Consider the following 56,406-nt stretch of genomic DNA (forward strand, 5'->3'; position numbering starts at 1 on the left):
GTCTACGTTTCGCGATCCGTGAAGGTGGTCGTACAGTTGGTGCTGGTGTTGTAGCATCAATCGTAGAGTAATAGTTACTCTCGAGAAAAAGGCCGCTTTTAGCGGCCTTTTTTTATGCGTAAAAAAACCTTATAGACCACCTTCACGGCCGTAAATTGTAGGTCAGGCTTCAGCCTGACAATCCCTGTATCTTCTTATATCGCCGTTCAATCTTCTCAATGGCGACTTTCTCACCTTTCTCGTTAAAACTCCCCACAGCTCTCTGTAGTGAGATCTTGTCGCGTTGGCGACTCCAACCAAAGGGCGGTTTACGCCAACCGCCCCTTGGAACCCCAAGGCGCCCGTAATTCGCCTATGCTTCCGAACTCGGATTTTTGCTAAACGCTCCGCTTAGGCTGCGACACGATTTAACGGCACTTCCCTGTGCCGGTAAATCTAGCTTGGCGTCGTGCCTCGCTGTCTTAGCCACGCTATACAGCAAAAGCTGATTTCTCCAGCGCGAATTTAAACGGGAAACTCGATACCTGTAGGTCAGGTTTCAACCCGACAATTTTTCTAGGGCCATCGACTATGGTGGTAATTGATAGTTCTTGTCGGGTCGCCGACTGCGACCAAAAGAAAAGGCTTGTCCATTTCCCCTTGGAACCCCAAGGCGCCCCAACATTGCATAATTTCCTCAACGAGCCACGAGAAATGAACGTAACCAACAGGCACAGCGCATCCCCCCTCCTCACAGAGTTCGTCGCCTTCAAGCGGCGAGAGTGAAATTGTTCACTCTCTTGTTTCCGCTTTCAGCCATGCTGGCGATTACTCTTCTCGTATCGCGTTTCGGGTGCAATGTAAGGGGAATTGGGCTGATACATAGGTGTTCTTGAGATCGTGATAGTGTATGGATGTAACCTAGGCTTTAACTTTGAGTGAATCTTAGTCGGCGACCCAACGAGATCTCCAACCTCAGCCTTTTTGGGTGCGCCATGACGAGCATTATCACATTGATTTTGAAGTGCCTTGTCAGTAGATGTCGTCGAAATAGAGTAAATTTGAATGTCTAAGTAAAATTAAGTATGTCATCTGAATTGTGTGATTTTATAATTTTTTATGGACATTGTAATTTTCTCATCTACCTTTTTTGTTAATCGTGGGGCAGGGCTGAAAGCGAAAAAGAGAGTGAAATTGTTCACTCTTGTGGTATGAAGCTTATGGCCAGTACAGTTTTGCTACCGAACCACTGCGGTAGACACCTGCATCTCCAAAACCTGAGCCGCAGGGGGTTTCAAATCATAAATCAGTTTGGTCGTAGGCTCGGTAATGATCTGGCTAACAAAAGCCTTCTTAGGTAATTCGAGGAGGGCGTCCTTATCTCTAAATAAGTGTAGATGGTTCTCTGACTCGCTAAGGTAATAAACTTTCCCGTCGGCAACTTTCACACTGTTAGGCGCTACTCTGAGTGGGAGGGAAGAAAAGTCGTAATACAGGCTATCATCACCGTTTGCGTCAATTCGTTTCAGCTGCTTGTTGCGCAGATCGCCGTAGTAGAAAGTCTCACCTTGCTGGCTTTCTTGTGCTATTAATCCAGCGCCGAGTTTGATCGTTTTTATTTCCCCTGATTGAAACTCATATTTAGTCAAATCATAGATATTTTCACTGCCTACGCTTAGATACAGTGCATCGGCGTTGAATGACCATCCGAGTAAGAAGCTGCCGGGAGAGACCTTTCCTAGCTCATGAAGGGTGGCGGATTGAGCATCATAGATAGTCAGATAAGAGAAGTTTTCTTTACGGGTAATAAAAGCCAGTTTGTCTTGTGCATGAGATAAAACCGGCTGCGCTATGTTGTCCGCATTTAGGTCCGTTAGTTTTTCATTACTTCCCTGACGGTATAGCCAAAGTTCGTAGCTACCAGTTCTATTCGAGACAAAATAGAGGCTTTCGGTACTCGCTGACCAAACTGCTTTCATATCGTGAGCATCGCTATTGAGGCCTTTAAACTCTTTGTTAAAGCCAACAAACTGGATATCCAAATCGGATTTACTTTTCATATACATTAGCTTGTTGCCATCATTGTTCAGGTGTAGATCTCGAATTGTGGCAGTGGGTTCTAAATTGGCATAACGTGATAGTTTATCTGTGCTTAAATTTAGTTGCCAAAGGGCATATTCGCCTTTGAGCTTAGCGGCGGCTATCAGGTTGTTATTGGAGTGCGAGGTCAGCGCCGTGATTCTGTCGAGTTTTTTACTTACTTCTGTACTACTATGGCGCTGAATGTCGTAGCGCATAATTCGACTTGCACTTGGGGTGTGCCAGTTAACGTAGAACAATGCCTCCGACCCTTTTAAAAATGTCGGTAATGTATTTGTTCCTGGTTGACTGATGTAAGCCAGCTCAGGTTTTTTTTCATCTAAGTTCAATACGGCTAGTAACTCTTTCCCACCATCTGAAATGGTGAGCGCGAGGACTTTTTCTTGCTCTGACAGGGCGATTGCTTTTATATCGGTCGACGCAGTAAAAACCGTTACCTTTTTGCCTGTTTTTGTGTTGTGTCTGATTATTTGGCAACTGGAGTTGGCGCAATCGACATAGTACCAACTATTCGACTGCTTTCCCCAAGCAGGTGATTTGTAATCCGAATAGCGAGCGGTTAATTGAGCGGTTTTATGACTTTCCAAGTCTTTGAGAAAAATTTGCTTTTCTTTGTTGCTTCCTCGAATCAAGAGAGAGTATTTCCAGTTCGTATCTGGGGCGGCGAAAGTAACCGATTCTTGGCTACTGGAGAGAGGAATAACTCTGAATTGAGCCATGTCTCTAGATACGAACGGCTTTAAGAGTAAGGCAAAAGCAAGAATGATTATAAGTACGAATAATAGGATTGTGGTAACTAGTACCTTGAAGTTTACCCTTGGCCTCTTAGATGATTTCGACTGGGTGACCTGGTGAATAAATGAATAGCCTTTTTTGGCTATGGTTTCAATATAAATGGGCTTTTTGGGGTCATCGCAGAAGACCTTTCTTAGTTCGAAAATAGCGCGAGTGACTACTTCTGGCTCGGTAACTTGGTCTGGCCAAAGTGTAGTTAAAATCTCCTCTCTACTTAGCACTTCCCCACGATGTTGCACCAGCAGGCAGAGAATGGCCATTACCTTAGGCTCTAGGGTAAAAGTTCGTTTGGGTAAAGTTAACTTATTGTGTTTAGGCGATACAAGATACTCACCAAGCCAAAATTCCGTTTGCAAGATAGCTTCCTAACGCATTGAAAGTATGAAAGATAATGCCATATCGATAACATCACTGTTACATGATTGTAAGTAATGAGGCGTGGGTATACAACAACTTTACATTACAAAATGTGTTGTTATTTAACAGGGGCATAAGATGCAAAAACTTATTTATTTAGCTTTATTTGGCTGCTCAATGGCCACCCAAGCGGGGCAAATTAATCTCACCATAGAAGGTGATGGCGTCGTAAGTTATGGAAGCGGTGATTTTAAGTGTGAACAGTCATGTGAAATAGATACCAGCGAGGCTACACAAATACTAAAAGCAGAAGCCGCGACAAACTGGGCCTTTGATAGTTGGCAGGGGCAACAGTGTGACGGGGGAAATTATATTCACCTTGAGACGAGCGCGACTGAAATTACCTACGCTAGTGGCGGTGCAAAGACGCTGCAAGCCATTGAAGTAAACAATGACGAATACATGGACCTAGTTGGTATCAGTCTCTTTGATGGCTCAATTTATCAAATGCTAAACCAGTCTGGTGATGGTTTCAGCCGCAAGTCAATTGTTGGTGGGCTTGAATATCCGGCGGCGCTTGATGCCTATGACTGGGACGGCGATGGTTTTGAAGATTTACTGGTAAGCGAATATTTGACTCGCAAGATCAAACTGTACTTGAATACTGGTACCGGTGAGTTTGTGTTTAAAAAAGACATAGTGATCGATGGTGTCCGCCCCTATGCTTTCACCGTAAATGACTTCAATCAGGACGGTCAGCCAGATTTATTTATTTCCAGTTTTCAGGCAGACACCTCGGGGGATCTGTTTGTGCTGGTGAACACCATAACTAATGCTAAAACGGCGCTCTATCTAAATAATAATGATGTATTTACAGAAGAGTTGCATATCTCGGAGCATGCTGCAATTACGCTTGATAGCTACAGAGATGCTGATTCCGGCCAAGTACAGTTGGCAGCAGCGGAAATTGCCGCCAAGGCGGTGGCTGTTTATGGCCAGGAAGAAAGCTTTACGCGCCGTGTTATCGACAGAAGCCAAGCTCCTTACGGAGTCGCATTTGCAGATATCGATAAAAATGGCAGCATGGACATGCTTTCTGCGCATTATCTTGCACCTCGCCTGAGTCTTCACTATGAAGGCGGCACCGTGAAAAAAGATGTTGCCGGTGCCATCGATGGCTTAACGGCAACAGCCGTTGCTGATTTAAACAACGATGGTTACCTGGATGTCGCAACCGGTGAGTTTAATAAGCAACAGTTCTACTATTTTGCCTCTATTGGTTATCAAGATTGCTTGGTCAAGCAGGGGACTAATATTGAGCTCAATGCCGTGTTTACTCAAGGTGAGACAACGACTACTCCGCCCCCGCCGGTAACAGACCCGGTTGCTTCTAGTGATGACAGCTCTGGTGGAGGCAGTACGGGAATGGTTTTCTTGCTTATGAGTTGCGCGGTTTTTTTACGCAGATATTTTAACGCGTAAAGGGTTGTGGACCACAAAAGTGATTTTGGGATGACTTGAATTTTCCAGATGTTCTATGGGCATTAAAGGTCGCAATATGTGGCCTTTTTATGTTCTCACTGCTATATCTCATCCTGTGTACAGGCCGTTCAAGTTGGCTTGTGTATAAAGGTTAAGTTAAATACTCTCTCGTAATAGAGCTCCTTTCCTGACGTTATTTCACCCTTGACCTCCTCTTGTCGTGCTGCTGTCGTGGTAATGTCGTCACCGACGGGTAAAATTATTTGCCAAGATTTCCCCGAATGCAGAGGCAAGGAGACGATGATGATCAAAAAGTTAAGAGAGCAAAAACAGTGGTCGCAGGAGCAGTTGGCGACCGTGGCTGGTTTAAGCGCGCGAACAATTCAACGTCTTGAAAGTGGTAATAAAGCAAGTTTGGAATCATTGAAAGCCCTTGCCTCGGTGTTTGAAGTTGATATTGAAATTCTGACAAAGGAAATCACCGTGATAGATAAAGAATCGCAATCTTGGCAGGTACAGCCGCGTTGGTATAAATCGTTGATGTGGGGCGTATCTGAGAGGAAGCCGTTAGCCATAATTGAGTACATTAGTGTGGCTGCAGGAGCAATTACTTGGATTTTACAGCCTAATTTGTTTGCTGCTCCGGCACTTTTTCTATGCGCATATCTGATCAGCAAATTAATTCATCGCACCGAACAACAAAAGTTCTGGTAGAACTAAAAAGCGCAAATTTGAATGTCTAAGTAGAATTAAGTATGTCACCTAAATTGTGTGAATCTCCAATTTTTACTGGACATTCTAATTTGCTCATCCACTCTGTGTTTTTAATTATGGAGCCGGTAAAAAGCTTAATAAAGTTGACTAAACAGCGAGTTAGCGCCAACCTAACGAGATTGTCCCCAACTTTTTAACCTCCATGCCCGAACTGAATATCCCCGCGAATATTCCCCGCACCCACAGTCGTTTCGGCCGTTGGCTGGGTACCAAGGTGCTGAACTGGTTCGGTTGGCAGGTGGTGGGGGAGTTTCCCGAGCAGGGCAAGTTTGTCGCCGCGGTGGCGCCTCATACCTCGAACTGGGACTTTGTCATCGCCATTGCGGTGAAAATGCACCTACAGGTGCGGATCCGTTTTTTAGGCAAGCACAGTATCTTTGTCTGGCCCTTGGCACCCTTATTGCGAAAATGGGGTGGTATCCCGGTCGACAGGCGCTCCTCCCATGGCGTGGTGGCGCAGGTGAAAACCCTGTTTGATAATAGCGACGCGCTGATCCTCGGCTTGGCCCCTGAAGGCACCCGCAAATACACGCCGCAATGGAAAAGTGGTTTCCTGCATATCGCCAAGGCGGCGAAGGTTCCCGTGGTGCCCATGGCCTTGGATTACAGTAAAAAGCAGTTTGTGATCATGGCGCCGTTAGAGGTCGGGGAAGATATAGACGCCACACTGGTTCAGGTTCAGGCCTTGTTTCCTGCCGAGATGGCCAAATATCCAGAACAGCTGTCGGGCGTCAAGTAACACTAAAGTGCTTGGTGTAATTATGCTCATGAGCCGCTATGCTAGAGCGAAAACAATAATAAATTAGCCCGTTATGTTCTCTATTGGTGTGATAAGCGTGATTGCCCTGGCCTACCTCGGGGTCTTGTTCGCCGTGGCCTGGTATGCGGATAAGTTCAGCAACAATCGTTCCAGTGGCTGGATCTATGGCTTGTCTTTGGGGGTCTACTGCACCTCCTGGGCGTTTTACGGCACTACCGCGCAGGCCGCCAATAACGGCTGGTGGCTGGCTCCTACCTATACCGGCACCATCCTATTGTTTGTTTTTGGTTGGCAAATTTATACCCGTATTGCCACCATTTGTCGCCAGCAGCAACTCACCTCCATGGCCGACTTTCTTGCCACCCGTTACGGTCAGTCGTCCCGTTTGTCCGGCCTGGTGTCGCTGATCTCGGTGATCGCCATCGTGCCCTATATCGCCCTGCAGCTCAATGCCACCAGTGCCAGTATCACCATGCTCACCGAGGTGGAGCGCGGCCAAAACGACTATTTCTATCAAGACAGTACCTTTTATATCACCCTGACCCTGGCGCTGTTTGCCATCTTATTCGGGGCGCGACGGGTGCGCCCCAGTGAACACAATCCGGGCTTGATGGCCTCCATCGCCTTTGAGTCCGTGGTCAAGTTGCTGGCCTTCGTCGGCGTGGGTTTATTTATTTGCTTCGGCCTGTTCGACTCGCCCCAGGCCATTTTTGCGGCGGCGCAGCAGCAGGAAATCGTGGCACAGATGCAAACCACCGCCAGTCCGGGCTATGTCTATTGGGTGCATGTGTTGCTCGGCTTATTGGCGACCTTGTGTTTACCACGTCAGTTCCACACCGCCTTTATCGAGCATGATAACGAGCAGCAGATAAGAACCTCACGCTGGTTATTTCCCCTCTATCTGTTGCTGATCAACCTCTTTATTCTGCCCATCGCCTATGCTGGCTTAGTGTATTTTCAGGGGCAGGATGTGGGCTACGACACCTTTGTGCTGGCCCTGCCCATTGCCGCCGAGGCACCCTGGGTGTCGTTGTTGGCCTTCTTGGGGGGCTTTTCTGCGGCGACCAGTATGGTGATCGTCTCCACCATAGTCTTGTCTATCATGATCACCAACGACTTTATCAACCAGTTTTTGCTGCGCCGTTCGCAACTGAGCTCGTCCCACCGCGGCCTTTCCAAGTTTAAGCTGCTGCAGGCGCGGCGCGCGGTGATCGTGGTGCTCTTGCTGTTGAGCTATGCCAGCCACCGGGTGCTGGCCGAAGGCAATACCCTGGCCAATATGGGCCTGATGTCTTTTACCCTGGTGGCCCAGTTTGCCCCGGCGATGATCATCGGCCTGTGGTGGTCCAAGGCCTCGTGTCGCGGCGCCCAGCTGGGAATTTTAAGTGGCTCGGCAATTTGGTTTTACACCCTGTTGCTACCGAGTGTGTATTCCGCCCTGTATGGCGAGGCCGCCTGGCTTAACGAGGGACCGTGGCAACTGGCCTGGCTGGCACCGAACAACCTATTTGCTCTTGGTCTGGAGCCCCTAACCCAAGCCGTGCTGCTGTCGTTGGGGGTGAACACCCTGGTTTATCTCTTGGTGCCCTTTATCAGTGCGGCGCAGCTGGCCGAGCGCCTGCAAAGCAATAAGTTTATTTTGCGTGGCGTAGAAGAGCGTGACGCCAATATCGCCCTTAGCTATCAAGAGCTGGCGCTGCTATTACAACGTTTTAGCGAACCGGATCGTGCCGCCGAGCTGGTAGAAAAATACTTCCCCGCCGCCCGCAACCGTTGGAAGGAGCAGGCTCCCGCCGCGGTGGAAGAGCGGGTTGAGCGGGAAATGTCGGCCCTGGTAGGCGGCGCTTCGGCGCGGCTGATCCTCGATGTGGCCAAGGATGAAAAACGCCAGCCCTTTGAGCAGGTGGCGGAGTTTGTCGATGAGGCCTCTCAGGTACTGCGCTTTAACCGGGATCTGTTGCAGGCCACCATAGAAAACATAGAGCAGGGCATTAGCGTGGTAGACAGCGATCTCAAACTGGTGGCCTGGAATCAGGGCTATCAGGAGATGTTTGCCTATCCAAAAGACATGCTGGCGGTGGGGCGACCCGTGGCCGAGCTGATCCGCTTTAATGCCGAGCGCGGTTTGTTTGAATGCCAGCAAATCGAGGCGGAGGTGAGCAAGCGCATCGCCCACCTACGCCGTGGCAGCGCCTATAAATATCGCCGCGAGCACAACGATGGCCGGGTCTTCGAGATGCAGGGAAACCCCTTGCCCGGCGGTGGTTTCGTAACCACCTACACCGACATCAGCGATTTTGTGCAGCAGCAACGTGAGTTAGAGCTGGCAAACCTGAATCTGGAAGAAAAAATCGCCGCCCGTACCAGCGAGCTGGTGGCCACCAACCACGCCCTGGTGGCGGCCAAGCGGGAGGCGGAATTAGCCACGGAAAGTAAGACCCGGTTTTTCGCCGCCGCCAGCCATGATCTGTTACAGCCCTTTAATGCCGCCAGCCTGTTTTGCTCGCTAATGAGCGACAAGGCCCAAGGCTCGGAATTGGCTGAGCTGGCCGAGAATATTCGCAACTCCCTGGCCAGTGCCGAGGATTTATTGTCGAGCATCTTACAGCTAACCAAGCTGGAGTCCGGCTCCTTTAAAATCAACAGCACCGACTTCTCCTTGGCCAGCTTGTTGCAGCCCCTTGCCAATGAATACGGAGCCCTGGCCAAAGACAAGGGCCTGGGGTTTCGTCTGCAAGGCGCCGAGGTGATGGTGAAAACGGACAAGGCGCTGCTTAAGCGGGTGTTGAGTAACCTGTTGAGTAACGCCATTCGCTATACTGAGCAGGGCGAGATCCGGGTGCTCTGCGAGTGCCATGGGCAGCAGCTGTCCATTATGGTGGAAGACACCGGAGCCGGCATCGCTAAGCAAGATCAGGAGCTGATCTTTGAGGAATTCAAACAGTTGCAGGGCAAAGAGCAGGCGCAGGGCCTGGGTTTGGGGCTGGCCATTAGTAAGCGTATCTGTGCCGTTTTGGATATTAATATGACCCTGGGCTCACAACTCGGCCAGGGCACCCAGTTTACCCTGACACTGCCATGTTATAGTCAGCCGCACAGCGCGGTGCCAACACCGAGCGAACACAAGGGTCAAGATAATCAACTGGCAGGTATGCGCATCTGGCTGCTCGACAATGACGATAACGTGTTACAGGCGCTGTCTCAGGTGCTACTGAACTGGGGATGTAGCGTGGCGTTGGCCAAGGATCAGGTGCAGTTGGCCGAATTAGTGCAAAGCAGTGAGGCGGATATTCTGATTGCCGACTACCAGCTCGATGATGGCGTCACCGGTTTGCAGGTGATCCAGGCTCTGGGTCTGGAGGACATGGCCATCGTGATCAACACCGCCAACCATGACGAGGCCATTCGTGAGCGCGTCAGCGATTGTGGTTATCCCCTGCTGTATAAGCCGTTAAAAACACCGGCATTAAAGCGGATGCTAAAGCGCTTAAAGGCGAATCAGGAGCAGGTTAAATTGTAGGTCGGTGCTTTGCGCCGACAAAGCGAGATTCCTGCCCTTTTGTTGGCCTTATCGGCAATGTGCTCCTGCATTGCTCTACTACCGTCATCTCTAGCGGCAAAGGCCAACTTACAACGACAATATGCCTTTGTGTCGGGATAAAATCCCGACCTACAATTCAGGCTTCTTCACTTTCGGCTACCGTGGCCATTTGCTTGAATAAAATCCCCGCCTGGGTGCGGTTGTAGACATTGAGCTTTTTCAAAATGGCCGAGACATGCTGCTTAATGGTGGTTTCCTGAATCGACATGGCATAGGCGATCTGCTTATTGAGCATGCCATCGGCGATCATGCTCAGTACCCGATACTGCTGTGGCGTCAGCTTTTCCAGGTTACGGGCAAACTGGGCCTGTTCACTGTTAACGTCGGTGCAAATTTCCGTTTGCGGTGGCAGCCAGTTTTCCCCTTCGATAACCTGAGCGATGGCTTCACTGATCACATCCAGGGATGAAGACTTGGGAATATAGGCACTGGCGCCGAGCGCCATGGCCTGTTCAATAATGCTGGGGTGCTCATTGGCGGAGACCATGATCACCAGAATATCCGGGTATTGATTGCGCAGTCGTGCCAAGCCTTCCAAACCCTGGGCGCCGGGAATGGTGAGATCTAAAAACACCAGCTCAATCTCCGGGTGGGCGACAAGGGCGCTAAACAGCTCCGATAGATCGCTGGCTTCTAAAATTGGCTCATCGGCCATGGCCTGGGCGGCGGCTTGCTTTAGGGCGCTGCGAAATAACGGGTGATCATCGGCGATAATGGCTTGCACACTGGGCATCCTAAGTTGACTCCATGTCCCTCGTTATAGGGGATTTTGTTAGTCGCGGCAAGGGCCTGCGGTAAGTTGCATAAGAGAAAGGCGACCGTTTGAAACCGGGGGACGGCCGGTCGCCTTGGTATAGCAGATGGGATTAGAAGTTATAACCCACGGTGAGCGACACGGTGCGCGGGTCGCCAAAGTAGCCGATCAAGGTGTTATCGCCACCCAGACCCGGGGTGTACTTGCTGACATCTGTGGGATCAGACGCATCCGGGGTGACGAACTGGTAGCCACCGATCATATACTCTTCATCCGTTAAGTTCTTGCCATGGAGGCCGACACGCCAGTGGCCGTCGGTGCTATACCAGTTGACGCTGAGGTTGAGCAGGCCATAGCTGTCCTGGCTCAACAGGCTGTCTTCTTCGAATAACACATAATCGCCACGGTAGTAGTAGTTGGTGTTAAACACCCAGTCGCCGTTGTCCGTATACAGGCGATAGGTGGCGCCCAGGTTAAAGGTGAGATCCGGGGTGTTGGAGATACTAAAGCGATCCGACTTATCGAAGATTTCGCCGCTAACAGGGTCCGTATCCAGCACCTCTTCGAAATCCGAGTCGATATAGCCCATAGACGCATCAAACGTCAGGGCGTCGGTGGCGACATAGTTCAGCTCCACTTCCACACCGTCCGCAGAGGATTTACCTATATTACCCAAGCGCTGGTTGAGATCCGCCGAGCTATCGCCGGGCAGTACCGAGATATACTGACGGTCTTCATGATCTAAGGTAAAGAAGGTGATATTGGCACGCAGGTTGTCGTTCCACTCGCTCTTCATACCCAGCTCGTAGGAATCCACGATTTCCGGGTTGGCCGACGGCTCGGCGGTGCTGGCACGGGGGTTAAAGGTGCCCGATTTAAAGCCCTGAGCGTAGCTGGCGAAGAACATGATGTCGTTATTGTATTGGTACTCGACGCCAACGCGAGGAGTAAAGCGTGACCAATCTTCTTCATCGTCCAAGACCAGGTTTTCTTCAAATTCTGGGCGTTCATAGCCGGGTACCCAGCCAGATTCTGGATAGATGGTGGCAACCAGGGCGGTGTTATTGACGTAGGCTTCTTTCTTATCCTTGGTATAACGGGCACCCAGGGTTAATGACCACTGGTCGGTTAAATCCACACTACCCTGAATGTAGGCGGCCTTGCTGGTGGAGTTGCTGCAACCGCTGATTTCGCGGGTGAAGCTAGGCAGTGGCACGCCAACGCCCAATTTATCGAGCTGCGCACCCACCTCTAAGATGGCATCGAATACGCCGCAGGATTCACCGTCGTAATAGTACAAGCCGGATACCAGCTTGTAGTTGTCGCCCTGGTGGTTCATCTGCAGTTCGTGAGTGGTTTGCTCGTCGTCGTAGATGGCGGGCACATCGAAAATACGTAAGGCGGTATTATCAAAGTCGATATTGGTCGGCGAATAGCTGTCGCGCTTGGCACCGATATACTTAAACGAGGTGCTGTCGCTCATGTCCCAGCGTGCGGTCAGGCTATAGCCCTCTAACTCCACCTTGTTCCAGGTTGGCATACTGGTGTAAGAGTCATAGACATCATCCGGCACCGGGGCCTCGGTCAGGACACTGGGTAATAAACGGTAGCCGCCCTTGGAATTCGAGTCATCGTCGGTTTTATCCCAGCCAAGGCGGAAAAACAGGTCTTCCGTGGGGCGAAACTCCAGAGTCAGGCGCGCCGCGGTAAGATCCTTGTTGTAGTTTTCCTTATCCTGACCATCCAGATCCGAGACCAAAAAGTCACCAAAGCCGTCGCGGTTTAAGGTAGCAAAGCCGTAACCCAGGTAGAGCTGCTCATCGATCAGCGGTACTTGCCCGGTGATTTTCAAATCTCTTTGGTTATAGCTGCCCACCGTACCCTGGATATCAAAGGTCATATCGCCGGTCATTTCCTTGGTGACATACTTTACCGCGCCGCCAATGGTGTTTTTACCGTAGAGTGTCCCCTGCGGGCCGCGTAATACTTCAATTTGCTGGACATCCAATAAATCCAGTACCGCACCCTGAGGGCGGGCTACGTAGACATCATCGATGTAGATACCCACACCCGGCTCATAACCCCACAGCGGGTCCTGCTGACCTACGCCGCGAATAAAGGCGGTGATGGTGGAGTTGGTGCCGCGGCTGGCCTGCAAGGTGGTGTTGGGTGAAAACTGCTGTACCTCGGTCATCACCGAAATACCGTTTTCCTGTAGTTGCGCGGCGCCGATTGAGGTCACGGCCACCGGTACCTCTTGCAGGTTCTCTACCGTTTTACGGGCGGTAACCTCGATGCGCTCCAGCTCGGCTTTTTTTACTTCTTCTTCTGCCAAGGCCGTTGGGCTTGCCAGTGCACTTGTGAGTGCCGCCCCAATCGCTAAGGCTAGACTAGAGCGGCGTAGACTGTATGTGTTCATCCTGTATCCCCTGTTATTGTCGTTGTCCGTGCGCCGGTATTGTTATGGGTCGTCACGGTATGGGTTTGTTTTAAAAATATTAATTAACTGTGACTTTAGGGGAAAAATGCGACGAGGGGGTTAGTACCTTAGTACTATCGCCGCTACAGCCCTTTATTTACGGGGTGTGGCGCAATTCTATAACCTTAGTACTATGTATTTTAACGGTTTGTGGGGCCACACTGATTGCCAGTGTTGTTAACAGAAACAGCTGCTATGCTAGCTCTGATAACTAAAACAATAATAATTCGAGGAGCACTTCTATGCTCAGTATGATTGGCCTTATCGGCGGTCTGGTACTACTTATCATTCTTACCCTGCGCGGCGTAAACCTGTTTATTGCCGCGCCCTTATGTGCCCTGTTGGTGGCGCTGAGCGGCAATATGGCGCTCTTTCCCGGTGAGAATGTGCCTTTAGACTTTGTCAGCACCTATATGAACGGCTTTGCCGGTTTCCTCAGTGCCTGGTTCTTTATGTTCTTACTCGGCTCTCTGTTCGGCAAGTTTATGGAAGACAGCGGCGCCGCGGACAGCGTTGCCCGTGCCATAGTCAACAAGCTGGGTATGAAACACGCGGTATTGGCCGTGGTGATCGCCTGTGCGGTGTTGACCTATGGTGGTGTCAGCGTCTTTATCGTTGCCTTTTCCGTGTACCCCATGGCTCTGAGCCTGTTTAAAGACGCCAACCTGCCACGACGCTTTATTCCCGCGACTTTGGCCTTTGGCTCGGTGACCTTTACCATGACCTCGGCGGGCTCGCCGGAGATTCAAAACTGGATCCCCATCAAGTATCTGGGCACTTCGCCCTATGCGGCCTGGGAAGTGAGCCTGGTGGTGGCTGTGTTTATGGCCATTGCCGGTTACTGGTGGCTGAAGAAGATGATCACTAAGGCGGTGGCCAATGGTGAGCGCTTCGAGGCCCGCGACGACGACCCGGAAATTCCCGAGCGCGACTATCCCCATCCGATCACCGGGGTGATCCCGCTGCTGGTGGTGTTGCTGCTGTCCTTTACCCTGCACGATGTATTGCACCAAAGCGCGCTGATTGTCGCCTTGCTCGGCGGTGTGTTGGCGATTTTGGTGATTAACTTCAAGCATTTCCACAACCTCAGCGGTGCCATTAACTTGGGTACCACGGGGGCGCTGGTGGCCATAGGTAACACCAGTGCGGTCGTTGGTTTTGGCGCGGTGGCTAAAAACACAGAGGCCTTTCAGGTGGCGGTGGAAGTCATGACTAATATGCCCGGCAACGAATTGCTCGGTGCGGCGGTGGCCGTCAGTGTGATTGCCGGTTTGACCGGCTCGGCATCCGGCGGTCAGGCCATAGCCCTGCCGTTAGTGGCGCCTCATTACCTGGATGCTGGCGTTAATCCGGAGCAATTGCACCGAGTGGTGGCGATCAGTTCCGGGGCGTTGGATACCTTGCCGCACAACGGTTATGTGGTGACCACCATCCGTGCCATCTGTAAAGAAACGCACCAGCGCGCCTACTGGTCTATGGCGGCATTAACGGCCGTGGTGCCACTGATTGGCGTGGCCCTGGCGCTCGCCCTATTTATCTTATTCTAAGGAGTGAACAACATGAGCATGCTGCGAATAATAGGCCTTGTTTTAATCTGTGTAAGCCAGTGGGCCTGGGCTCAGAGCGAGCCCCTGCTGGTGGAAAAACAGCGTTTCGCCTTTGCCAACTACACCACGGAGTCGGGTGTGACCTTGCCCGAGGTGCAGGTGGGGTGGGAGAGCTACGGCACCCTTAATGAAGCCAAGGACAATGTGATTTTGATCACCCATTTCTTCTCCGGCACCTCCCATGCGGCGGGTAAATACAGCCCGGATGATGCCTTGCCGGGTTACTGGGATGCCATTATTGGTCCGGGTAAGGCCATAGACACCAACAAGTTTTTCGTGATCAGCTCGGATACCCTGGTTAACGCCAACTGGCACGATAAAAACGTGATCACCACGGGCCCGGCGTCCATTAATCCAAAAACCGGCAAGCCCTATGGCCTGGACTTCCCCGTGGTCACCATAGGCGATTTTGTCGAAGTACAAAAACGTTTGCTCGACAGCCTGGGGATTGAAAAACTCCACGCCGTCATTGGCGCCTCCATGGGCTCATTCCAGGCGCTGGAATGGTCGGTGCGTTACCCAGACAAGGTTGAACGTTTAGTGCATGTGATTGGTGCGGCGAAAATGGACGCCTGGACGGTACCCGCGCTGGAAAAATGGGCCTTGCCTATTCGCCTGGACGCAAACTGGAATAATGGCAATTACTATGAGGGTGAGCGCCCGCTGGCCGGTGTGACCGCCACCATGCTTAACATCACTCAGGACGCCATGCACCCGGAAAGTTATAAGGCCAGCTTCCCGAACTTCAAGGTGCAGGACGAGGGTGCAAAGAAAGACATACGCACCTTGCCGGCCATCAACCAGACCCTGCATGAGCGTGCCCTGGTTCGAGCGCAAACTCAGGATGCCAACCATATTCTCTATTTAGTGCGCGCCTCGCAACTGTACAGCGCCGGCATGCAGGAAGACCTAAACGCGGCGGCAAAGAAGATTCAGGCCAAGGTGCTGCTTATGCCCGCCAGCAACGACCTCTTGTTACGCCCAGGCCCGGTGCGCGCGTTTGCCAAGCTGCTTAAAGAGCAAGAGAAAGATGTGAAAATCGAGGAAGTTGAGGGTATCTGGGGTCATCTTGACGGTATTTTCTCCATTCAAACCAAGGCCCCGGTGATCGCCGAATTCTTAGCGGAGTAATTATGACCAAACGAATTTTAATTACCGGTGCAGCCAGTGGCATTGGCCGCTATGTGGCGGAGCACCTGGGGAAACAAGGCCATGAGATCTTACTGACCGATCTGGATGGTGAGCGAGCCAAGGCCGAGGCCGAACAGCTTCAACAGCAGGGCGTTCGTGCCCAGGGCCTGGCGCTGAATGTGGCAGAACTGGCCTCCCTCGGTGATTTTATTGCCAGGCAGCCGACTATAGACGTGCTGATCAATAACGCCGGTGTTCAATACGTAGAGCGTCTAGACGACTACCCCTTGGATAAATGGCAGCTGCTGCAGGATGTGCTGCTCAATGGCCCGGCTATGCTCACCAAGGCGGTGCTTCCAGCGATGCGAGAGCAAAACTTTGGCCGTATTATCAATATCGGCTCCATTCATGCCCAGGTGGCCTCCAAGTATAAGTCGGCCTATGTGTCGGCCAAGCATGGCCTTATTGGTTTGGGCAAGGTGCTGGCGCTGGAGACCGGGGATGTGGATATCACGGTCAATACCATTTGCCCGGCCTATGTAAAAACACCCCTGGTCGAGTCGCAAATAGCCAGCCAGGCCAAACAGCATGGCATCACGGAGCAAGAGGTGATCGACACCATAATGCTGGCTCCCATGCCTAAAAAGGCCTTTATCGGCCTGGATGAAATCGCCCACACCGTTGATTTTTTACTGGCGGATGCGGCGCGCAACATTACCGCTCAGGCCATCGCCCTTGATGGCGGCTGGACGGCGCAATAGGAGAGACGATGGCAGGTTTTAATAAGGTAGTGAACAGCTACGGTGAAGCAATGGCGGGCCTCGAAGACAATATGACGGTGATCGCCGGCGGCTTTGGCCTTTGCGGTATTCCCGAGGGCTTGATCAAAGAAATCAAAAACAAGGCCACCCGAGGTTTGACTGTGGTTTCCAATAACTGTGGTGTCGATGGCTTTGGTTTAGGCATCCTGCTTGAAGATAAGCAGATCCACAAAATGGTCGCCTCTTACGTGGGTGAAAACGCGTTGTTTGAACAGCAACTGCTGAGCGGCGAGCTGGAAGTGGAACTAACCCCTCAGGGCACCCTGGCGGAGAAAATGCGTGCCGGTGGCGCCGGCATCCCCGCCTTTTACACCGCAACCGGAGTAGGCACTGTGGTGGCCGAAGGCAAGGACATCAAGCAGTTTGCTGGCCGTGACTATGTGCTTGAGCCAAGCATTGTCGGCGACTTTGCCATAGTGAAGGCGTGGAAGGCAGATCGTTACGGCAACTGCATCTATCGTCATACGGCGATGAACTTCAACCCCATGGCGGCTACGGCAGGCAAGATCACCGTGGTTGAGGCGGAAGAAATTGTCGAGCCCGGGGAGCTGGAGCCCAGTCAAATTCACACCCCGGGTATTTATGTGCAACGCGTGATTCAAGGCCAGTTTGAAAAGCGCATCGAAAAACGTACGGTGCGAGGAGCATAACCATGGCGTTGACACGAGAGCAAATGGCGCAACGCGTCGCCCAGGAATTACGCGACGGTTACTATGTGAATCTGGGCATAGGCATTCCCACCTTGGTTGCCAACTATGTACCCAAAGGCATAGATGTGATGCTGCAATCGGAAAACGGCTTGTTGGGCATGGGCGAATATCCGCTTGAGGCACAAGTGGATGCGGACATGATCAACGCCGGTAAGGAAACCGTTACCGCCCGCACCGGCGCCGCGATTTTTAACTCCGCCGAAAGCTTTGCCATGATCCGCGGTGGTCATGTGGATTTAACCGTGTTGGGCGCCTTCGAAGTGGACCAAAACGGCAACATCGCCAGTTGGATGATCCCCGGCAAGCTGGTCAAGGGCATGGGCGGGGCCATGGACTTGGTGGCGGGCGCCAAAAATATTATCTGTACCATGACCCATGCCAGCAAGCATGGCGACTCAAAACTGCTGACCCAGTGTTCACTGCCGCTGACGGGCGTCGGCTGTATCAATAAGGTGATCACCGACCTGGCGCTGCTGGAAATCAAGGATGGTGCGTTTCACCTGCTTGAGCGCGCTCCCGGCGTAAGCGTGGAAGAGATTAAAGCAAAAACCCAGGGCAAGCTCATCTGCCCGGATCAGGTTCCTGAGATGCAGTTTTAGGGTTGTCCCGACTCTAAACTGCGCCAGCCAACACCCAGCTAGCCTGCTATGCTGGGTGTTTTTTATGTGTTCATCACAACCCAACCCAAACGCAGGCGTAGGGTGCCCTAAGTAGGAGCTGTGCTAAGGTTTAAGGGCTATTAACCAGAGGCGACAGAGATCTAAATGAATAATGTCATTCTCGAGTCTGTTATCACCTGCCCAGCGTGCGGCGCAAAGAAGCAGGAAACCATGCCAACGGATGCGTGCCAGTATTATTATGAGTGTTCATCTTGCCACACCCTGCTAAAGCCTTTACCCGGTGACTGCTGCGTGTATTGCTCATATGGCTCGGTTAAATGCCCACCGATACAAAAAGATGGCAGGTGCTGCGGTTAATAACACTCAAATCAAATCGGGCAGCGATTGCCACGGCTACAGCCTAGATTCCCCCCTTGTAAAAGCTGCTTACATTTTATTCGATGCACTGAATGTGCATTTAGGTCATGCTAGGTCCATCAAGAAAAAGGAGAAAGCACAATGCGATGTCATGAAGTTGACTATGAAATTATCGGCCATTCAATGCAAATGGTGGAAGTGGAACTCGACCCGAATGAAACTGTGATTGCCGAAGCGGGGGCGATGAACTACCTCGATGACGGCATTCAATTTGAAGCGAAAATGGGTGACGGCTCACAGGTCAATCAAGGGTTTATGAGCAAGCTGTTTAGTGCGGGTAAGCGCATGATCAGCGGCGAGTCCCTGTTTATGACCCACTTTACCAATCAGGGCATGGGTAAAAAACGCGTTGCCTTTGCCGCGCCTTTTCCCGGCACCATCATCCCCTTGAACATGGCGCAGCTGGGTGAGCAGGTGTTCTTACAAAAAGACTCCTTCCTGTGCGCGGCAATGGGCACCGAGGTCAACATCGCCTTTCAGCGTAAATTAGGCGCCGGTTTCTTTGGCGGCGAAGGCTTTATTTTGCAGCGCTTAGAAGGCGACGGTATGGCTTTCGCCCATGCCGGCGGCACGGTCGTTGAGAAACAGCTTAACGGTGAAACACTGCGTTTAGACACTGGCTGTGTGGTTGGCTTTACCGGCGGCATCGAGTTCGATATCGAGCGGGTGAAGGGGCTGCGCTCCATGTTCTTTGGTGGTGAAGGCCTGTTCCTCACCACGCTGCGCGGCCACGGCACCGTGTGGATCCAAAGCCTGCCTTTCTCACGTCTGGCCGATCGCGTGCTTGAACATGCCCCCCGAGCCGGGGGCTCACGCCAAGGCGAGGGTTCGGTCCTTGGCGGTATCGGCGACATGATAGGCGGCGACTAGATAATCTTTATTTGGCAATGCCACACAGGTATTGCCATTCTTCCTCGGTGACCGGCATCACGGACAAGCGCCCGGATTTTTTCAGCGCCAGCTCTTCGATGGCCGGGTCGGCCTTGATCGCCTGCAGAGTCACCGGCTTGTTAAAGGTTTGCCGGTATTGCACATCGACACTAAACCAGCGCGGCGCCTCGGCTGTGGCTTTAGGGTCATAATAATCGCCGCTGGCATCGAATTGGGATGGATCCGCATAGGGGCCATTCACTATCTCGGCCACGCCGACTATGGCCGGCACCTTGCAGCTTGAATGATAGATAAACACCTTGTCGCCCACTTTCATGCCATCGCGAATAAAATTACGGGCCTGATAATTACGTACGCCATCCCACACCGTGGTGCCGTTCGGCGCCGCTTTTAGGTCTGCCAATGAAAACGCATCGGGCTCTGTTTTGAGTAGCCAATAAGCCATGTCGGGTCCTGTGCTGAGCTAGGTAATCGGGTTCATTGTATAGTATTATCATTGTATTAGCTGCAATGTGGAAATGAGGACACAATGAGCCAAGCATTAGATAATTTATTGTCGCTGTTAAAACTGGAAGAAATCGAGTTGGGCCTGTATCGCGGTGCCAGCCAAGACCTTGGTTTTAAGGCCGTTTTTGGCGGTCAGGTTATGGGTCAGGCACTGTCGGCAGCGAAGGAAACCCTGCCCGAAGGGCGCGTGGTGCATTCCCTGCATTCCTATTTTTTACGCCCCGGCGATGCCTCGCGTCCCATTGTGTATGATGTGGAAAATATCCGCGATGGTAAGAGCCTGAGCACCCGCCGTGTCAGCGCCATTCAGTACGGCAAACCGATTTTTTATATGACCGCCTCTTTCTCCGGCGACGCCCAGGGCCTGGAACACCAAACACCTATGCCGGATGTGCCGGCACCGGAAGGCTTACGCTCTGCCCTGGAATTTTACCAAGAGCATGCGCACCAAATTCCAGAGCCTATTCGCAACAAGTTTATCAGCGAAAAGCCCATCGACATGCGCCCGGTGAATTTCCAAAACCCCTTTAAGCCGCAGGTGGCCGAGCCAATTAAGCATATCTGGTTTAAGACCAATGGCGAGATGCCGGATGACCAGCGTATTCACAACTATTTGCTGGCCTATGCGTCGGACTTCGAGTTTTTACCAACGGCACTTCAGCCGCACGGTAAGTCCTTTATGCACCCAAAAATGCAGGTAGCCACCATCGATCACTCCATGTGGTTCCACCGCCCATTCCGTATGGACGAATGGATGCTCTATAGCGTGGACAGCCCCAGCGCCAGCTGTGGCCGCGGTTTGGTGCGCGGCCAGTTCTTTGACCGCAAGGGCAACCTGGTTGCTTCCACCATTCAAGAAGGGGTGATGCGCGAGCGTTAGGGGCTTAAAACTGCTGCGCTCATCATTACGGCGTTGAAAATCGCTTCAAAGTCCTCATTTACGGCCAGTAAACTGCGGCTTTTCAGCGATTTTTGCCTTGTACTGACTTCGCTCGCGACGTTTTTAGTGGATGTAAGAGCGCACCGACAAAAAAGCCCACATTCAAGAATGCGGGCTCAGTTGTTTAAGCTTCTTTTTCGTCAACTCGATTGGATTTACGTTTGTCCAAACCGAATTCAAATTTTAGAAACCAAGCATGAAATGCTGCGGAAATACTAAAATGAATTTTCATAGCCAACACCTATTGAGGGTTAGTGACTATCAGGCTTACAGGTGTATTTTTAGTTGTCTGCTATATTGAAATCTATATTTTCTGCGTGAATTAAAGTGAGCACTTTTTCGTGTAGTTCAATCAATCTGGTGAGCTGCGGTTTATGTAATATTGGCTTAAACGTTTGTATTTAGTTCGCTCGACACTTTAACTTATATTTAGTTTGTTCGTTTAGGTATCTTAGTTAAGTATTTTACTTGCCTTGATTTTGCCTGACACCTCGCGGATAACCGCTTGCAATTTATAATATGCTTTCAGGTGACTAGGTCAAGAAAAATATACTGCAAAAAACTGAATCCTAAAGGCACTATATCCTCGCAAATTTAAACTGAAGGGATCTCTATGAGTTACGCTACGGCAGCAGGAAAAATACGCCAAAAGATTAGACACTTCACTACAGACAGTTTTGTCACATGTATTTTATCCCGCCTTCATCAAAAAAGTGATAGAGGTGAAGCGTATAAACGTTCTTGGATTTTGTGCCTTGCTATTGATTGGGCGCTAGAATTGGAGCCGGTTAAAGGTGCAAAGCTAGCTACGCAAAAAGATGTTCAAGGAATCTTGCAAGCTATGTGGGAGTTGCAAGGTAAAGCTATGGGTATAGAACAAGAGCGAGATATATGGCTCTCACTTAGAGCATTTATGTTATCACAGCTGCGTTTTCAAGTGCCCAGAATTACTCACAGTTTCTTCCTGTTGAGGCTTCACACCATAATGTTTCAGCAAGGGTATAAACAAGCTTTTATCGATGACTTTAATAAAGCAACCGGAGTTAATCTTGAAGAGTTCTTTCTGTTTGCTTTATGGGTCGACCTTAAGCTTACACAAGAAGGTGTGTCGGAGCTGTCCTTGTCGCAAATAATTTCGTCTTTATATCCTGCTTTTTCAATATCTTCCATATCCCGTATTCTCAAGTTAGTGGGTAGTCCTATCTGCAACTTAAAGAAATTAGCTAGGCCATTACCAACCCCTTTGAAACCTGAAACTTACTTTTATGAACCTCTACTGATTAATAAGCCCCTGATACTAACGGACAAAAGTGTGACTTATGCTCACCCCTATATCTTGAGTATTGGGATTAGTGAGTTTGTATTACGAACACTGAAAAGCTTTGACGCGCAACGTTTCAAAAAGAAATTTACAAAGAGTTTTGAGTTCTATTTGGGTACGGCGTTAACTGAATTTCAATTCTCATATACTACAGAAGATACTCTTAATAATGTCTATCGTGAGCATAATCGTCAGGGTAAGGTTGTTGATTTTCTTCATCAAGATCAAGGTTCTTCAATCTTTATTGATGCGAAGGGGGTGGAACCAAAAGAAAAGCTGCTAGTTACAGACTCCGCATCTATTATGAAAGATAAGCTCCGAGACAATTTGCTAAGCGGTGTTATACAGGCAAGTAGGTGTGCTAAGACCTTGAGTGATATCTATTATGACAACTTAGCTCCTTTTGAGCGCAGATATTCTATTGTTGTCACACATCAAGACTTTTATTGCGGAAGCGGGCGTAAATTAATTCAATACCTTGGTGAAGATTTAGCGCACAAAATAACAGATGCTGTGGATGGGCAATTTCCTATTGAAAATATTCACTTCTTCAGTGTTGCCGATTTTGAAGGGATGCTAGCTACTTGTTGTGAAGCTGGTAAAACAATTGCCGATTTTCTGGATTTCTGCACGGAGCAGGAAAGAGAGCCCGAGACACAGACATTCGATATGCGGCAAAGGATAGAAGCATTTGGACATCTTTATAACCTAGAGAATAAATCTCCAATAGGTACTCAATTACTCCAGCAAAATCTTGATACTTTGCTCAACGACTTAGCAGCTAAGCTTACGTATTCAAGCAGGTATTGGAGTGTTGACGAACAAAAAGTTCCACGCTTTTTAGGAACACTAGCTAGGCTTGAACAGGAATTAAAAGCTTAGTTTTGGGTTCTTTTACGTTTTCACTAAGAGCGAATCTTACTGGTATCGTTTCCCCCGTTACGATTCGCGCTGGAGAAATCGGCTTTTGTTGTGGAGTGTGCTTAAAACAACGGAGCATGGATGCGGAGTTAGGTTTATCGAGTCAGGACGACGAGTTAAACCGTGTTGAAAGCTAAGCGGAGCGTTTAACAAAAACCTGAGTTCGGAGGCATTTGCGAATCACGGGTTCGCGGAGTTTCCAAAGAGGGAGTCGAATCACTCCCTCTTTGGTTGCAGTCGCCAACGCGACAAAATATAACCGCCATAGTCGGCGGCCCGACGATCTAGAAAGGCTTACGCCTGACCTGCATGCATCGCCGCTATGGCATCACTTATCGACTGCCACAACCTGGCAGGCAGCAACTGCTGCAGATCTTGGTACAGGGCAACCAGCTCGTCGGTATGGGCGAGGGCGTTGTCGCGCTGATGCACCAAGCCTTGCTCTTTAAGGCTGGCAATAAAGCCGGTCAGTACCTTCTTATCGAAGAATTCCGGGCTCTTAATGCCATGCAAGGTGCCCAGGCGGTTGGCGATCACGGTGCCTTCTTTTTCCAGCTCCCAAGGGCTCATATCGCCGCTTTGGCTTAATAGGCCTATGACTATGGCGTAGCGCAGCAGGGTGTGGTGTACCACCTTGCCGAGCATTTCCAGGGTGGCCTGGTTGTCACCCGCTTTGATCACTTCCAGCTGCTCGCCATGTTGGCGAATAAGGCCCTGTTCGGCAAAGCTGGCGAGAATCTTGTCGATGTAGTCTTCGTTCAGCTCGGGCAGGAACCATTCCTTGGCAAACAAGGGGTAGAGGCGTTGAACCTGTGCCTTGCACTCGCGAACAGTGATGCTGTGGTGGTTAAACAGCTGCTGGGCGATGACGCTGGGCACCGCAAACAGGTGCAGCACATTGTTGCGGTAGTAGTTAAACAGGGTGCGCTCTTTTTCTTTAATGGCAATGATGTCGCCAAACGGGTCGTTGACCACATCAAACTTATTGAGCGTCAGCGCGTGTTCGAGCAGCTCGGCGCTGTTTTGCTGGGGCAGGGTTAACTTGTCGCTGAGCGGCGCATCGCGGTGCAGGCGCAGATAGAAATCCATCTGCTCCAACAGTTGTGACTTACTGAGCGCAAACTGATCATTGGTTAACAAGATGGTGGCCAGCAGGTTCACTGAGTTCAATGCCGCGGCACTGTTGATATTCAGCATGATCTCGTCGGCCAGATTGCTGACCTGCTTACCCAGCCAGGCCGGCTTTTGTACATCGGTGGGGTGAATCGCCTCGCGCCAGTTCGGCTGCTGCTCATTGAGGAACTGGTTGATATTGATGGGCGCACCAAAGTTCACGTTGCCGCGACCATAGTTCTTGAGGTTTTTAATGGCCTTGAAAATACCCAGCACGGACTCGTTCTTTTTATTGTCGCCGGCCAGCTCTTTGAGGTAGGTGTTGATCTCCATCACATGCTCATAGCCGATATACACGGGCACTATGCTGATGGGGCGGTCGATGCCGCGCAGCATGGCCTGAATGGTCATGGCCAGCATACCGGTTTTCGGTGGCAACAGCCGGCCGGTACGGCTACGCCCGCCTTCGGTGTAAAACTTCACCGAGTAGCCGTTAATAAATAGCTGACTTAGGTATTCTTTAAACACCGCCGAGTAGAGCTTGTTACCGCTGAAGGAGCGGCGAATAAAGAAGGCGCCGCTGCGACGGAATATGGGCCCGGCGGGGAAAAAGTCGAGGTTAATGCCCGCAGCGATATGCGGCGGCACCAGGCCCTGGTGATAAATCACGTAGGTGAGTAACAGGTAGTCCATATGGCTGCGGTGGTAGGGCACATAGATGATCTCGTGTCCTTTGTCGGTCAGCTCGCGCACCTGCTCGGCATAGTTCACATCGATGCCGTTATAGAGCTTATTCCACAACCAGGTAAGAATACGGTCGGCAACACGGACCATGGCATCGGAATAGTTGGCGGCGATTTCATCGAGCAGACGCAGGGCATTTTGTCGCGCCTGGTCCTGGCTAATGCCCTTGGCCTTGGCTTCGTCGGCAATGGCTTTTTTAATGGTTGGTGATGCCAGCAAGGAATTAAACAGCGCCTCGCGCGAAGGCAGTTTGGGGCCGGTGGCCGCCAGCTTTTGGCGACGGAAGTGCACCCGGGCCACGCGCAGCAGCTTTTGCGGCAACTCGTCTTTATCGCCCTTATCATGCACCAGCTGGGTTAAGTCCAGGGGCTGGCTAAAACGAATAAGGTTGTCGCGCCCTGAAAACAGCACCACAAAAAACTTCCGGAACCAGCTCGGTGTTAAGGAGTGGGAGATCAGCGTGCTTAAACCCGGCTTTTCTTTCCCCGGGTTGCGGCCCCACAGAATGGTGACCGGAATAATCTGGATTTTTTGTTGCGGTTGCTTGGCCAGAGCATCGAAAATCGCCTTACCCTGTTGCAGTGCACAGCTGGGGCGGCTTTTAGTGCCGAACACCGGTGGTGGATTTTGAATGCCGATGAAGCGCGGCAGCTCGGTGTCGGCCAGGCTCTGCTCCTGGGCGGGGTCGGGCAGGCCCAGCTTGCGACAGACCTTCGCCAGGGCGGCGATATCGAGGCGTGAGTTTAAGCGGCCAATGTAGAAGGTCGGTACCGAGGTATCGAGCTCAAAGTCGGCAATCGGTTGCTGCGGCAGCACCTTGGACCTTACACAAATGGCATTTAAGCAACGGGCTAAAAAGTCGACGCTGCGGTTTAAAATCTTCATTTACTCTCACTCGCTTAACCGCGTTACCACGGGGGTAACAACCGATCAGGTAATCTTGTTTATTAATACTTTGTTTAATCTAGCGGGCCAAAGGTTAGGCTGGCTTGGTATAAAAATTATTTATACAGAACAACTATATACCATAATTTTAGCCTTGCTATCCTGCGTCTCTATCCGACGCTGTGGCCGCTTACTTTATTAATGCAATTGGCATCAAAAAACACAAAAAAGGGCGCAAATGATACCAAGTTATAACTGGACTGACCATTGCCATGAGCTGGCTTGGCGCCTGAGCCAAGGGCGCGGGGAGGTTTTGCCTCCCACTGCAGCGAGGAAAGGGATTGGCCTTGGTACATAAAATGAACAGGCTTTAAGCCTGCTGTCAGTTAAAAGTCTCGATAATACGAACAATGGCTGCGAAAAACGCGCCAGGCTCGGTATTTAGTCGTATCCCTGGGGCTGAATTCTGTGTTGCGGCAGACAAGAAGGACGGGTGAGTGGCGCAGCATCAAGCGCTTCCTCCTTCTTGTCCACCGTACCTATCCCTTCCCTGAAAAAACTGTTGCATTTATCACCAATCTCTCTATAATGTGCGGACTTTCTTTGCCTTAGGTGTTTCACCAAGGACTTGGAAAGCTAGATATAGCTTGGATTTCAAGCATAAACAGGAGCTCCGATTTGGAGCTCAATGGTAGAAAATGAAAGGACAACCGACTTCTTAGTAGTAAGTAAGTTTCGGGTGTTTTTTTATGCTCTTTTTAAATGCTCTTTTTATTGAGGTTTTAGAATGTCAAATCAACGCATTCGCATTCGCCTAAAAGCTTTTGACCACCGTTTGATTGACCAATCAACGGCGGAAATTGTGGAAACTGCGAAACGCACAGGTGCTCAGGTACGTGGTCCAATCCCACTTCCTACACGCAAAGAACGTTTCACTGTATTGATCTCTCCGCACGTTAACAAAGACGCGCGTGATCAGTACGAGATCCGCACCCACAAACGTCTGATCGACATCGTAGAACCAACAGACAAGACTGTAGACGCTCTAATGCGCCTAGACCTTGCTGCTGGTGTTGATGTTCAAATCAGCCTGGGTTAATCGGAAGATTAGAGAGGTTTTAGGAAAATGGCATTAGGTCTAGTCGGTCGTAAAGTGGGCATGACTCGTATCTTCACTGAAGATGGCGTATCTATCCCAGTAACCGTAATCGAAGCGACTCCTAACCGTGTTACGCAGATCAAATCTGACGCAACAGACGGTTATAACGCGCTTCAAGTAACCGCAGGCGAGAAAAAAGCTAGCCGTGTAAACAAACCAGCAGCGGGTCACTTCGCTAAAGCTGGCGTTGAAGCGGGTCGTGGTCTGTGGGAATTCCGTCTTAATGGCGGTGAAGGCGACTTCGAAGTTGGTAACGAAATCACTGTTGAAGTATTCAACGAAGTGAAAAAAGTTGACGTTACCGGTACTTCTAAAGGTAAAGGTTTCCAAGGTGGTGTTAAGCGCTGGAACTTCAGCATGCAAGACGCTACACACGGTAACTCTTTGTCTCACCGTGCTCCTGGTTCAATCGGTCAAAACCAATCACCTGGTAAGGTGTTTAAAGGTAAGAAAATGGCCGGTCACATGGGTGCTGAGCGTGTAACTACTCAGAACCTAGAACTAGTACGTGTTGACGCTGAGCGTAATCTGCTTCTAGTTAAAGGTGCAGTACCTGGCGCTATCGGCGGTGACGTAATCGTTAAACCAGCTGTTAAAGCATAAGTCCTGGAGATTTAGTGATGGAATTAGCAATTAAAGACGCGTCAGGCGCTCTTGAAGTTTCCGAAGCTACTTTTGGACGTGAGTTTAACGAAGCATTAGTACACCAAGTAGTTGTTGCTTACGCAGCAGGTGCTCGTCAAGGTACTAAAGCTCAGAAGACACGTTCTGAAGTAAGCGGTGGCGGTAAGAAGCCATGGCGTCAAAAAGGTACTGGCCGTGCACGTGCTGGTACAATCCGTAGCCCAATCTGGCGCAGCGGTGGTGTGACTTTTGCAGCTAAGCCGCAAGATCACAGCCAAAAAGTAAACCGTAAGATGTATCGCGGTGCGATCAAGAGCATCTTATCTGAGCTTGTTCGTCAAGAGCGTTTAGTTGTAGTTGAGAACTTCGGTATCGAAGCTCCTAAGACTAAAGCCCTTGTAGCTAAGCTGAAAGAGCTTGAGCTTAAAGACGTACTAATCGTGACTGAAGAAGTAGAAGAGAATCTATTCCTTGCAGCACGTAACCTATACAAGGTTGACGTACGTGACGTAGCTGGCATCGACCCAGTAAGCCTAATCGCTTTCGATAAGGTTGTTATGACTAAGGGTGCTGTAAAGCAACTTGAGGAGGCGCTAGCATGATCCGTGAAGAACGTCTTTTAAAAGTAATCCTTGCTCCACATATCTCTGAGAAGAGCACTGTATCTGCTGAAGATAACAACACGATTGTTTTCAAAGTACTAAAAGATGCAACTAAAGCTGACGTTAAAGCAGCTGTAGAAAAGCTTTTCGAAGTAGAAGTAACTGGTGTTCGCACACTTAATGTTAAGGGTAAAACAAAGCGTACTGGTATGCGTTTCGGTCGTCGTAGCGACTGGAAGAAAGCCTACGTTACTCTTAAAGAAGGTAGCGAGCTAGACTTTGTCGGCGGCGCCGAGTAATAAGGGGAGTTAGAATTATGGCACTTCAAAAGTGTAAACCAACTTCTGCGGGTCGTCGTCACGTCGTTAAAGTGGTTAACCCTGATCTACACAAGGGTAAGCCATACGCTCCGCTTCTAGAGAAGAACTCTAAGACCGGTGGTCGTAACAACAAAGGTCGTATCACGGTTCGTCATATCGGTGGTGGTCACAAGCATCATTACCGTGTAATTGACTTTAAACGCACTAAAGATGGCATTCCAGCTAAAGTAGAGCGTCTAGAGTATGATCCAAACCGTAGCGCGAACATCGCCTTGGTTTGTTATGCCGACGGTGAGCGTCGTTACATCATCGCTCCTAAGGGTCTTAAAGCAGGTGATCAAATCCAGTCTGGTGTTGATGCACCAATCAAAGCTGGTAACACCTTACCTATGCGCAACATGCCTGTAGGTTCGACTGTACACAACGTAGAGCTTAAGCCTGGCAAAGGTGCACAGATTGCACGTTCTGCAGGCGCTTACGTACAAATCCTAGCACGTGAAGGTCAATACGTGACTCTACGTCTTCGTTCAGGCGAAGTTCGTAAAGTACTAGCTGACTGTCGCGCAACTCTAGGTGAAGTAGGTAATGCTGAGCACATGCTACGTTCACTTGGTAAAGCCGGTGCAAACCGCTGGCGTGGTATCCGTCCGACCGTTCGTGGTGTTGCCATGAACCCGGTAGATCACCCGCACGGTGGTGGTGAAGGTCGTACTTCTGGTGGTCGTCACCCTGTATCTCCATGGGGCGTACCTACCAAAGGTTACAAGACTCGTAAGAACAAGCGTACTGATAAGTTCATCGTACGTCGTCGTACTAAATAATAGTTGAGGAATAGCCATGCCACGTTCTCTCAAGAAAGGTCCATTTATTGACCTGCACTTGCTGAAGAAGGTAGAGAAAGCGTTGGAAAGCGGTGACAAGAAGCCAATTAAAACTTGGAGCCGTCGTTCAATGATCATACCTAACATGATCGGATTGACCATCGCTGTCCATAATGGTCGTCAGCACGTTCCTGTGTTTGTCACAGACGAAATGATCGGTCACAAACTGGGTGAATTCGCACCTACACGTACTTACCGCGGTCACGCTGCGGATAAGAAAGCTAAGAAACGTTAATCGGAGGTTATGATGGAAGCATTAGCTAAACACAAATTCGCCTCTGGTTCGGCGCAAAAAGCACGTCTAGTTGCAGATCAAATCCGTGGACTACCGGTAGATCGCGCCCTAGAAATCCTGGCGTACAGCCCTAAGAAAGCGGCTGCATTAGTTAAGAAAGTACTTGAGTCTGCTATTGCTAACGCAGAGCACAACGAAGGTGCTGACATTGATGAGCTTGTAGTAGCGAAAGTATTTGTAGACGAAGGTCCTACAATGAAACGCATCATGCCTCGTGCTAAAGGACGCGCTGACCGCATCCTTAAGCGTACAAGCCACATCACTGTTGTGGTTTCGGATAACTAGGAGATATAAGTAATGGGACAAAAAGTTCATCCTACTGGTATTCGCCTAGGTATCTCTAAACCTTGGGTTTCTACCTGGTACGCGAATACAAAAGATTACTCTGAGCAGCTTTTTGGCGATCACAAAGTACGTTCTTACCTTACTAAGGAACTTAAGAACGCTTCTGTGGCTAAAATCGTTATCGAGCGCCCAGCAAAATCTATCCGTGTAACAATTCACACAGCTCGTCCTGGTGTTGTTATCGGTAAAAAAGGCGAAGACGTTGAAAAGCTACGTCAAGCTGTAACAAAAATCGCTGGTGTACCTGCGCAAATCAATATTGCGGAAGTACGTAAGCCAGAGCTTGATGCACAACTAGTAGCTGACGGTATTGCGTCACAGCTAGAGCGTCGTGTTATGTTCCGTCGCGCTATGAAGCGTTCGGTACAAAATGCAATGCGCTTAGGTGCAAAGGGTATCAAAGTTGAAGTAAGCGGTCGTCTAGGCGGCGCAGAAATCGCACGTTCTGAGTGGTACCGTGAAGGTCGTGTACCTCTACACACTCTTCGTGCTGATATCGATTACGCAACTTCTGAAGCTGCAACCACTTACGGCATCATCGGTGTTAAAGTATGGATCTTCAAAGGCGAAGTTATTGGTGGTCTTCCACTAGTTCAAGAGCAAGAGAAGCCTGCTAAACGTGGCCCGAAGAAAGCCAAGAAAAGTGCTAAGTAGGAGTAGCGAATAATGTTACAGCCAAAACGTACAAAATTCCGTAAAGTGCACAAAGGCCGCAACCGTGGTCTTGCGCAAAACGGTAACAAAGTAAGCTTCGGTACTTTCGGTCTTAAGGCTACTGGTCGTGGCCGTATGACTGCTCGTCAAATCGAAGCAGCTCGTCGTGCTATGACACGTCACATCAAGCGTCAAGGTAAAATCTGGATCCGTGTATTCCCAGACAAGCCAATCACTGAAAAGCCGCTTGAAGTTCGTATGGGTAAAGGTAAAGGTTCTGTTGAATACTGGGTTGCTGAAATTCAGCCTGGTAAAGTACTTTACGAAATGGAAGGTGTTTCAGAAGAGCTTGCTCGTGAAGCATTCAACCTAGCGTCTCGTAAATTACCATTCAAAACCACTTTTGTAACTCGGACGGTGATGTAATGAAAGCTAGCGAACTTAAAGACAAAAGCGTAGAAGAGCTTAACGCTGAACTTATTGAACTTCTTCGTGAGCAGTTTAACCTGCGCATGCAAGCAAGCACTGGTCAGCTAGCTCAATCTCATTTGCTACGTAAAGTACGTCGCGATATCGCGCGTGTTAAAACGGTTATTAACCAGAAGGCAGGTGCATAATGAGCGATAAGATCCGTACTCTACAAGGCCGTGTAATCAGCGACAAGATGGACAAGTCTTTCACTGTTGCTGTAGCCCGTTACGTGAAGCACCCGGTATACGGTAAATTCATGAAACGTACTACTAAGTTGCACGTACATGATGAAAACAACACTGCTCTAGAAGGCGATACAGTTACTATTCGTGAGTGTGCGCCTATCTCTAAGACTAAGTCTTGGACATTGGTAGAAGTTGTTGAGCGTCCTAAGAAAGCTTAATTTTTAATTAAGTCTATTTGGACCAAAAAAGCCCTGGCATCTGCCGGGGCTTTTTCATTATTGGGCCGTTGCGGCTGGCAAAATACCCACACTCCCGTCTATTTCTTCTTCCCTTTTCTATTGCGTCTTCAGCCAGTGAAGCATTGGTCGAGCCCGGTTAACTTATCCTGATCTGAGCCCGGTTTATTTTTATGCCTTGTAACCTTTGAAGGCTGCGGTACGTATTAAGCAAATATGGCGTGTTATTGAGGTGCTATTATTAACGCTTCTAGGTCTTACAAATTTATCGGAATTGCGTCCATCTCAGGGGGCTTTAATATTGGAATTGTCATCTTCTCGGCTTATGAACTCAGGGCCTTTTTTACCCAGATGAGCATCAATGACGCGTCGCAATCCGATAACGGCCGTTGGTCAGAGCTGATGGCCAGTGCTCAAATGGGTTGCGAATCCGATTACCGTCAATTACTGACCGAGCTGGCGAACGTGATCCACGGCTACCTTAAAAAGCGATTCGGGGATCAGGAGTTCATAGAAGATTGCGTCCAGGAAACCTTGCTCGCCATTCATAAGGCGCGCCATACCTATGATCCCCAGCGCCCATTCCGGCCCTGGTTTTTCACTATTGTTCGGCACAAGGTGATAGATTATCTGCGCCACAAAAGTAGCCGCATTCAACACACCGAGTCGTATCAACTCGAAGCGCAGGGTCTTGTATCCCAGAGCGCTTCGGTGGAAGACGGCATTGATGAAGAAAACCTGTTGAAGGAGTTGTCGGCTCCCCACAGGGAAGCACTCACCTTGACCAAGCTGGTAGGACTGAGCAGCAGTGAAGCCGCGAAACAATTGGGAATTTCAGAAAGCGCGCTTAAGGTGCGAGTGCACAGGGCCATCAACAAACTCAAACATCTTATCGAGGCGGAAGACTAATGCCGGATCGAATAACCTTTATCGCGGATCTCAGCCATAACCTCAAGCCGGTCGGCAAGATGCCGGATCTGGACAAGCTGGCCATGGCCTGGTTAGTGTTGAGTATGCTGTATGTCGTTGTGCTTACTCATCTTGTTGGTCCAGCCCGCCCGGACGCTTTTTCTCAGCTGTTGTCGACGCCGCGTTTCTTATTCGAAACCCTGTCGGGGGTGGTGGCGATAGTTTATGTCAGCGTGCAGGCTTTTCGAGATGCGGTGCCCGGCAGAACAAGCGGCAAATTGCAGCTCCTTGGTTTAACGCTGATGTTATTCTGGCTGCTGCAATATGTAATCGGCTTAGTGGCTCCCACACTTGAGCCTGCCAGCCTGGAAAACGACAGAGCTGTGATTTTGAAACCCTGCTGTATTCCTTGGTGCCCCTAAGCTTGGCCTGGTTTGTGACGCGTAAGTTCTACCCTCTCTATCCACGACGTATGGCCATTTCTTTGAGCCTGGCGTCCGGTATGATGCCTGCGTTGTATATGCAGCTAGCCTGCATGTATGAACCAGGCCATATTTTGCTGTTTCATATCACCCCGGGTTTGCTAGTGATGGTGATCGGATTGGGATTGGCCTGGCTTTATCGCGTAAGGCGTTGAGCGGGAAGACAGGCAATTACATCCACCTCTACCTCATTCGCTGGGATCTGCCATTTTGCTAAGCATTGGTTCACCAGTTCGCCGTGTAATTTACCTATCTACGCATTTAGAGTGCGGCAAATGCTGCAGGTCTTTGTCTCACCTAGCAAAGTTATTACATATATTAATTCGATACTTGGCGCTTTAATGACTTTTGTTAACAGAAGGCGTAAGCTGGCCCAAAGTGTTCCTCGAAAACAAGAGATTGGCCAACCCACAGGCCAACAATACCCAAGTGCATTTGACGCTCAGGTACGTGCATTTGGGTATGCAATTTTTGAGGAATAACTATGAACGACGAATCAATACCACGCATCGTTATTGTTGGTGGTGGTGCAGGAGGATTAGAACTCGCTACGGGCTTGGGCCATAAATTGGGCAAAAAGCACAAAGCTGAAATTATACTGATAGATCGTAACCGCACACACATTTGGAAGCCTCTACTCCATGAGGTCGCAACTGGCTCACTCGATGCTAGCTTGGATGGTGTTGTCTATTCTGCGCATGCAGCAAAACATCATTTCATTTTTCAACTCGGCACATTTTATAATGTTGACCGACTTACCAAAACAATTTTACTTGCCCCCCTATTAGATGATCGTGGCCAAGTAGTGCTTCCCGAACGCACGCTTAGATACGATAAACTGATTCTCGCCATCGGCAGTGTGAGCAATGACTTCAATACTCCCGGAGCACAAGAGCACTGTTTCTTCTTGGATTCAGTCAGTGGTGCAGAACGTTTTCAACACACCTTGTTGGACAGCTTTACTCGCTTGCAGCAGGCGGATGAGAGCACGTCAAAACTCAACGTAGCAATCATCGGTGCAGGAGCCACGGGTGTTGAATTATCTGCTGAGCTCTATCATGTCACTAGTTTACTTAAGATATACGGACTAGATAAGGTCAATAAAGATCGCCTGAACATTCATCTTATTGAAGCGAGTGACCGGATCCTCCCGGCGCTGCCTGAGCGTATCGCTACTAAGGCGACAATGGAGCTTAAAAAAATTGGCGTAACCTTACATTTGGGTAAACGAGTTTTGCAAATCGATGAGCGCACTATCCACTTTGAAGATCAAACTTTGGATTGCGACATTAAGGTCTGGGCTGCAGGTGTAAAAGCACCGGACTTTTTGAAAGACCTTGGTGTCTTTGAACTCAATCGTAACAACCAAATTGTGGTTAACTCTTACCTGCAAGTAAGCGATGACGAACATATCTATGTAGTGGGGGATTGCTGTGCGTTCACGCAAGAGGACGGCTCCTTGGTGCCGCCGAGAGCACAATCAGCGCATCAGATGGCCAGTACGGTAAAAAACAACATCATTCGCGAGTATCAGGGCAAGCCTCTACAACCTTTTGTTTATAAAGACCATGGTTCCCTAGTGAACTTGGCCCGCTTTAGTGCCGTTGGCAATTTGATGGGTAACCTCAGCAGTGATGTGTTTATTGAAGGCAAAATTGCGCGGTGGATGTATATGAGCCTGTACAGAATGCATCAACAAGCAGTGCACGGCACTTTGAAAATGATGGCGCTGTGGCTAAGCGAAAAACTGATGCGAGTTGTTAGGCCGAAAATGAAATTACATTAAGTGCTCAATGCGGCGCATAAACAACTTATTCGCCGCATTGAAGAAGAGGTTATGGGGTTTCTCTACCTGGGCCCAGAAGCGGACATAAGAAGTAGACATCACCTTCATCCATAAAGCCATTGGGGTTGGCATCCACCCACCAACGCCCGCCATAATAGCCGGTATCCATGGGGCCGAATTCGGTTTGTACTCCGGTGGGGCCATCCATTTCCAGCAACTGGAAATTTTCAGTGCCATTAAACGGCAAATCTTTTAACAGCAAAGTGTCGTAATAAAGGTTCTGAGAGGTCACGTAAATGACCGGAAGGTCTGGGGCCCCTTTACCCGTGGTACGCTCTTTAGCGTCGACAGCGGAAGTGAAGAGGGCGACTGCACTCACCAGGACAATCACCGTTAGGGATTTGTATGTGTTCATAGTGGTACCTTAATCTTTAGTTGGCAATGTGCCGCGGCACATTGATTAGATTTGCGCGCTCGCATCAATGGACGCGGCGCACTTCTAAAACCCTTGCTGGGTTAAAAGCGAATACGCACAGCCTGGTGAAATTGTTACATGGCGAGGCAAGTATTTTTGTCATTGAGGCTTCATAAACTTGCTCTAGGATGCGCCCTCTATGGATGCGATGCGAGTAAGTAATGCCTGACAGCCAAGAGCCAATACTGATAATTGGCAATGCCCCCATCGGCGAGGATATTCGCGCCGAGGTGGAAACCTATACGCGGGTGGTTCGTTTTAACTTTTGTGCCGGTATGCCCTCGCATCTTGGCCGCAAATGCACCGATCTCTGGCTCAGTAGCCGTGGTCGCCAAGCCCATAAGCTGGCACACTCACCGTTGGATATCGACCCACGGCAATTACAAAGTGTCGTGCTCACCGACCCCGAGCCGAACCCGGTTGCACAGCGTTTTTTTCGTTTGCTTGGGCGCCAGGGCAGTCTGGATCATGGTGAAGCGCTGATGGCTAAATTTGCCCAAGCGCATTCAAGCACACGTATCACATCGCTAGCCAGGCAGCAGCTCTTGGCCGAGCTGTTACGTTTAGGGCAACCGCAGTGCAGACCCAAATGGCCAAGCTCAGGCACTCAGGCCATTGCCCATTTCGCCGCGAGCGGCAGGCCGGTGCATATTATCGGTTTTGGTTTTCAAGGCTGGAAGCGCCACCCCTGGCAACTGGAGCAGCGTTATGTGGCCAAGTTGCAAGAGCAGGGTAAGTTGAGCTATTTGCGTTAATGGAATAAAAAAGCCGTGCAGGGCACGGCTTAATCTGACTTAGGAGCGCAGCATTTGCCTCAGCACATACTGCAAGATGCCGCCGTGCTCGTAGTATTCCCATTCTTTCGGGGTATCGATCCGCACATCCACTCTAAACTTGGTTTGCTGTCCGTCCTCGTCGGTGGCGACAATTTCCAGCTCCTTGGCTTTATCGCAAAGGCCATTAATATCGAAGGTTTCCTTGCCGGTTAACCCAAGCTCTTCATGGCCTTGCCCGTCTTTAAACTGCAAGGGGAGCACGCCCATACCAATCAGGTTGGAGCGGTGGATACGCTCATAGCTTTTGGCGATCACAGCTTTTATGCCGAGCAGCAAGGAGCCCTTGGCCGCCCAGTCTCGCGACGAGCCGGTGCCGTATTCCGCCCCGGCTAACACTACCAGAGGCGTGCCGTTTTTCTGGTAGTGCATGGCCGCATCGTAAATGCTGGCTAGGTCATCTTCCGGCTGGGTCCTGGTAATGCCACCCTCGGTGCCCGGTGCAAGCTGGTTACGCAGGCGCACATTGGCAAAGGTGCCGCGCATCATCACCTCATGGTTCCCCCGGCGCGAGCCGTAGGAGTTAAAGTCTCCTTGAGAGACACCATGTTCAATCAAGTACTGACCCGCAGGTGCATCGGCCTTGATCGCGCCCGCTGGGGAAATATGATCTGTGGTGACCGAGTCGCCCAGTTTTGCCAAACAACGTGCCCCCTCTATGCTAGGTAAACCCGGCGGCTCCTTGCTCATGCCGTCAAAGAAGGGCGCTTTGCGAATATAGGTGGAGGCCTCATCCCATTCATAGCGTTTGGCCTGGGGCACGGCGATATTGCGCCAGCGTTCATCGCCCTTGTAGACGTCGGCATAGCTTTTCGCGAACATCTCCTTGGTGACCGTCGACTTCACCAGCTCCGCCACTTCGCTTACCGAGGGCCAGAGATCTTTCAGGTAGACGTCGCGGCCCTGTGCATCCTGGGTGAGTGGCTGGTTATAGACATCGATATCGGTGCGACCGGCAATGGCATAGGCCACCACCAGGGGCGGCGAGGCGAGGAAGTTCATCTTCACATCCTGATGAATGCGCCCTTCAAAGTTGCGGTTGCCGGAGAGAATCGAACTGACCACCAACTTGTGCTCGGTGATGGCTTGCTGAATTTCATCGGCAAGCGGTCCGGAATTACCAATACAGGTGGTACAGCCATAGCCCACCAGGTTAAAGCCGAGTGCTTCTAGGTCATCCATCAGCCCGGCTTTGTGTAAGTAATCGGTGACCACTTGCGAGCCGGGGGCGAGAGAGGTTTTCACCCAGGGCTTCACGTTCAGTCCCAGTTCCTTGGCTTTTTTGGCGACCAGTCCGGCGGCGAGGATCACGCTGGGGTTTGAGGTGTTGGTGCAACTGGTAATGGCGGCGATCACACAGGCACCATCGCTAAGCTCAAAGGTCTCGCCCTTGTAGTTTACCTGGGCAATGCCGATGACTTCCGACTCGGTTTGCGATTGTTGTGGCTGCCCGCCTTCCGACACAATGCGGGCTTCCTCTTCCGTTTCCAGGGCTTGTTTATCGGCCCGCTCGTCTTGAAAGACACGCAGGTGCTCGGTGATGGTTTTACCCGCCTCATCAAGCGGGATGCGATCTTGCGGCCGTTTTGGCCCTGCCAGGCTCGGTACCACGGTACCTAAATCCAGCTCCACTATGTCGCTGTAAAGGGGTTCGTCGCCGGCTTCGCGCCACATTCCCTGATGCTTGGCATAGGCCTCGATAAGGGCTATTTGCTCGTCACTGCGATTAGTGAGTTTAAGGTACTCAATGGTTTCCTGGTCGATGGGGAAGATGCCACAGGTGGCGCCGTACTCGGGCGCCATATTGGCGATGGTGGCGCGGTCCGCCAGTGGTAAGTCTGCAAGGCCGTCACCGAAGAACTCAACAAACTTACCGACCACGCCTTTTTGTCTTAGTATTTGTGTGACCGTCAGAACCAGATCCGTGGCCGTGGTGCCCTCTGGCAGTGCGCCCTTGAGTTTAAAGCCGACTACCTGAGGGATCAGCAAACTGATGGGTTGGCCGAGCATGGCGGCCTCGGCTTCGATGCCACCAACGCCCCAGCCAAGAACGCCGAGGCCGTTGATCATGGTGGTGTGCGAGTCGGTGCCAACCAGGCTGTCCGGGTAGGCAAAGGTATGCCCCTGTTCATCTTTTTCAAACACCACCCGAGCCAGGTACTCCAGGTTGACCTGATGCACTATGCCGGTGGCCGGAGGGACCACGGTGAGGTTATCAAAGGCCGTTTGCCCCCAGCGTAAAAATTCATAGCGCTCCTTATTGCGCTGGTATTCGAGCTTGGCATTAAGATCGAAGGCGCCGTTATTACCATAGCTGTCGACCTGCACCGAGTGGTCGATCACTAGCTCCGCCGGCGACAGGGGATTGATCTTGCTGGGGTCGCCGCCAAGTTGCTCCATGGCATCGCGCATAGCGGCTAAATCCACTATGGCGGGCACTCCGGTGAAGTCCTGCATCACCACGCGGGCCGGCGTAAAGGCGACCTCCTTACTCGGCTTGGCGTGTGGTTGCCAATCCAGCAAGGCCTGAATATCGTCTTTGTCGATGTTCTCGCCATCTTCATGGCGCAGCAGGTTTTCCAATAAAATCTTTAACGAGAAAGGTAAGCGCTTGGCTTTATCGCCCAGAGGACACAGCGAGTGAATATGATACTGCTTGGCGTTGACGGTAAGCTGTGCAAGCGTGTTAAAGCTGTTCTTCATTCAATACCCCTTTTTCTGCTCTTGGCGCACGAAACAATCGCACAGTACGATTATTTGATGCGCAAGGTTCCTTGCGACTGAATTTTAGCCACATTTAAGAGCTTGGGGATATTTGCGCGTTTTTCAACCTCTCGGGAGGTCATTTTTTGCCCGCCCGGATTAGGGCGGGAAGCGGATTAACCGAATGAAATAGGTTTACGGCCCGTGTTCTCGTCGCGGTTAGAGGTTTTCTTCTTGGCTTTTTTGGGGGCCGCGGCTGGCTGCGTTTGTTTAGCGACTGCCGGCTGTTTGGCCTTTTGCGCCGCAGCCTTATGCTGTTCGCGCTGTACCATATTGGCGGCGGCGCTCAGCAAAAAGGTGTCGCCGTCGAAATGCACCGTATCACCGGCATAGAGTTTTTTACGCTTTTGCGTGCACAACTCGCCATTGACACCAATGTAGCCATCAGAGATTAAAAGCTTCGCGTGACCACCGCCTTCAACGAGGTCGAGCACTTTTAAAAGCTTACATAGTTCAATCGGCTCTTCTTCTAATTGAACTTCAATAAAATCGTCATGCATCTGGGGTAGGCTCTCTCTGGTACTGGTGCGACATTATACATCAGGTGCTGCACTAAAATGTGTCAAATTGCGCCAATGTAATGCAAACTTTTTTTCTTGTTGATAGTCTAATTTCCACAATAACAAGTATAACAAGTAGCAAAGCGCCGTTTTACTGGATGGCGTAAATATTGCTATCCAATGCTAATAATCGTAGTTAGTAACTTTAGCGGGGAAAGAATATGGGTGCGCGACAAGCGGTATTCGAGGAATTTCTAGGCCATAAATACGCACATCATTGCAGTGCCGAACAGGTACGCCTAGCCATCACCGAGGCCATCAAGCAGGCAGAGACCGAGGGCCAAAGCCTGGGTGAGCAATATTTTGCGCTGCTATCACGGTTTAACGATAACCACAGCCGCATTCTTTATCACGGTCGCAGCGCCGAGCCATTGCTGGAGTTTTGCGAACATAAGCTGTTCAAAGAAATCACCTATGACAAGGCCAGTTTGCAGGTGTGGGCCCACAGTAAGGGGTTGGATTTAGTTGTTTAGAGCTTGATTTCAGCTATGAGGCTTGCGCACTCAGTCGTTTTTATCTAGATTAGGATTACAGTTGTAATCATTTTTTAAATTATGAACAGGATAATGTTTGCCCTGCTGCTCGCTGTGGGGTTGCAAGGATGCCAGAGTGCCAATATTCATGTCGTCGCCCCGCATCTAGATGCCCAGCAGAGGCAACAACTGAGCAATAGCTTTGCCAAGCAGCAGCTTAAGGTGGAGTTTGCCGATGAGGTGGTGGCGCCCGCAGACTTTGCCGAAGCGAGCATCACTATGAGTCCAACCTTTTATGATTTTGCGTTGCTTGGTCGTGTACATGATGCCTTGCGGCAATTAGGTTACCAGCGTATCGATGAGCTACGCTTTGCACAACAAAAACATTTCTATCGTAACGATCATATTGGTGTGTACTTGCTGCCCCCACAGGAGCAGCGTTTACCCCTGTATGTTGAAAGTGAAAATTGCCATCCTTATCGTACTTTGATGTTTAAAGCCGATGGTCATTGGCAACTCGACGATTTTGTTAGTGCCAGCAAACAAGGTCTTTGGCAGCGTCAGGGTGAGCGAGTGATATTGACCACTAACGAGCAAGAGCGCAGCGAAATGCGTTATCAACTGACTACCCGCAACACTCACTTAGGGGAGCGTCCAGCCCATGAACTGCGGCCACAGCAAGTGACGGAGCAAGCGTTAAACTGTACCTTTGTTGCTATTTCCATGTAGTGGCTGTTAGCGCAACTTGCTGATAATGAAGAAGGGGTTACTTAGAAAAATATTAAAGCAGCCGAGGCTGCTTTTTTAATGCCGGTTATGGTCAAGACAATTGCATTGCGAATATAGAATGATAAAGCCCTTGCTGGCGTATTAAGGTCTCATGATCACCAGATTCTCTTACTTTACCGGCTTCTAATACATAGACCTGATCCGCATGTTTTATTGCACTTAATCTATGGGCAATCACCAGGCAGGTTCTATCACTAAAGTGCTGATGAAGATTCGCCAAAATTTTCTGTTCGGTTTGGCTATCAAGCGCCGATGTGGCCTCATCTAAGACAATGTTTTGGGGGTCATCCAATACCATTCTAGCGATTGCCAGACGCTGTCTCTCACCGCCAGATAAGCGTACACCATTTCGTCCTATCATAGTGTCTAAACCCGCCGGTAAACTATCGATCAGTGAATTGAGTTCGGCTATTCGTAAGGCATGCTGGATTTGCTCGTTTGTAACCTGTTTGCCTAGGGTCAGATTCTCTTTTATCGTGGAATTCAGAAAATCCGATTGTTGCATAACCACCGCGATATTATTACGAATGTAATTATATCCAAGCGTTTCTATGGGCTTGCCATCGAACAATATACAGCCTGAGTCGCTGGAGTAGAGGCCGAAAAGTAACTTCACTAGTGTCGACTTGCCTCCCCCTGTCGTCGCAACTAAAGCCGTGGTTTTGCGAGCCGGTATTGACAGCTCTACACCCTCAAGCACAGCTGTTGGTGGCGAGTATGAAAAGTGTAGGTTTTCTATTGTGATAGAGGATGGGCTAGGCTTTTTGGTGACGTCCTCAGGGCTAGGCTGTGAGTGTTCCGTGCTGTAGGAAAAGACATCATTGATACGCTCCATGGCGGCCTTGGCCGAATAATAGGAATACTGCACGCTCAGTAAAGATTGGATAGGGCCCATCATAAACCACAGGTATCCGAAGATGGCGAACATCTGCCCCACCGTTAAATCGGATAATACTACCAACAACATGGCAAGCGCCTTAAACACCTCAAACCCTAATAGAAAGATGGTAAAGCTGGTTTGGTGTACGGCGTTTGTTTGCCATTGCGATTCCGTTGACCGGGCTTTTAGATCGCGAGCGGCATCAACTATAAGCCCAAAGTAATGCTTGTCCCTTTGGGCTACCTTGAGTTGGGTAATGGTGTCTAATGTTTCTACTAAAGCATGCTGAAAAGCCTCAAAGGCGTTGTTTTCTTTAAGCTTTAAGTTGGTAACCCGCTTACCAAAAGAGCGAGAGAAAGAGATAACAATAGGGTTTAAAACCAATATAATAAGTGCGATCTGCCAGTTGATTAGTAATAGAATAATGGCCGTGCCGACTAGGCTTAGCACGCCCATAATTAGCCCGGAAACGGTTTGGCTTATAAAGCTTTCGATTGTATCAACATCGGTGATGGTGCGGCTTGTCATGGCTGCTACGCCATGCGTTTCAAATTCAACTAACCTGGTATTGGCAAGCCGTTCAATGATCGCCGCTCGTACCTTGTAACTCACCGATTTACCAATAACAGCAAAGTAGAAGTCCTGGATCACAGTGAAGACAGCGCTGGCTAACCGCATCAGAATAACAAGAACCAAAACAGCAAGAATATAGCCAACTTGAGTTTGCCACTGCGGCGGCAATAGCTGATTAAACAACGCCGTTGCTTCGGCAGGTTTCGCAAGTAAAACTTCATCGACTATCAGCGGCATCATCAAAGGGATGGGAACGCTCAATAAGGTTGCTGTAATCGCGGCGAAATGTGCAAAAAGAAGGTGTTTTTTGTGCTTTACTACAAGTTCTTTTAAGTATCGCCAAGTGATTTTTTTCAGCATTGTCTGTGTCCTTTCTTACTTGGCAATCAGGGTAAATGGAGGAGGGGCAAGAGCGGCCTCGGCCAATGGGCGCTGTTCAGAGATAATAAACTCGAGTGAGTAGTTAGACAGTAAAGAGCGAATTATTTTGGTGTTTATGCTGATCGCCAGATTGGCTGCAATGCATTTATGCTCGCCCCAGCCAAAGGCAATAAAGCGGTTATTCAATTCCCTGTTTTCCCAGCGCTGAGGGTTAAACTGGGTGGCATTTTCAAAGTTTCTCTCACTGCGGTGCGCCGTGTACGGACAGGCGACGACAGCATCACCAGGCTTAAATTCTGCCTCTGACAGCGTGTGCGGCTTGCTGGGTATTCGGGTTAGATTCCAGGCAACAGGCCAAAGTCGCAGGGCTTCTTTGACCGCCCATTCGGGTTCAATGTCTCGCTTGTCTTTTACGTCACTTTTGCCGATCTCGTACAAACTCCAGCCTAAGGTAAAGCCAAGAGAGCCCGTGATGGCGAATACAAAGGAGAGAAAGATATCGGCAATCTCTGAGTTTGACACCTCTGGATCACACTCAAAGATAATGCAATCAAGAATATCTTCTTTAGTCGCCGCATCGTGCTGTCGCCGCTGCCGAATTTCTCGTTTTAACAGTTTCATTGCCTTGCGCCGAAACAACAGCCTTCTGAGCAGAGAGCGATTTTGCTTAACTCCGGCTAACACTGATTTATCAACTATTTCCTTTAAACAGATGTGTAGACGCTCAGCGCAGGATTCTTTAAGTAGCGCAAACTTGAAAAGCTCATAAAAAAATCGGTTTCCTGAGTTTGGCCACTGGCGAGTTCCTGCTAAAAATGTGGCTATTAACTCCTTGAGCTGAGGTTGTTGTTTATCGGCGATATTGTGAAGTAATTTAATAGCTCCCTTGCTAATGGCTATTTGCACGGATCGTGGGCCGAAATAGCCGTTACGGGTGAAGAAAAAGTCGGAATGCTCAACATAGTGGCCCTCCTTATTCGCAAGCACACGCTTTGCATCTTCAACATCAACTAAGTACTTTTCATTGTTTGGAAATTCAATAACATCACTGTTGGCCTCCATTCCTTTGTCAAGAAACGAAAAGGGATCTTGGTACAGTTCATCGCTAGGTTCAAACTTCATGTTGTTCACTCTCGCTTAGCTCTTTCAGCTCACCGTAAAAATCGATGGGTTGGGGTAGAGCAGCCATCATTACTTCCAGGCTCTGAGGATCGTCGACTAGGATGGAGAATCGACTGCATAAGAGGTGGCTCAGTAATATCAACTGGATCAATCCAAGCTGGGAGCCGATGCACGATTTTGGTGACCAGCCAAATGGGACATAGGAATCGGGCTTAATCGGGCTTTTCTTATTCAGCCAACGGCTAGGGTCAAATTCATTCGGATTTTCCCAATTTTCAGGGTGGCGATGAATAAAGTAAGGACTCATTAGGATATTGGTTCCTTCTTCGAGCTGATGCTCGCCCACCGTGAAGCTTGTTCTCGCATTTCGCATTAAGATGGGAACATTCCACATTCGCAGGGTTTCTTTAACAAAAGCATGTGTGTTTGGGGCTACGCTTAACGGTGAGCGAAATAACTCTTCCGGGGTCAGGTTGTTAAGTTCCTCAGTTAAGGTCTTACGCCAGCCATCTTGGCGCACAAGCTCGAATACCAAACACGCTGCTGCAGCGCCTGGCGGACCATTGACGGCGGTATGTATCATGGCCATTGAATCTGCGGCCCTATCCATACCCAAAGTAGGCAGGAGTTCTACAATTGAATCAAGAAAATCCAATTGGCGCTCGGTTTTCCCTTGTGCCCTTAGGCGAATTTCACGGCGAAAAACGTTTGTGGCACGAACACTGTGATATGCACTTTTCAATTTATCACGCTTTCTTTGCGGCACTTGTTCCAGATCGAGCAAGAAATCACGTTTGTTTTGCTGATCCTGCTCTAGTATTTGGTACTGACGTACAGTGGCATTGGCAAATAAAAGAGGCAGCAGGGATGTAGCAATTAAATCGTGGATAAGCTGAACCAGATCTAACCGTTTTCCTGCTTCTTTTTGCAGCTTTAATTGCATGAAGCCATACATTTTCTTTAGCTGCTTGGGCTCAGACATCAGCTTAGTTTGCTGAATCCAAAGAGTACGAATTTCCTGCCAGGAAACAGGCGCGCTGGATTTATTTCGAATAAGATCAATTAGGCGATCTGGAAGCGTAAGATTCTCAAAATTTTTCTTATTTGTTAGCTTGGCGGCTGCGGCAGAAAAAATACAGACGGTATTTTTATCTAGCCTAAAATCATTATTCCCCTCTTCCAGCCTTCGGTGAAGTTCAGCTATGCGCGGGGTTTCTTTAGGTTTTGTCATAGTTATTTTTATGGATTTATTCTAGGGTTATAATTATTTCAAATTTTAATTTAATGGCTTTGATTTCCATATTAATGCGCTTTTTTATGGCTATCGAAAATAGCGAATAAGGAATTTTTGCTAGAGATGGTAAGAAAAAATGATGAGTGATTGTTGCATAATACTTCCTTGCTATTGTTTTTAATTCCCTATGAACTTTTATTGATTGGAAGAGACGAACTGCTTTCTCGTCTCTTCGGCTGGTGCCTTACATGTTGTGATAGTGTACCCAGCGCCACCATGGCTCATTATTGCCATTACAGCCGAATGCATTTGAACGGATCCCTACGGCTCTGTACATTGCTTGTTTGATTTTCTTCATTGTTATCTTCCTTATTAATTGTTTTTCACTTCTTAGTGAGGGCTTGAATAACTATCAAGCAGATTTATTTATGGCGTAAAAAAAATACCGCGTCAACCTTTTGGATACTAAGTTTTAACCTTTTATTTACCATCGTGCCAATTTTTGGCTATTAACTAATACATTTATATTGCTTTTAGGTGGTTAATAGGTTTTCAACGAGTTATTTAGAAAATAAAAAAGCAGCCTAGGCTGCTTTTTTAACTTTCAATTCGGCGTCGCGGGCTGCTTAAGGATGCAGGGCGCTGACGATAAAGAAGGGATTGAGGTAACTTTCTTTTTGATTATATTTTAACGGTCCGCCATCCACCGTGGTGACGCGCGCACCGGCTATGGCCGCCACCGCATGGCCGGCACCTGTGTCCCACTCGGACGTCGGTCCCAAACGCGGATAAATATCGGCAGCCCCTTCGGCGACTAAACAGAGTTTCAGCGAGCTGCCCTTGGGCACCATATCCACCTCGTCAAACTGCTTAAGGAAATTAGCGAGTTGCTCGGAAGGGTGTGAGCGGCTGCCAACCACGCGGATCAAGCCCTTGTTTTCCTTGGTCGTTACCTTGAGTTCAATGCGTGCTTCGCCGACCTGCTTAAAGGCGCCTATGTCCTGAGCCGCCAGGTAGCTTACTCCCAGCGCCGGGGCATCGACCACGCCCAGTACCGGCTCGCCGTTCTCAATGAGGGCGATATTGATGGTGAACTCGCCGTTTTTCTTGATAAATTCCTTAGTGCCGTCGATGGGATCAACCAGCCAGTAGCGTTGCCATTGTTGTCGCTCCTGCCAGCTGATGGCGGCGCTTTCCTCGCTGAGCACGGGGAGCTCAGGAGTCAGCTTCTCCAGTCCAGCAAGGATCACCTTGTGAGCGGCTAGGTCGGCATCGGTCACCGGGCTTTTATCGTCCTTATACTCAACGTTAAAGTCCTTGTTATAGATGCGCATGGCCGCTTTTCCGGCGTCTTGTGCCAGTTGCAGTATCTGTTCGAGCAGTTCTGGAGAAGTCATGGGTTATCCTATTATGTTTTTGTCGCGTAAGTAGGCGATAAGTTGCGCCACGCAGCTTTCTATATCCTGTGTTGAGGTGTTAATACTGAGCTCCGGATTACTCGGCACCTCATAGTCCGAGTCAATACCGGTAAAGTGGGCGATTTCGCCGGCCCGTGCTTTCTTATACAAGCCCTTGGGGTCCCGTTGCTCGCAGGTGGCCAGCGGCGTATCCAAATACACCTCGATAAACTCGGCGTCTCCCACCAGATTGCGGACCATATCCCTTTCTTCCTGAAATGGGGAAATAAACGCGGTGAGTACAATTAAACCGGCATCGACCATAAGCTTAGCGGTTTCACCGACGCGGCGAATATTTTCTTTACGATCGGCGTCGCTAAAACCAAGATCGCCGCACAGGCCATGGCGAACATTATCGCCATCGAGTAGGTAGGTATGATGGCCCAACTCAAACAGCTTGGCTTCCAGGGCGCCGGCTATGGTGCTTTTGCCCGAGCCGGAAAAGCCGGTAAACCACAGGATGCAGCTTTTATGGCCATTTTGTTGTTGTCTTTTTTGTTTATCGACACCGTGTTGGTGCCACACTATGTTCTCATCCATTCTCTGGTCTCGATATTAAAACTCAAATACATAGCCGATCAGTGCCAACACCACGGCGGCGTAGGCCAATGACATTAACACACCGAGGCGGGCAAAGTCGGCAAAGCGATACTGGCCGGCGTTCATCACTATCATATTAGTTTGGTAACTATAGGGGCTGATAAAGGCGGCGCTGGCGCCATAGGCCACCGTCATGGCGAAGGGCATCAGGCTCACCTCTAAGGAGCTGGCCAGGCCATAAGCGAGCGGAAACATCAGCGCCGCAGCGGCATTATTGGTGATCAGCTCGGTCAGTAGCACGGTCAGCACATACACCAGTACCAGGGCCATAAAGGGGGTGAGCCCCTGATGCTCTCCCAGCCAGTGTTGCAAAGCCAGTTCGGCGCCGGAGCCGCTAAAGGCATTGGCCAGACCCAGGGCCGAGGCGATAATGATCACCAGCTCAAAGGGAAAACGACGTTTTAATTCCTGGCCGTCGAGTACCTTGGTGGCCAACAGCAGGGCGACAAACACCAATAGGCCCTGTACCAGGGGCACTAAGGCGGTGGCGGCCAGGGCAATAACCGCGGCAAAGCCACCGAGCAGGGCGAATTCGCTAACGCGATTATAGGCCTTGGCGACACTGTGCTCGCTGACAAAGTAAAAGTTCTTATCCAGGTTGTTGCGGTTTTGAAAGTCGCGGCCCACCGCCAGCATCAGCCGGTCGCCGGGACGTATGGCAACCTCGCCAAGCTTGCCAGAGAGGCGTCCACGGTTGCGGTGGATCGCTACCACAGCGGCATCGAATTTGGCGCGAAAACCCACGTCCTTTAAGGTCTGGCCCACCAGGGTCGAGGTATGGGTGACTATGACTTCTTGCAGGTTTGAGCTCAGTAAACCATTGCTGTCGGCGAACAGGGTGATCCCGGGAATGCGCTGCAGGGCGGTCACGCTCTGCACATTGCCGGTAAAAATCAGCTTATCGCCGGCGCGTATCTTGTTTTGTGGGCGAACCGGGCTGATCAAACGCTTTTCTCGGACTATTTCCACTAAGAAGAGGTCGTCCAAATCGCGCAGACCATTTTTTTCTATGCTTTTGCCAATCAGGGGGGAGTCCGTATTGACCTTGGCTTCAAGCAGGTACTCCTTGTGTTCGCCTTCAACCCTGGGGTAGTCGGGCAGCAGCTTATGGCAAAAGATCAGCAAGAGGACGCCCACCAGAGTGACGGCCAGGCCTATGGGCAAAAAGCTAAACATGGCCAGGCTCAGGTCATCGTATTGCTGGGTAAAGCTGTTAACTATCAGGTTAGTCGAGGTACCGACCAAGGTGGTGGTGCCCCCTAAAATGGCCGCATACGACAGCGGGATCAGCAGCTTGGATGGCGCATGATGTTTATTACGCGTTAGCGGACCGACTAAAGAAGCGACCACGGCGGTGTTATTTAAAAACGCCGAGGCTGCCGCCGTCAGTGTGCTGACCTTGATAATGCTTAATTTTAAGGAGGGACTAACGATGCGTTTAGCCAGGACCTGCAGCAAGGAGGTGCGCTCCAGAGCAATGGAAACCAGCATCAGCAACACCAGGCTGACCAGCCCGGTGTTGGTAAAGTTGCCCAGCAGGGTTGCTGTATCCACATACCCCAGGGCATAGCAGCCGAGTAATGCGCTGAAAAACAGGGTCGCCGGACGCACATGGGTTAAGACCAGGGCGGCAAATAGGGCGGCTATTATCAGCACATAAAAAACGGCATCCATGGCTTAGCGCAACTTACTGATGTCTAGCGCTTGCCAATGCGGGAAGTGCTTACGCACCAGGGCATTAAGCTCAACTTCAAAGTCACTGAACTGACCCGCTTGTTGCTGCTGTTTGGCTGCCAGTACCTGCTCAACCATGCCCGCACCCACGGTCAGGTTGGTGAGGCGGTCGATCAGGATAAAGGCACCAGTTTCGCGGTTATTGCGATACATATCCGCTAACAGGGGTTCGGTCAGCTCCACCGTCACTAAGGCAATTTCGTTAAGCTGCAGGGCATCGGCCTGGCCATGAGCCAGGGTGTTCACGTCTATGGTGTGATCGATGCGTGAGATCACCGCCGCGGTTTTCTTGGCACCCAACTTGAGGTTATAGGTTTTACCAACAACCAGCGGCTCTTCGTGCATCCACACCAGTTTGGCCTGCAACTGATTGGTCGCCACCGAGGTGGAGGCGCTTGGGACGATCACATCGCCGCGACTGATATCGATCTCGTCGTTCAATGTCATGGTGATGGCCTGACCGGCTTCGGCGGTATCTAGATTACCATCGAAGGTGACCAGCTCTTTGATGCTTGAGGTTTTACCCGAAGGCAATACCTTGACCGCATCGCCCACCTTAAATTCGCCCGAGGTAATGGTGCCCTGGAAACCACGGAAATCTAAGTTAGGACGCACCACATACTGCACCGGCAGGCGGGCTTCAAAGCCATTGTTGGTGGCCGCCGCCGGAGAATCTTCCAGCAGCTCGAGTAAGGGTTTGTCGGTGTAGTAGGGGGTATGCTCTGAGCGAGTCACCACGTTGTCGCCTTTAAGCGCCGACATGGGCACAAACTTGATGTCGCTGACATTCAGCTGCTCGGCAAACTTAAGGTAATCGGCCTTGATCTTCTCATACACGGACTCATCAAAACCGACGATATCCATCTTGTTGATGGCCACCACAAACTGCTCGATACCGAGTGAGTCACAGATAAAGCTGTGGCGCTTGGTTTGCACCTGAACTCCGTAGCGGGCATCCACCAGGATAATCGCTAAGTCACTGGTCGACGCACCGGTCACCATGTTGCGGGTGTACTGCTCGTGTCCCGGGGTGTCGGCAATAATGAACTTACGCTTGGCGGTGGAGAAATAGCGATAGGCCACGTCTATGGTGATGCCTTGCTCGCGCTCCGCCTGCAGGCCATCGACCAGCAGGGCTAAATCCAGCTCTTCGCCGGCATTACCGACCTTTTCATTGTCTTTGTGCAGCGCCGCCAGTTGGTCTTCATAGATCTGGTGACTGTCGTGCAGGAGACGACCGATCAGGGTGGATTTACCGTCGTCGACGCTGCCGCAGGTCAACAGGCGCAATAGGCTTTTATCTTGTTGGCGCGTTAAATAGGCCTCAATGCCTAATTCTTTTACTTCATTGGCAGTTGCTGACATTAGAAATAGCCCTCACGTTTTTTCTTCTCCATGGAACCGGCGGAATCGTGATCGATTACGCGGCCCTCGCGCTCCGATGATGTCGACAGCAGCATTTCTTCGATAATGCCGGTCAGGGTATCGGCTTCGGATTCCACCGCGCCGGTGAGCGGGTAACAACCCAGGGTACGAAAACGTACCGACTTCAGTTGCGGCTGCTCGCCGTCGCTCAGCGGCATGCGCTCGTCGTCGACCATGATCAGGGTGCCATCGCGCTCAACCACGGGGCGCGGCTGGGCCAGGTAAAGTGGCACGATTTCGATGTTTTCCTGGTAGATGTATTGCCAGATATCCAGCTCGGTCCAGTTTGACAGCGGGAACACGCGAATGCTTTCGCCCTGGTTCACCTCACCGTTGTAGGTATTCCACAACTCCGGACGTTGGTTTTTTGGATCCCATCTGTGGTGCTTGTCACGGAATGAATAGACACGCTCTTTCGCACGTGATTTTTCCTCGTCGCGACGGGCACCCCCGAAGGCGGCATCAAAACCATATTGGTTAAGCGCCTGCTTCAAACCTTGGGTTTTCATGATGTCGGTGTGCTTGCTGGAGCCGTGAACGAAAGGGCTGATATTCATCGCCAGGCCTTCTGGGTTTTTGTGTACCAGCAGGTCAAAGCCATATTCTTTGGCCATGCGGTCACGAAACTCGATCATCTCACGGAACTTCCAATCGGTATCCACATGCAGCAAAGGAAAGGGGATCTTTGCCGGGAAGAAGGCCTTACGGGCCAGGTGTAAGAGTACTGAAGAATCTTTACCTATGGAGTAAAGCATTACCGGGTTGTCAAATTCAGCCGCGACCTCGCGGATGATTTTGATGCTTTCAGCCTCAAGCTGCTGAAGATGTGTTAAAGCCATAGCTTTGTTCCTGCCTAAACTCGTAATTTAATATGCCATAGGGTGTTAAGCCACATCGGTCAGAGGCTGTGCCAGGCTGCTGGTTTGTACCGTACTGCCAAACCAAGCCAACTGCTGATGCAATGATGCTACTTCACCTACTATTAGTAAAGCGGGCGACTGAATATTGTGCAGTGTCACCAGCTCGTCCAACTGTGCCAGGGTGCCCGTGACCACACGCTGCTCTTTGCGTGTGCCGTTTTCTACTATGGCCACCGGAGTAGTCGGGCTGCGGCCATGGTCAATAAGTTGTGCCTTGATATCCGGAGATTTCATCACCCCCATATAAATCGCCAGGGTTTGATTGGGCTTGGCGAGCGACTGCCAGTCCAGCTCCTGACCATCTTTCTTACAGTGGCCGGTCACAAATTGAATGCTTTGAGCGTGATCCCTGTGGGTCAGCGGAATACCAGCGTAGGCGCTACAACCCGCTGCGGCGGTGATGCCGGGGACGATTTGATAGCTCACGCCATGCTCGGCCAGGACCTGTACTTCTTCGCCACCGCGACCATAAATAAAGGGGTCGCCGCCTTTAATACGACACACTTTTTTGCCCTGCTGTGCCAGCTCCACCAAGATTTCATTGGTGCGTTCTTGTGGCACGCTATGATCGCCGGCGCGTTTGCCCACACAGATAAGGTCGGCATCGCGACGCACCAGCTCCATAATTTCATCGGACACCAGGTAGTCATACACCACCACATCGGCCTGCTGCATTAATTGCAGGGCTTTAAGGGTAAGTAATTCCGGGTCGCCGGGGCCTGCACCTATGACATACACCTCGCCCTTGGGCGCCGGGGTGTCGTTAAGCATTTGCTGTAGTTGGGTATAGGCCTGATCTTCACTACCCTTTTGCACCTGGCTGACGACATTGGAGTCAAACACCCGCTCCCAAAACTGACGACGGTCGGCAAAATGAGTAAAGCGCTGCTTAACCTGGTCGCGAAAGCGACCGACCAGGTTGGCCAGTGGACCAATGTGCTGAGGGATCAGGGTCTCGAGTTTTTCCCGCAGGCGTCTTGCCAGCACGGGCGCGGTGCCGGCACTGGAAATGGCGATAGTCACCGGACTACGGTCAACAATCGAAGGGAAAATAAAACTGCATTTGGGCTGATCGTCCACCACATTGACGAAAATATGCTGCTCATCGGCGGCCGCCTGCACTTGCGCATTGACCGTTTCACTGTCGGTGGCGGCAATGACCAGCATAAAGCCTTTAACCTGCTCGGCGCTAAATTCGGCGCGCACCAGAGTGACGTCTTGTGTCTGTGTCAGGTTTTCTAGTTGCGTGCAAAATGCCGGCGCGATCAAGGTCAGCTTGGCGCCTGCCTTGAGCATGGCTGTGGCTTTACGCAATGCCACCTCGCCGCCGCCGACGATCAGCACCGGCTTATTATCTAATTTTGTGAATATGGGAAAATATTGCACGCGACACCACCTGTTCCAAGCAACCAAAAAGTAGCGAACCCAAAGATTCGTCTGAGCTGCAAAGCATAAAGCGAGCCCCAGTGGTTAAAAAATAATTTGTTCCAAGCTTATATAACCAAAAGTTATATGCTGACTTTTGAAATGGCTTAAGCCAATAAAAATAAAGCCTTAAGTATGTGTTGAGTAATTTAGTGAGAAACCTTGAGGCGAAAAAGAGTCGTTAAAAGTTAACTTGATCTAAATCTCATTTAACTGCGCCACGACAATGCTAGTATAGGTGTAGCACTAAAAGGAGAGTGATTCATGAGCGCGTCACATGATGCCCAATTGGCCCTGGCCTGTTTGGATTTTACCCGTCTGAATGAAGGCGATGAGGATGAAAATATCAAGGCGTTTTTGCAGCAATTGTCGGCGGATAAGCCGTTACCTGCGGCGATCTGCATCTATCCGCAGTGGTTGACCTATGTGCGCGTCTTTATGCAGAGCCACTTTGCCCAGGTTCCCGCCCTGGCGACGGTGACCAATTTTCCCGGGGGCGATCAGCCTTTAGATGAAGTGTTACGCGAAACTGAGTTGGCACTGGCCCTGGGCGCCGATGAAATCGATTTGGTCCTGCCCTATAAGCGCTTACAGGCGGGGGATGAACACACGCCACTTGAATATGTGCAGCGCTCTAAGGTGCTCTGTAACGGGCGCGCTAAGCTCAAGGTGATCATTGAAAGTGGCGAGCTCAGTTTAGCGCAGGTGGCGCAGGCAACCCGTATTGCCATCGCCGGCGGCGCCGATTTTGTCAAGACCAGCACCGGCAAGGTGGCGGTTAATGCCACCTTGGAAGCAGTGGCGGTGATGCTTGAGGAAATCAAGCTCAGCGGCCAGACGGTGGGGCTAAAGGTCTCCGGCGGTGTCAGAACCTTAGCTCAGGCGCAGCAGTATATGGAGTTGGTCGCGGATAAAATGGGCACGGCGTGGCTGGCTCCCGGTCGTTTTCGTTTTGGCGCTTCGGCGCTTTTAGATGACCTGTATCGCGCCTTATGACCGACAGTGAAGCCGAAAAGCTCCAGTTAGAGCATCAAGCGGCGCGGTTGTTTTTACGTGCCTATGAGCGCACCTATCATACTCCGATGCGCCATATCTGGCACAATGAGCCGGCCAAGCCGGACGTCAGCTGTTATATGGATGGCGAGCGTCTGGACATAGAGATCGCCCATTTGTATGCCAATGAACACGAGGCCATGGCGGTGCTGGGTCGGGTGTTAAACCTGGATATTCAACGCCAGTTGGCGCAATTGGCATTAAACCCGCCTTCGGGGCAGCTGGCCTTCGCCCTTAACCGTCTGCTGCAGGCCAAGGCCAGTAAGCAATACGACAGTAAACGGGTGTGGTTGCTTATTCGCAATGCCAGCACCTTGTGGCAACGGGAGGATTTTCTCACCGTGATGAGAGGCTTGCGGGTGCCCGCGCCACATCAGTTTGAGCAAATCTGGCTGCTGAGTGACTGGCATGGCAAAGAGCAACCTCTGCTGCTATACAAAGATTAGCAGGGCTAAAATCGCACAATTAATTTTATCCGTGCCTGGCTTTTACTCTTGTTTTAGCGCGTTTGGTCAGTATAATGGGCATCCACTTTGCAGGGGCGTAGTTCCAATTGGTAGAACAGCGGTCTCCAAAACCGACGGTTGGGAGTTCGAATCTCTCCGCCCCTGCCACTTTTCAGCTAGCAAGTCTAAGTCTAAAAATCTGTTTTAAAAGCAAGTTTTTAAGGTTAGATTTGGATAGATTTACCCTGTCGAGTGACGGGGTTGTTGTGTCTGTATTTAAGGTATCAGGAATTATGAGTGCAAATGTAGAAAACCCGTCAAGCTCAATGGACTGGGTAAAGTGGCTATTCGCCATTGCGTTACTGGCAGCGGCAGTAGTAGGTAACACCGTTTATGGTGAAGAGTCTGCGCTAATTCGAGCGATCGGTGTCGTTGCGGCAGTGGCTATCGCCTTAGCGGTAGCGGCGACCACGGAAAAGGGCCGTAACTTTATCACGTTTGCGAAAGAGGCACGCATCGAAGTACGTAAAGTGGTTTGGCCAACGCGCCAAGAGACCACGCACACGACGTTCATCGTAATGATTGCGACAGTTATTATGGCGCTAATCCTTTGGGGATTGGATGGAATTTTATTCCGAGTAGTAGGCTTTTTAACTGGATTGGAGATCTAGTCCCATGACGGAAGAGAAAAAAGAAAAGAAATTACGTTGGTATGTGATTCAGGCATTCTCAGGTTTTGAGAAGCGTGTAGCACAAACCATCAAAGAGCACATTCAAATCCAGGGTCTGGAAGACAGCTTTGGTGAAGTGCTAGTGCCTACTGAAGAAGTAGTTGAAATGCGTGCCGGTCAAAAGCGCAAGTCAGAGCGTAAGTTCTTCCCAGGCTATGTACTGGTTGAAATGGACATGAACGATGAAAGCTGGCACCTGGTAAACAGCACGCCACGTGTCATGGGCTTTATCGGCGGTACTTCTGACCGTCCTGCGCCGATCAGCAAAAAAGAAGCGGACCGCATCCTTAACCGTCTTCAAGAGAACGCCGAAGCACCTAAGCCGGCTACCTTGTTTGAACCGGGTGAAGTGGTACGCGTTGTTGATGGTCCTTTCGCCGACTTCAACGGTGTGGTTGAAGAAGTGGATTACGAGAAAAGCCGCTTGAAAGTATCTGTGCTTATCTTCGGTCGTTCAACGCCGGTTGAACTTGAATTCGGCCAGGTAGAACAAGATAAATAATTTGTCTACTTAAACGACAAAATCGTATTGAAAAAGGCCGCTGATTAACTTATAATCAGCGGCCTTTTTGTATTCATCGCCCGGTGTTTGTCACTCGGTGATGAGGGTGAAAAGAGTACTAAATTTTTAATTGGGAAGCCGTTTGAGTACGCGTCCTCGCGCGCACGAGGCTAAGACCCACCTAACGAGGTATAATCATGGCTAAAAAAGTTGAAGCTTTAATCAAGCTACAAGTTGCTGCTGGTATGGCTAACCCTAGTCCACCAGTAGGTCCTGCTCTAGGTCAACACGGTGTAAACATCATGGAATTCTGTAAAGCGTTCAACGCCCGTACAGAATCTCTAGAGAAAGGCGCACCTGTTCCTGTAATCATCTCTGTTTACAGCGACCGTTCATTCACGTTTGAAATGAAGACTCCTCCTGCTGCTTACCTTCTTAAGAAAGCTGCGGGCATCAAGTCTGGTTCAGGCCGTCCTAACACTGAGAAAGTAGGTTCTGTTACTCGCGCTCAACTAGAAGAAATCGTTGAGATGAAGAAACCAGACCTTACAGCGGCCGACATGGACGCTGCGGTACGCACTATCGCAGGTTCTGCGCGTGCAATGGGCTTGAACGTAGAGGACTAAGATAATGGCAAAACTAACTAAACGTATGCGTACTATCCGCGAGAAAGTGGAAGTAACTAAAGATTACGAAATCAACGAAGCTGTAGCGCTTCTTAAAGAGCTAGCGACTGCTAAGTTCGTTGAAAGTGTTGACGTTGCTGTTAACCTTGGTATCGACGCACGTAAATCTGACCAAAACGTACGTGGCGCAACTGTTCTTCCTCACGGTACTGGCCGTGACGTTCGCGTAGCTGTATTCACCGCTGGTGCAAATGCAGAAGCTGCGAAAGAAGCAGGTGCTGACATCGTAGGTATGGAAGACCTTGCCGAGCTAGTTAAGAAAGGCGAAATGAACTTCGACGTAGTTGTTGCTTCTCCAGATGCAATGCGCGTTGTTGGTCAACTAGGTCAAATCCTAGGTCCACGTGGTCTTATGCCTAACCCTAAAACTGGTACTGTAACTCCTAACGTTGCAGAAGCAGTTAAAAATGCAAAAGCTGGCCAGGTTCGTTACCGCAACGACAAGAACGGCATCATCCACACTACTATCGGTAAAGTGGACTTCACAGCTGAGCAACTACAAGAAAACCTTGAGTCTCTAATTGTAGCGCTTAAGAAAGCTAAGCCTTCTCAAGCAAAAGGTACTTACATCAAGAAAGTAAGCATCTCTACTACTATGGGCGCAGGTGTTTCTGTAGACCAAAACTCTCTAAGCACGCAGGTAGCGTAATTTAAGAGTTTACGTGGCGCGATTTTTATACTATAAT

54 protein-coding genes, 1 tRNA gene and 1 pseudogene are annotated in these 56,406 nt (G+C 50.1%); 39 read left to right on the top strand and 17 right to left on the bottom strand.

All coding sequences use genetic code 11. The features are described from left to right. Positions 1-71: pseudogene (locus C2M36_RS00745) on the top strand (elongation factor Tu); the annotation flags it as partial. Positions 72-1,217: 1,146 nt separating this feature from the next. Here C2M36_RS00745 and C2M36_RS00750 read toward each other — a convergent pair. Further along, a complete protein-coding gene (locus C2M36_RS00750) occupies positions 1,218-3,230 on the bottom strand; it encodes a winged helix-turn-helix domain-containing protein (protein WP_105253304.1) in 2,013 nt (670 codons plus the stop codon). Between the two features lie 139 nt (positions 3,231-3,369). On the opposite strand from C2M36_RS00750, the gene C2M36_RS00755 reads away from it, so the two are divergent. From C2M36_RS00755 to C2M36_RS00770, 4 genes are all read left to right on the top strand, one after another. Further along, positions 3,370-4,713 (top strand): FG-GAP repeat domain-containing protein, encoded by a 1,344-nt coding sequence (locus C2M36_RS00755; protein ID WP_105253305.1) that lies wholly within the window; start codon positions 3,370-3,372, stop codon positions 4,711-4,713. A 303-nt stretch (positions 4,714-5,016) separates the two neighbouring features. Next, the gene (locus C2M36_RS00760; RefSeq protein ID WP_105253306.1) at positions 5,017-5,427 is read left to right on the top strand and encodes a helix-turn-helix domain-containing protein; all 411 of its coding nucleotides are present in this window, start codon (positions 5,017-5,019) and stop codon (positions 5,425-5,427) included. 202 nt (positions 5,428-5,629) lie between these two features. Continuing rightward, a complete protein-coding gene (locus C2M36_RS00765; protein ID WP_105253307.1) occupies positions 5,630-6,226 on the top strand; it encodes a 1-acyl-sn-glycerol-3-phosphate acyltransferase in 597 nt (198 codons plus the stop codon). A 73-nt stretch (positions 6,227-6,299) separates the two neighbouring features. Then, entirely contained in the window at positions 6,300-9,767 is a 3,468-nt protein-coding gene (locus tag C2M36_RS00770; RefSeq protein ID WP_105253308.1) for a PAS domain-containing hybrid sensor histidine kinase/response regulator, read from the top strand. Positions 9,768-9,924: 157 nt separating this feature from the next. Here C2M36_RS00770 and C2M36_RS00775 read toward each other — a convergent pair whose 3' ends face one another. Beyond that, positions 9,925-10,581, bottom strand: coding sequence for a response regulator (locus C2M36_RS00775; protein ID WP_105253309.1), 657 nt, complete (start codon positions 10,579-10,581; stop codon positions 9,925-9,927). Between the two features lie 133 nt (positions 10,582-10,714). Further along, positions 10,715-13,021: a TonB-dependent receptor gene (locus C2M36_RS00780; RefSeq protein WP_105253310.1), complete on the bottom strand. Its 2,307-nt coding sequence runs from the start codon at positions 13,019-13,021 to the stop codon at positions 10,715-10,717. 302 nt (positions 13,022-13,323) lie between these two features. Here C2M36_RS00780 and C2M36_RS00785 point away from each other — a divergent pair, with 302 nt between their 5' ends. The 7 genes from C2M36_RS00785 (at position 13,324) to C2M36_RS00815 (ending at position 19,257) form a co-directional block, all read left to right on the top strand. Beyond that, positions 13,324-14,628, top strand: coding sequence for a GntP family permease (locus tag C2M36_RS00785; protein WP_105199960.1), 1,305 nt, complete (start codon positions 13,324-13,326; stop codon positions 14,626-14,628). A 12-nt stretch (positions 14,629-14,640) separates the two neighbouring features. After that, entirely contained in the window at positions 14,641-15,819 is a 1,179-nt protein-coding gene (locus tag C2M36_RS00790; protein ID WP_105253311.1) for an E22 family MetX-like putative esterase, read from the top strand. Between the two features lie 2 nt (positions 15,820-15,821). Continuing rightward, positions 15,822-16,580 carry a 3-hydroxybutyrate dehydrogenase gene (locus tag C2M36_RS00795; RefSeq protein ID WP_105253312.1) on the top strand — a complete coding sequence of 253 codons (759 nt, stop codon included), beginning with the start codon at positions 15,822-15,824 and terminating at the stop codon, positions 16,578-16,580. A gap of 8 nt (positions 16,581-16,588) precedes the next feature. Then, positions 16,589-17,290, top strand: coding sequence for a CoA transferase subunit A (locus C2M36_RS00800; protein ID WP_105253313.1), 702 nt, complete (start codon positions 16,589-16,591; stop codon positions 17,288-17,290). Positions 17,291-17,292: 2 nt separating this feature from the next. Continuing rightward, the gene (locus tag C2M36_RS00805; protein WP_105215028.1) at positions 17,293-17,949 is read left to right on the top strand and encodes a CoA transferase subunit B; all 657 of its coding nucleotides are present in this window, start codon (positions 17,293-17,295) and stop codon (positions 17,947-17,949) included. 165 nt (positions 17,950-18,114) lie between these two features. After that, a complete protein-coding gene (locus tag C2M36_RS16935) occupies positions 18,115-18,327 on the top strand; it encodes a GDCCVxC domain-containing (seleno)protein (protein ID WP_105199956.1) in 213 nt (70 codons plus the stop codon). A gap of 141 nt (positions 18,328-18,468) precedes the next feature. Next, positions 18,469-19,257, top strand: coding sequence for a TIGR00266 family protein (locus C2M36_RS00815; RefSeq protein ID WP_105253314.1), 789 nt, complete (start codon positions 18,469-18,471; stop codon positions 19,255-19,257). Positions 19,258-19,264: 7 nt separating this feature from the next. On the opposite strand, the gene C2M36_RS00820 is transcribed toward C2M36_RS00815, so the two are convergent. Beyond that, complete coding sequence (locus C2M36_RS00820; RefSeq protein ID WP_105253315.1) at positions 19,265-19,723, bottom strand: EVE domain-containing protein; 459 nt, start codon at positions 19,721-19,723, stop codon at positions 19,265-19,267. A gap of 84 nt (positions 19,724-19,807) precedes the next feature. On the opposite strand from C2M36_RS00820, the gene tesB reads away from it, so the two are divergent. Continuing rightward, the gene (gene tesB / locus C2M36_RS00825; protein ID WP_105253316.1) at positions 19,808-20,665 is read left to right on the top strand and encodes an acyl-CoA thioesterase II; all 858 of its coding nucleotides are present in this window, start codon (positions 19,808-19,810) and stop codon (positions 20,663-20,665) included. A 673-nt stretch (positions 20,666-21,338) separates the two neighbouring features. Further along, the gene (gapS1, locus tag C2M36_RS00830) at positions 21,339-22,928 is read left to right on the top strand and encodes a GapS1 family protein (RefSeq protein ID WP_105253317.1); all 1,590 of its coding nucleotides are present in this window, start codon (positions 21,339-21,341) and stop codon (positions 22,926-22,928) included. Between the two features lie 333 nt (positions 22,929-23,261). Here the strand turns inward: gapS1 and plsB are convergent, their stop codons facing one another. Further along, the gene (gene plsB / locus C2M36_RS00835; protein WP_105253318.1) at positions 23,262-25,709 is read right to left on the bottom strand and encodes a glycerol-3-phosphate 1-O-acyltransferase PlsB; all 2,448 of its coding nucleotides are present in this window, start codon (positions 25,707-25,709) and stop codon (positions 23,262-23,264) included. A 787-nt stretch (positions 25,710-26,496) separates the two neighbouring features. Between plsB and rpsJ the strand changes: the two genes are divergently transcribed. From rpsJ to C2M36_RS00920, 15 genes are all read left to right on the top strand, one after another. Further along, positions 26,497-26,808, top strand: coding sequence for a 30S ribosomal protein S10 (gene rpsJ, locus C2M36_RS00845; RefSeq protein WP_010376390.1), 312 nt, complete (start codon positions 26,497-26,499; stop codon positions 26,806-26,808). Between the two features lie 27 nt (positions 26,809-26,835). After that, entirely contained in the window at positions 26,836-27,471 is a 636-nt protein-coding gene (gene rplC, locus C2M36_RS00850; RefSeq protein ID WP_105253320.1) for a 50S ribosomal protein L3, read from the top strand. Positions 27,472-27,488: 17 nt separating this feature from the next. Then, a complete protein-coding gene (gene rplD / locus C2M36_RS00855) occupies positions 27,489-28,094 on the top strand; it encodes a 50S ribosomal protein L4 (protein ID WP_105189381.1) in 606 nt (201 codons plus the stop codon). Further along, the gene (gene rplW, locus C2M36_RS00860) at positions 28,091-28,393 is read left to right on the top strand and encodes a 50S ribosomal protein L23 (RefSeq protein ID WP_105199951.1); all 303 of its coding nucleotides are present in this window, start codon (positions 28,091-28,093) and stop codon (positions 28,391-28,393) included. Before rplD ends, rplW begins: the two co-directional genes overlap by 4 nt. 17 nt (positions 28,394-28,410) lie before the next feature. Further along, positions 28,411-29,235, top strand: a complete 825-nt coding sequence (gene rplB / locus C2M36_RS00865) for a 50S ribosomal protein L2 (RefSeq protein WP_105189379.1) — start codon at positions 28,411-28,413, stop codon at positions 29,233-29,235. Between the two features lie 16 nt (positions 29,236-29,251). After that, positions 29,252-29,530, top strand: a complete 279-nt coding sequence (rpsS, locus tag C2M36_RS00870; RefSeq protein ID WP_010367084.1) for a 30S ribosomal protein S19 — start codon at positions 29,252-29,254, stop codon at positions 29,528-29,530. Positions 29,531-29,542: 12 nt separating this feature from the next. Next, the gene (gene rplV, locus C2M36_RS00875) at positions 29,543-29,875 is read left to right on the top strand and encodes a 50S ribosomal protein L22 (protein ID WP_105189398.1); all 333 of its coding nucleotides are present in this window, start codon (positions 29,543-29,545) and stop codon (positions 29,873-29,875) included. Between the two features lie 12 nt (positions 29,876-29,887). After that, positions 29,888-30,589 (top strand): 30S ribosomal protein S3, encoded by a 702-nt coding sequence (rpsC, locus tag C2M36_RS00880; RefSeq protein WP_105189378.1) that lies wholly within the window; start codon positions 29,888-29,890, stop codon positions 30,587-30,589. A gap of 12 nt (positions 30,590-30,601) precedes the next feature. Continuing rightward, on the top strand, positions 30,602-31,015 hold the full coding sequence (gene rplP, locus C2M36_RS00885; protein ID WP_105253321.1) for a 50S ribosomal protein L16: 414 nt from the start codon (positions 30,602-30,604) through the stop codon (positions 31,013-31,015). Continuing rightward, positions 31,015-31,206 carry a 50S ribosomal protein L29 gene (gene rpmC / locus C2M36_RS00890; RefSeq protein ID WP_105189377.1) on the top strand — a complete coding sequence of 64 codons (192 nt, stop codon included), beginning with the start codon at positions 31,015-31,017 and terminating at the stop codon, positions 31,204-31,206. Before rplP ends, rpmC begins: the two co-directional genes overlap by 1 nt. Continuing rightward, positions 31,206-31,463: a 30S ribosomal protein S17 gene (rpsQ, locus tag C2M36_RS00895; RefSeq protein WP_105253322.1), complete on the top strand. Its 258-nt coding sequence runs from the start codon at positions 31,206-31,208 to the stop codon at positions 31,461-31,463. The genes rpmC and rpsQ overlap by 1 nt, the downstream gene beginning before the upstream one ends. A gap of 369 nt (positions 31,464-31,832) precedes the next feature. After that, positions 31,833-32,390 (top strand): RNA polymerase sigma factor, encoded by a 558-nt coding sequence (locus C2M36_RS00900; RefSeq protein WP_105253323.1) that lies wholly within the window; start codon positions 31,833-31,835, stop codon positions 32,388-32,390. Continuing rightward, positions 32,390-32,812 (top strand): NrsF family protein, encoded by a 423-nt coding sequence (locus C2M36_RS00905; protein ID WP_105253324.1) that lies wholly within the window; start codon positions 32,390-32,392, stop codon positions 32,810-32,812. Before C2M36_RS00900 ends, C2M36_RS00905 begins: the two co-directional genes overlap by 1 nt. 14 nt (positions 32,813-32,826) lie before the next feature. Continuing rightward, positions 32,827-33,027 carry a hypothetical protein gene (locus tag C2M36_RS00910; protein ID WP_158678829.1) on the top strand — a complete coding sequence of 67 codons (201 nt, stop codon included), beginning with the start codon at positions 32,827-32,829 and terminating at the stop codon, positions 33,025-33,027. A gap of 329 nt (positions 33,028-33,356) precedes the next feature. Next, positions 33,357-34,658: an NAD(P)/FAD-dependent oxidoreductase gene (locus C2M36_RS00920; RefSeq protein ID WP_105253327.1), complete on the top strand. Its 1,302-nt coding sequence runs from the start codon at positions 33,357-33,359 to the stop codon at positions 34,656-34,658. 49 nt (positions 34,659-34,707) lie between these two features. Here C2M36_RS00920 and C2M36_RS00925 read toward each other — a convergent pair whose 3' ends face one another. After that, positions 34,708-35,073: a hypothetical protein gene (locus C2M36_RS00925; RefSeq protein WP_105253328.1), complete on the bottom strand. Its 366-nt coding sequence runs from the start codon at positions 35,071-35,073 to the stop codon at positions 34,708-34,710. A gap of 221 nt (positions 35,074-35,294) precedes the next feature. Here C2M36_RS00925 and C2M36_RS00930 point away from each other — a divergent pair, with 221 nt between their 5' ends. Then, positions 35,295-35,888, top strand: a complete 594-nt coding sequence (locus C2M36_RS00930) for a hypothetical protein (protein ID WP_105253329.1) — start codon at positions 35,295-35,297, stop codon at positions 35,886-35,888. Positions 35,889-35,927: 39 nt separating this feature from the next. On the opposite strand, the gene acnA is transcribed toward C2M36_RS00930, so the two are convergent. Both acnA and C2M36_RS00940 read right to left on the bottom strand, forming a co-directional pair. Further along, positions 35,928-38,669, bottom strand: coding sequence for an aconitate hydratase AcnA (gene acnA, locus C2M36_RS00935; RefSeq protein ID WP_105253330.1), 2,742 nt, complete (start codon positions 38,667-38,669; stop codon positions 35,928-35,930). A 176-nt stretch (positions 38,670-38,845) separates the two neighbouring features. Further along, the gene (locus C2M36_RS00940) at positions 38,846-39,229 is read right to left on the bottom strand and encodes an RNA-binding S4 domain-containing protein (RefSeq protein WP_105253331.1); all 384 of its coding nucleotides are present in this window, start codon (positions 39,227-39,229) and stop codon (positions 38,846-38,848) included. A 221-nt stretch (positions 39,230-39,450) separates the two neighbouring features. On the opposite strand from C2M36_RS00940, the gene C2M36_RS00945 reads away from it, so the two are divergent. Next, on the top strand, positions 39,451-39,762 hold the full coding sequence (locus C2M36_RS00945) for a hypothetical protein (RefSeq protein ID WP_105253332.1): 312 nt from the start codon (positions 39,451-39,453) through the stop codon (positions 39,760-39,762). 93 nt (positions 39,763-39,855) lie between these two features. Then, complete coding sequence (locus C2M36_RS00950; protein WP_105253333.1) at positions 39,856-40,491, top strand: hypothetical protein; 636 nt, start codon at positions 39,856-39,858, stop codon at positions 40,489-40,491. 91 nt (positions 40,492-40,582) lie between these two features. Here the strand turns inward: C2M36_RS00950 and C2M36_RS00955 are convergent, their stop codons facing one another. The 9 genes from C2M36_RS00955 to cysG all read right to left on the bottom strand — a co-directional run bounded on the left by C2M36_RS00955 (position 40,583) and on the right by cysG (position 52,263). Then, the gene (locus C2M36_RS00955) at positions 40,583-42,364 is read right to left on the bottom strand and encodes an ABC transporter ATP-binding protein (RefSeq protein ID WP_105253334.1); all 1,782 of its coding nucleotides are present in this window, start codon (positions 42,362-42,364) and stop codon (positions 40,583-40,585) included. 15 nt (positions 42,365-42,379) lie between these two features. Then, complete coding sequence (locus tag C2M36_RS00960; protein WP_105253335.1) at positions 42,380-43,507, bottom strand: cytochrome P450; 1,128 nt, start codon at positions 43,505-43,507, stop codon at positions 42,380-42,382. Further along, positions 43,497-44,738: a cytochrome P450 gene (locus tag C2M36_RS00965; RefSeq protein ID WP_105253336.1), complete on the bottom strand. Its 1,242-nt coding sequence runs from the start codon at positions 44,736-44,738 to the stop codon at positions 43,497-43,499. Before C2M36_RS00965 ends, C2M36_RS00960 begins: the two co-directional genes overlap by 11 nt. 629 nt (positions 44,739-45,367) lie before the next feature. After that, positions 45,368-46,138, bottom strand: a complete 771-nt coding sequence (gene cysQ, locus C2M36_RS00970) for a 3'(2'),5'-bisphosphate nucleotidase CysQ (protein ID WP_105253337.1) — start codon at positions 46,136-46,138, stop codon at positions 45,368-45,370. A gap of 3 nt (positions 46,139-46,141) precedes the next feature. Next, positions 46,142-46,738 carry an adenylyl-sulfate kinase gene (cysC, locus tag C2M36_RS00975; protein ID WP_105253338.1) on the bottom strand — a complete coding sequence of 199 codons (597 nt, stop codon included), beginning with the start codon at positions 46,736-46,738 and terminating at the stop codon, positions 46,142-46,144. Positions 46,739-46,753: 15 nt separating this feature from the next. After that, complete coding sequence (locus C2M36_RS00980) at positions 46,754-48,472, bottom strand: SLC13 family permease (protein WP_105253339.1); 1,719 nt, start codon at positions 48,470-48,472, stop codon at positions 46,754-46,756. A gap of 3 nt (positions 48,473-48,475) precedes the next feature. Beyond that, a complete protein-coding gene (gene cysN, locus C2M36_RS00985) occupies positions 48,476-49,897 on the bottom strand; it encodes a sulfate adenylyltransferase subunit CysN (RefSeq protein WP_105253340.1) in 1,422 nt (473 codons plus the stop codon). Continuing rightward, positions 49,897-50,796 (bottom strand): sulfate adenylyltransferase subunit CysD, encoded by a 900-nt coding sequence (gene cysD / locus C2M36_RS00990; protein ID WP_105253341.1) that lies wholly within the window; start codon positions 50,794-50,796, stop codon positions 49,897-49,899. The genes cysN and cysD overlap by 1 nt, the downstream gene beginning before the upstream one ends. Before the next feature lie 45 nt (positions 50,797-50,841). Then, positions 50,842-52,263, bottom strand: coding sequence for a siroheme synthase CysG (gene cysG, locus C2M36_RS00995; protein WP_105253342.1), 1,422 nt, complete (start codon positions 52,261-52,263; stop codon positions 50,842-50,844). 303 nt (positions 52,264-52,566) lie between these two features. On the opposite strand from cysG, the gene deoC reads away from it, so the two are divergent. The 7 genes from deoC to rplA all read left to right on the top strand — a co-directional run bounded on the left by deoC (position 52,567) and on the right by rplA (position 56,369). After that, complete coding sequence (deoC, locus tag C2M36_RS01000; protein ID WP_105253343.1) at positions 52,567-53,298, top strand: deoxyribose-phosphate aldolase; 732 nt, start codon at positions 52,567-52,569, stop codon at positions 53,296-53,298. After that, on the top strand, positions 53,295-53,801 hold the full coding sequence (locus C2M36_RS01005) for a hypothetical protein (RefSeq protein ID WP_105253344.1): 507 nt from the start codon (positions 53,295-53,297) through the stop codon (positions 53,799-53,801). Before deoC ends, C2M36_RS01005 begins: the two co-directional genes overlap by 4 nt. 91 nt (positions 53,802-53,892) lie before the next feature. Continuing rightward, positions 53,893-53,969 (top strand) — tRNA-Trp (locus tag C2M36_RS01010). Positions 53,970-54,094: 125 nt separating this feature from the next. Continuing rightward, complete coding sequence (gene secE / locus C2M36_RS01015; protein ID WP_105253345.1) at positions 54,095-54,472, top strand: preprotein translocase subunit SecE; 378 nt, start codon at positions 54,095-54,097, stop codon at positions 54,470-54,472. A 4-nt stretch (positions 54,473-54,476) separates the two neighbouring features. Beyond that, the gene (gene nusG / locus C2M36_RS01020; RefSeq protein ID WP_105189358.1) at positions 54,477-55,034 is read left to right on the top strand and encodes a transcription termination/antitermination protein NusG; all 558 of its coding nucleotides are present in this window, start codon (positions 54,477-54,479) and stop codon (positions 55,032-55,034) included. A gap of 197 nt (positions 55,035-55,231) precedes the next feature. Beyond that, positions 55,232-55,660 (top strand): 50S ribosomal protein L11, encoded by a 429-nt coding sequence (gene rplK / locus C2M36_RS01025; protein WP_105253346.1) that lies wholly within the window; start codon positions 55,232-55,234, stop codon positions 55,658-55,660. A gap of 4 nt (positions 55,661-55,664) precedes the next feature. Then, entirely contained in the window at positions 55,665-56,369 is a 705-nt protein-coding gene (gene rplA / locus C2M36_RS01030) for a 50S ribosomal protein L1 (protein WP_105253347.1), read from the top strand. Positions 56,370-56,406 lie beyond the last annotated feature (37 nt).

The sequence above is a fragment of the Pseudoalteromonas sp. T1lg75 genome, assembly GCF_002964705.1.
In the GTDB taxonomy this organism is placed as follows: Bacteria; Pseudomonadota; Gammaproteobacteria; order Enterobacterales; family Alteromonadaceae; genus Pseudoalteromonas.

What these genes read in the sequence shown, in the direction of transcription:
- C2M36_RS00755 (WP_105253305.1), top strand. Translation starts at nt 3,370, where the DNA reads ATGCAAAAACTTATTTATTTAGCTTTATTTGGCTGCTCAATGGCCACC.
- C2M36_RS00760 (WP_105253306.1), top strand. Translation starts at nt 5,017, where the DNA reads ATGATCAAAAAGTTAAGAGAGCAAAAACAGTGGTCGCAGGAGCAGTTG.
- C2M36_RS00765 (WP_105253307.1), top strand. Translation starts at nt 5,630, where the DNA reads ATGCCCGAACTGAATATCCCCGCGAATATTCCCCGCACCCACAGTCGT.
- C2M36_RS00770 (WP_105253308.1), top strand. Translation starts at nt 6,300, where the DNA reads ATGTTCTCTATTGGTGTGATAAGCGTGATTGCCCTGGCCTACCTCGGG.
- C2M36_RS00775 (WP_105253309.1), bottom strand. Translation starts at nt 10,581, where the DNA reads ATGCCCAGTGTGCAAGCCATTATCGCCGATGATCACCCGTTATTTCGC.
- C2M36_RS00780 (WP_105253310.1), bottom strand. Translation starts at nt 13,021, where the DNA reads ATGAACACATACAGTCTACGCCGCTCTAGTCTAGCCTTAGCGATTGGG.
- C2M36_RS00785 (WP_105199960.1), top strand. Translation starts at nt 13,324, where the DNA reads ATGCTCAGTATGATTGGCCTTATCGGCGGTCTGGTACTACTTATCATT.
- C2M36_RS00790 (WP_105253311.1), top strand. Translation starts at nt 14,641, where the DNA reads ATGAGCATGCTGCGAATAATAGGCCTTGTTTTAATCTGTGTAAGCCAG.
- C2M36_RS00795 (WP_105253312.1), top strand. Translation starts at nt 15,822, where the DNA reads ATGACCAAACGAATTTTAATTACCGGTGCAGCCAGTGGCATTGGCCGC.
- C2M36_RS00800 (WP_105253313.1), top strand. Translation starts at nt 16,589, where the DNA reads ATGGCAGGTTTTAATAAGGTAGTGAACAGCTACGGTGAAGCAATGGCG.
- C2M36_RS00805 (WP_105215028.1), top strand. Translation starts at nt 17,293, where the DNA reads ATGGCGTTGACACGAGAGCAAATGGCGCAACGCGTCGCCCAGGAATTA.
- C2M36_RS16935 (WP_105199956.1), top strand. Translation starts at nt 18,115, where the DNA reads ATGAATAATGTCATTCTCGAGTCTGTTATCACCTGCCCAGCGTGCGGC.
- C2M36_RS00815 (WP_105253314.1), top strand. Translation starts at nt 18,469, where the DNA reads ATGCGATGTCATGAAGTTGACTATGAAATTATCGGCCATTCAATGCAA.
- C2M36_RS00820 (WP_105253315.1), bottom strand. Translation starts at nt 19,723, where the DNA reads ATGGCTTATTGGCTACTCAAAACAGAGCCCGATGCGTTTTCATTGGCA.
- tesB (WP_105253316.1), top strand. Translation starts at nt 19,808, where the DNA reads ATGAGCCAAGCATTAGATAATTTATTGTCGCTGTTAAAACTGGAAGAA.
- gapS1 (WP_105253317.1), top strand. Translation starts at nt 21,339, where the DNA reads ATGAGTTACGCTACGGCAGCAGGAAAAATACGCCAAAAGATTAGACAC.
- plsB (WP_105253318.1), bottom strand. Translation starts at nt 25,709, where the DNA reads ATGAAGATTTTAAACCGCAGCGTCGACTTTTTAGCCCGTTGCTTAAAT.
- rpsJ (WP_010376390.1), top strand. Translation starts at nt 26,497, where the DNA reads ATGTCAAATCAACGCATTCGCATTCGCCTAAAAGCTTTTGACCACCGT.
- rplC (WP_105253320.1), top strand. Translation starts at nt 26,836, where the DNA reads ATGGCATTAGGTCTAGTCGGTCGTAAAGTGGGCATGACTCGTATCTTC.
- rplD (WP_105189381.1), top strand. Translation starts at nt 27,489, where the DNA reads ATGGAATTAGCAATTAAAGACGCGTCAGGCGCTCTTGAAGTTTCCGAA.
- rplW (WP_105199951.1), top strand. Translation starts at nt 28,091, where the DNA reads ATGATCCGTGAAGAACGTCTTTTAAAAGTAATCCTTGCTCCACATATC.
- rplB (WP_105189379.1), top strand. Translation starts at nt 28,411, where the DNA reads ATGGCACTTCAAAAGTGTAAACCAACTTCTGCGGGTCGTCGTCACGTC.
- rpsS (WP_010367084.1), top strand. Translation starts at nt 29,252, where the DNA reads ATGCCACGTTCTCTCAAGAAAGGTCCATTTATTGACCTGCACTTGCTG.
- rplV (WP_105189398.1), top strand. Translation starts at nt 29,543, where the DNA reads ATGGAAGCATTAGCTAAACACAAATTCGCCTCTGGTTCGGCGCAAAAA.
- rpsC (WP_105189378.1), top strand. Translation starts at nt 29,888, where the DNA reads ATGGGACAAAAAGTTCATCCTACTGGTATTCGCCTAGGTATCTCTAAA.
- rplP (WP_105253321.1), top strand. Translation starts at nt 30,602, where the DNA reads ATGTTACAGCCAAAACGTACAAAATTCCGTAAAGTGCACAAAGGCCGC.
- rpmC (WP_105189377.1), top strand. Translation starts at nt 31,015, where the DNA reads ATGAAAGCTAGCGAACTTAAAGACAAAAGCGTAGAAGAGCTTAACGCT.
- rpsQ (WP_105253322.1), top strand. Translation starts at nt 31,206, where the DNA reads ATGAGCGATAAGATCCGTACTCTACAAGGCCGTGTAATCAGCGACAAG.
- C2M36_RS00900 (WP_105253323.1), top strand. Translation starts at nt 31,833, where the DNA reads ATGAGCATCAATGACGCGTCGCAATCCGATAACGGCCGTTGGTCAGAG.
- C2M36_RS00905 (WP_105253324.1), top strand. Translation starts at nt 32,390, where the DNA reads ATGCCGGATCGAATAACCTTTATCGCGGATCTCAGCCATAACCTCAAG.
- C2M36_RS00920 (WP_105253327.1), top strand. Translation starts at nt 33,357, where the DNA reads ATGAACGACGAATCAATACCACGCATCGTTATTGTTGGTGGTGGTGCA.
- C2M36_RS00925 (WP_105253328.1), bottom strand. Translation starts at nt 35,073, where the DNA reads ATGAACACATACAAATCCCTAACGGTGATTGTCCTGGTGAGTGCAGTC.
- C2M36_RS00930 (WP_105253329.1), top strand. Translation starts at nt 35,295, where the DNA reads ATGCCTGACAGCCAAGAGCCAATACTGATAATTGGCAATGCCCCCATC.
- acnA (WP_105253330.1), bottom strand. Translation starts at nt 38,669, where the DNA reads ATGAAGAACAGCTTTAACACGCTTGCACAGCTTACCGTCAACGCCAAG.
- C2M36_RS00940 (WP_105253331.1), bottom strand. Translation starts at nt 39,229, where the DNA reads ATGCATGACGATTTTATTGAAGTTCAATTAGAAGAAGAGCCGATTGAA.
- C2M36_RS00945 (WP_105253332.1), top strand. Translation starts at nt 39,451, where the DNA reads ATGGGTGCGCGACAAGCGGTATTCGAGGAATTTCTAGGCCATAAATAC.
- C2M36_RS00950 (WP_105253333.1), top strand. Translation starts at nt 39,856, where the DNA reads ATGTTTGCCCTGCTGCTCGCTGTGGGGTTGCAAGGATGCCAGAGTGCC.
- C2M36_RS00955 (WP_105253334.1), bottom strand. Translation starts at nt 42,364, where the DNA reads ATGCTGAAAAAAATCACTTGGCGATACTTAAAAGAACTTGTAGTAAAG.
- C2M36_RS00960 (WP_105253335.1), bottom strand. Translation starts at nt 43,507, where the DNA reads ATGAAGTTTGAACCTAGCGATGAACTGTACCAAGATCCCTTTTCGTTT.
- C2M36_RS00965 (WP_105253336.1), bottom strand. Translation starts at nt 44,738, where the DNA reads ATGACAAAACCTAAAGAAACCCCGCGCATAGCTGAACTTCACCGAAGG.
- cysQ (WP_105253337.1), bottom strand. Translation starts at nt 46,138, where the DNA reads ATGACTTCTCCAGAACTGCTCGAACAGATACTGCAACTGGCACAAGAC.
- cysC (WP_105253338.1), bottom strand. Translation starts at nt 46,738, where the DNA reads ATGGATGAGAACATAGTGTGGCACCAACACGGTGTCGATAAACAAAAA.
- C2M36_RS00980 (WP_105253339.1), bottom strand. Translation starts at nt 48,472, where the DNA reads ATGGATGCCGTTTTTTATGTGCTGATAATAGCCGCCCTATTTGCCGCC.
- cysN (WP_105253340.1), bottom strand. Translation starts at nt 49,897, where the DNA reads ATGTCAGCAACTGCCAATGAAGTAAAAGAATTAGGCATTGAGGCCTAT.
- cysD (WP_105253341.1), bottom strand. Translation starts at nt 50,796, where the DNA reads ATGGCTTTAACACATCTTCAGCAGCTTGAGGCTGAAAGCATCAAAATC.
- deoC (WP_105253343.1), top strand. Translation starts at nt 52,567, where the DNA reads ATGAGCGCGTCACATGATGCCCAATTGGCCCTGGCCTGTTTGGATTTT.
- C2M36_RS01005 (WP_105253344.1), top strand. Translation starts at nt 53,295, where the DNA reads ATGACCGACAGTGAAGCCGAAAAGCTCCAGTTAGAGCATCAAGCGGCG.
- secE (WP_105253345.1), top strand. Translation starts at nt 54,095, where the DNA reads ATGAGTGCAAATGTAGAAAACCCGTCAAGCTCAATGGACTGGGTAAAG.
- nusG (WP_105189358.1), top strand. Translation starts at nt 54,477, where the DNA reads ATGACGGAAGAGAAAAAAGAAAAGAAATTACGTTGGTATGTGATTCAG.
- rplK (WP_105253346.1), top strand. Translation starts at nt 55,232, where the DNA reads ATGGCTAAAAAAGTTGAAGCTTTAATCAAGCTACAAGTTGCTGCTGGT.
- rplA (WP_105253347.1), top strand. Translation starts at nt 55,665, where the DNA reads ATGGCAAAACTAACTAAACGTATGCGTACTATCCGCGAGAAAGTGGAA.